We start from the raw sequence: 54,950 nt of genomic DNA on the forward strand, positions 1-54,950 counted from the left end.
GGACCGCCCAGCCCCGATGGGGAGCTTTACGGCTCGAACTTGTAGCCCAGGCCCCGCACTGTCACCAGGTAGCGCGGCGCACCCGGGTCCGGCTCGAGCCCTGTCCCGCGTGCGCCTCTCGCACCGCTCGGCCCCAGGGGGCCTCACGGGCATCGAAGCCCTGCGCCGGACTCCGTCCGCCGTGCTGGGCACGCCGCACCGGACGCCCGGCATTGCCTCCGAGCGCCTCGTGGTCCACAGCAGGTCGGGACCGGGTGGCGGACCGCCCAGCCCCGATGGGGAGCTTTACGGCTCGAACTTGTAGCCCAGGCCCCGCACTGTCACCAGGTAGCGCGGCGCACCCGGGTCCGGCTCGATCTTGGCGCGGAGTCGCTTGACGTGAACGTCGAGCGTCTTCGTGTCGCCCACGTAGTCGGCGCCCCAGACGCGGTCGATGAGCTGCATACGGGTCAGGACGCGCCCGGCGTTGCGCAGCAGCATCTCGAGCAGGTCGAACTCCTTGAGCGGGAGGTCCACCTTGCCGCCGCCGACCGTGACGACGTGGCGATCGACGTCCATACGGACCGGGCCGGCTTCCAGGGCGGCAGGGGAGACCTCCTCGGGCTCGCCGCGGCGGCGCAGTACGGCCCGGATCCGGGCGACGAGTTCACGTGAGGAGAAGGGCTTCGTGACGTAGTCGTCCGCTCCTATTTCCAGGCCGACAACCTTGTCGATCTCGCTGTCCTTGGCGGTCACCATGATCACCGGGACATTGGACTTCAGCCGCAGCTGGCGGCAGACCTCGGTGCCGGGCAGGCCCGGCAGCATCAGGTCGAGGAGTACCAGGTCGGCGCCGTTGCGTTCGAACTCGTCCAGCGCGTCGGGCCCGGTCGCCGATACGGCGACTTCGAAGCCCTCCTTGCGGAGCATGTACGACAGCGCGTCGCTGAAGGATTCTTCGTCCTCGACGACGAGTACACGGGTCACGGAAGGACCTCCGGGGCAGGGATGTGATCAGGGAACGTCTCGTAGAGCTGGTCGTCGTCCTCGGACTCGGTGTCCGTGGCGACGACCCGGTCGCGCGCGGCGATCCCGGCCTCCGGGAGTCGCAGGGTGAAGGTGGAGCCCTGGCCTTCGGCGCTCCACACCGTGACCTCCCCGCCGTGCGAGGCGGCCACGTGCTTGACGATGGACAGACCGAGTCCGGTGCCGCCCGTCTGGCGCGAGCGCGCCGGGTCGACCCGGTAGAACCGCTCGAAGACGCGGTCCCGGTCCTTCTCGGAGATACCGATGCCCTGGTCGGTCACGGAGATCTCGATGAGATCGCCGCCGGGCGCGGCGATCCTACGCCCCGCTATCCCTACGCGGGTACGGGCCGGACTGTAGTTGACCGCGTTCTCGACGAGATTGCCGAGCGCGGCCGCGAGCTGGCCCCGGTTGCCCCAGATCTTGAGATCGGGGCCGCCGCCGGTGGCCATGGTGATCTGCTTGGCGTTCGCCTGGTGACGGCAGCGGTCCACCGCCTCGGTGACCAGGTCGTCGACCGGCACCGCCTCGGCGTCGTCCAGCGGGCTGTCGTCCTGGACCCGGGAGAGGTCGATGATCTCCTGGACCAGGCTGGTCAGCCGCGCCGCCTCGTGTTGCATCCGCCCCGCGAAGCGGATGACCGCCTCGGGGTCCTCGCTCGCGTCCATCACCGCTTCGGAGAGCAGCGACAGCGCGCCGACCGGCGTCTTCAGCTCATGGCTGACGTTCGCGACGAAGTCGCGTCGGACGGCCTCGATCCGCCGGGCCTCGGTCAGGTCCTCCACCAGCAGGAGCACCAGCCGGGAGCCCAGCGGCGCCACCCGGGCCGAGACCGCCAGTCCCTCACCGCGGCCCGCGCCGCGGCGCGGTAGCTCCAGCTCGACCTGCCGTATCTCGCCGTCCCGCCGGGATTCGCGGGCCATCTGCAGCATCTGGTCGACGGCCAGTCGGCCGCCTCGTACCAGCCCGAGGGCGTACGCCGCCGAGCTTGCCTTGACCACCGTGTCGCCCTCGTCGAGGACGACCGCCGAGGAGCGGAGCACGGACAGGACCGTGTCCACCCCCGGCGGCAGCACGGCGTCGGTGTGCAGGGAGGTGCGGGTGGGGCGGGCTTGTTCCCGCTCGCTCCAGCGGAACGCGAGCATCGCGATCACGCCGGTCATCAGACCGGCGATCGCTGCTGCTGCGGCGACTGCCGCGTTCACGTCCATGCCACCAAGACTAGGCGGATGATTCGCCCTGCCCACAGCCATGCGGGCGGGTTCTCGAACAGGCGTTGCCAAGAGTTCACCGTGGTGTCAGTAGTGGTTCATTCCGGATGCCCGGCCGGTACGCGTTCAGCCATAAGCGTGGGAGCGTGGAGGATAGGCCCCATGTAGGACCAGTCGTACGAAGTGTTAACGGACGGAAGGACAGCGACAGCGATGCGGGACGCATACCACGAGGAGCTCGACTCGATCGGTGACGGACTGGTCGAAATGGCCCGGCTGGTCGGCTCGGCGATCGGACGGGCCACCACCGCCCTGCTCGACGCCGACCTCAAGATCGCGGAGAGCGTGATCGCGGCCGACGAGAAGGTGGACGACCTGCAGCGCGACCTGGAGAACCGGGCCGTCACCCTCCTGGCCCGCCAGCAGCCGGTGGCCACCGACCTGCGGATCGTCGTGACCTCGCTCCGCATGAGCGCGGACCTGGAGCGCTCCGGCGACCTGGCCCGGCACGTCGCCAAGCTCGCCCGGCTCCGCTTCCCGGAGACCGCGGTCCCCCACGACCTGCACAGCACCATCCTGGAGATGGGGCAGCTCGCGCAGCGCCTGATGGCGAAGGCCGCCGAGGTCATCGTCACCAAGGACGTCGACGACGCGCTTCAGCTGGAACAGGACGACGACCGGATGGACGAGCTCCACCGCGCTCTCTTCCAGCACCTCCTGGACGACCGCTGGAAGCACGGCATCGAGACCGCCGTCGACGTCACCCTCGTCGGCCGCTACTACGAGCGGTTCGCCGACCACGCCGTCTCCGTCGCGAAGCGCGTCGTCTTCCTCGTCACCGGCGAGCACGCCGACGAGCTCACCCCGCCCGCCACCCCCGTCACTTCTGAGCCCGCGTGACGCTTTGTGCCTCTATGCGCCCTTGATGCGCCCACCCCGGGCCGCGTTCACTGGGCCGGAGGCACCGAGCCGAGGAGGGTAACGATGCAGGAATCCCCCACCCCGCCGACCAACCGAGACCAGCCGTCACTTGATCAGGGCCCGCAGCCCGTCATGACCCAGCTGCCCATACTCGGAGCGTGCGGCTGCGGCTCGGGCTGCGGGTGCGGCTGCCAGGCCGGCGGCGCCTGCCGCTGCGGCGGTTGCAGCTGCTGACACTCCTCCGCGCGAACATCCTCGAGGGCCCGTCCGCTTCACCCCGGACGGGCCCTCGTCGACTGCGACCCTTGCTCTCGGCCGGCCCTCGCGCAGGACATCGGCCCTCCTCGGGCCGGACACCAACGGCCCACCACTCGCTGCAGCTCGCTATCCCGCCGGGTGTCATGGGTCTCATGCAGCCACAACCCCCCAGCTCAGATGCAGTCGTGCCACCGCTGGAGCGTTCGCACTGGGTGGCCTTCGCCGGGATCCTCCTGATGCTCACCGGCCTGTTCGACCTCATCAACGGTTTCGTCGCGATTCTGGACCACGGCTACTACGCCACCACCGCCAACCACGGCAACCGGTTGCTCATCTTCAACTACACCGCATGGGGCTGGATCTGGATCGCCATCGGTATCGCGCAGATCCTTGCCGGCCTCGGCGTGCTCCTCGGCGTCAGAGCGGCGCGGCTCACCGGCATCGTGCTGGCCTCCCTCTGCCTGGTGGGCCAGATGATGTTCCTCCCGACCTTCCCCTACTGGTCGCTGTTCACCATGGCTGTGTCCGTGCTGGTGATCTTTGGCCTTCTGATCGAGCCACGCCACGTTCCGGGAATGCGGGTCTGACTGAGCCGGCCGCCGCAGCACATAGGCGACAGCCCCTGAGCTGCACCGTATGCGCAGCTCAGGGGCATGGTCGCCGGTCTTACTTCTTCTTGCCCTGGTTCTTCACGGCCTCGATGGCGGCCGCGGCGGCGTCCGGGTCGAGGTAGGTGCCGCCGGGGGTGAGGGGGCGGAAGGCGGCGTCGAGCTCGTAGGCGAGGGGGATGCCGGTGGGGATGTTGAGGCCGGAGATGTCGGCGTCGGAGATGCCGTCGAGGTGCTTGACGAGGCCGCGGAGGCTGTTGCCGTGGGCGGCGACGAGGACGGTGCGGCCGGCGAGGAGGTCGGGGACGATGCCGTCGTACCAGTAGGGGAGCATGCGGACGACGACGTCCTTGAGGCACTCGGTGCGGGGGCGCAGCTCCGGGGGGATGGAGGCGTAGCGGGGGTCGTCGCTCTGGGAGAACTCGGTACCGTCCTCGAGCGGGGGCGGCGGGGTGTCGTAGGAGCGGCGCCAGAGCATGAACTGCTCCTCGCCGAACTCGGCGAGGGTCTGGGCCTTGTCCTTGCCCTGGAGGGCGCCGTAGTGGCGCTCGTTGAGGCGCCAGCTGCGGTGGACCGGGATCCAGTGGCGGTCGGCGGCCTCGAGGGAGAGCTGCGCGGTGCGGATCGCGCGCTTCTGGAGGGAGGTGTGGACGACGTCGGGGAGCAGGCCGGCGTCCTTCAGCAGCTCGCCGCCCCGGACCGCCTCCTTCTCGCCCTTCTCGTTGAGGTTGACGTCAACCCAGCCGGTGAAGAGGTTCTTCGCGTTCCACTCGCTCTCGCCGTGGCGGAGGAGGATCAGCTTGTACGGAGCGTCTGCCATGGCGTCGAGTCTAAAAGAAAACCCTTTGGCGGCTCTCGGGGCCCCTCTGTAAGCTGCGCGGGCGGTTGGCGGCTATTACGGAACAAGGGGTGCGGGCGTGGTGGATCCGAGACGGGCCATCCGGGAAGCGGTGGCGGGACTGCCGTCCGGGTTCTGGTGGCTGTGGACGTCGACGCTGGTCAACCGGGTCGGCAGCTTCGTGGTCGCCTTCCTGTCGCTGTATCTGACCGTGCAGCGCGGCTACTCCGCCTCGTACGCGGGCCTGGTGGCGTCCCTCTTCGGCCTCGGCGGCATGATCGGCTCCCCGGCCGGCGGGACGCTGGCCGACCGCTGGGGCCGGCGGCCGACGATGCTCGCGGCGCAGCTGACGGCGGCGGCGTCCACCGCCGCGCTGGGCTTCGCCCGGAATCCGGTGGCCATCGCGGCGCTGGTCTTCGCGATGGGCTTCGCGGTGCAGGCCTCGCGGCCGGCGGTTCAGGCGATGCTGTCGGATCTGGTGCCGGGCGAGGACCGGCAGCGGGCCTACTCGCTCAACTACTGGGCGATCAACATCGGCTTCTCGGTGGCGTCCCTGTCGGCGGGCCTGATCGCCGTGCACGGCTTCCTGCTGCTGTTCCTGCTGGACGCGGCGACCACGCTGCTGTGCGCGCTCGTCGTGTTCGTGAAGCTGCCCGAGACCCGGCCGGCGGCCGAGCCGGTGGTGCTGTCGGCCGGAGAAGAGCCGCGGGCGGAGCCGAGGGCGGGGACGCGTGAGGTGCTGCGGGACCGCCGCTTCATGGGTCTCGTCGGGCTCAACCTGCTGCTCGCGGGCATCTTCGCGCAGACCGGCATCGGCCTGCCCATCTCCATGGGCCAGGACGGCATGTCCAGCACCGACTTCGGCCTGGTGATCAGCGTCAACGGCATTCTGATCGTCCTGCTCCAGATCCCGCTCACCCAGCTCGTCACGCGCCACAGCCCCGCCCGGCTGCTGTCCCTCGGCGCCCTGCTCTTCGGCGCCGGGCTCGGGCTGACCGGCTTCGCCGGGTCGATACCGCTCTATGCGCTGACCGTCTGCGTCTGGTCGATGGGCGAGATCATCTACATGCCGACCTCGTCCGCCGCGGTCGCCAAGCTCTCGCCGCCGCACGCCCGGGGGCGCTACAGCGGGATCATGGGGCTCTCGTGGTCCGTCGCCAACTTCGCCGGCCCGCTCCTCGGCGGCCTCGTCATCGACCACGCCGGTACGGGCGCCCTGTGGGCGGGGTGCGCGGTGATCGGCGCGGTGACCGCCGCGGGCTACCTCACGCTGCTGCGGGAGGAGCGGTCAGGAGCCGGGACGGTCGGCGCCGGTGAGGTGCGCGAAGGCGTCAAGGTTGCGGGTTGACTCGCCCCGGGACGTACGCCATGCGTACTCCTTGCGGATCGCGGAGGCGAAGCCCAGCTCGAGGAGGGTGTTGAAGCTGCCGTCGGCGTTCTCGACGACCGAGCCGAGGATCCGGTCGACCTCTTCCGGGGTCACGGCGGCCAGCGGCAGGCGGCCGGTGAGGTAGACGTCGCCGAGCTGGTCAATGGCGTAACCGACCCCGTACAGGCGGAGGTTGCGCTCGAGGAGCCAGCGGTAGAAGGCCTCGTGGTTCTCGTCGGGGTGGCGTACGACGAAGGCGTTGACGGACAGGGTGTGCTTGCCGACCTTGAGGGACACGGTGGTCGAGAGCTTGCGGGTGCCGGGGAGCTTGACGACGTACGAGCCGTCGTCGGCGGTCTCCCATTCCAGCTCCGCGTCCCGGAGCGCCCGTTCGACGGCTTCGCGTGCCTCACCCATGGAGCGATCGTAGGCGACGGCGGCGTTCGGCGATCGCCCCGGCGTAGACGTCGGCGGTGCCGCCGGCCGCCGCGGCCCAGCCGAAGTCCTGGGCGTGGCGGGCTGCGGCCTCACCCAGGCGGGTGCCGAGGTGCGGGTCGTCGACGAAGCGGCGCAGGACGGCCGCGTAGTCGACGGGGTCGTGGCCGGGGACGAGGAAGCCGGTCTGCCCGTCCCGTACGGCGACGGGGAGACCGCCCACCGCGGCCGCCACGACCGGTGTGCCGCAGGCCTGGGCCTCGATGGCGACCAGGCCGAAGGACTCGCTGTAGGACGGCATCACCAGGACGGTCGCCGCCCGGTACCAGTCCGCCAGCAGCTCCTGGCCGACCGGCGGCTGGAACCGTACGACGTCCGAGATGCCCAGCCGCGCCGCGAGCTTCTGCAGCCGCTCCGGCTTGGCCAGACCGCTGCCGCTCGGGCCGCCCACGACGGGGACCACGATCCGCTCGCGCAGCGACGGGTCCTGGGCCAGCATCACGGCGACGGCCCGCAGCAGCACGTCGGGAGCCTTGAGAGGCTGAATGCGGCCGGCGAAGACGGGGATCACGGCGTCCGCCGGGAGGCCGAGGCGTGCACGGGCCGCGGCGCGGCCGTCGGCGGGCGTGAAGAGGTCGAGGTTGACGCCGGGGTGGACGACGGCGACCTTGGCCGGGTCGGCGTCGTAGTGCCGGATCAGCTCGTCGGCCTCCTCCGCGGTGTTCGCGATGAGGCGGTCGGCGGCGGTGACGATCTGCGTCTCACCGATCACCCGGGCGGGCGGCTCGGGCGTGTCACCGTCGGCCAGCGCGGCGTTCTTGACCTTCGCCATGGTGTGCATGGCGTGCACGAGCGGGACGCCCCAGCGCTCGGCGGCCAGCCAGCCGACGTGACCGGACAGCCAGTAGTGCGAGTGGACCAGGTCGTAGTGGCCCTGGCGGTGGCTCGCCTCCGCGTGCATCACGCCGTGCGTGAAGGCGCAGAGCTGGGCCGGGAGGTCCTCCTTGGCCAGGCCTTCGTACGGGCCCGCGTCCACGTGCCGGACGAGGACGCCGGGTGCCAGCTCCACGGTCGGGGGGAGGGTGGCGGTGGTGGCCCTCGTGAAGATCTCGACCTCGATGCCGATGTCGGCGAGCCGCTTCGCCAGCTCGACGATGTACACGTTCATGCCGCCGGCGTCTCCCGTGCCGGGCTGATGCAGCGGCGACGTGTGCACGCTCAGCATCGCGACACGGCGCGGCTTGCGCCCGCCGCCCATACGCCGGGTGATGCGTGCCTGCGCCTTGGCCATGTACTGGCTCACGTCGCGCGGCCCTCCTGTCGTCCACGGGCGGATAGCTGCCCCGAACCCCTTCAACCGGTGGAACGGTCGATTCCATTCCACCGGATCCGTACTCCGTCCGGTTGTGGCCACGGGCCCGTCCCGGGCGGCTGGCGGGGACGGCGCAGGTCCGTGGACCTGAGGGTGCGTCGCCGGGTGCGGCTCCGTGGCCGGGTTGTGCCAGCCCGTTCCGCCTTGCGGAACGTACTCCCACAACCCGGTGAGACCCGTTACAGGGAGAGGCGGTGGACGCCGCCGGCTACGGCGCGTTGGTCGGGGACGGCGGTGCCGGTCCAGCAGGAGCCGCGGCGGGCGAGGAGGCGGCGGAGCCAGACCTCGGTGGCGACGAGTTCGGCGAGGCCGTCGAGGGGGAGGGGTTCGCCGGAGGCGGCGGCGCGGAGGGCTTTGCGGACGACGCGGGCCTCGATGAGCCCGGCGTCGGCCAGGAGGGGGGCGGCGAAGAGGTCGAGGAGGTCGTCGACGGCCGTACGGAGCCCGGTGCGGCCGGCGACGGCGGCGGAGGCCATGGAGTTGGCGCCCCAGCCGGCGGGGAGGTCGCGGATGCCGGCGCCGGCGAGGACGGAGCGCAGGACGGCGGCCCTGGCGCCGGGCTGGACGCGGAGGGATTCGGGGAGGGCGCGGCAGGCGCGTACGACCTGGTTGTCGAGGAAGGGGGCGTGGAGGCGCTGGCTGCGTACTTCCACCGCCTGCTCGAAGACGCGGTGGTCGGCGGCGTGGCGGGCCAGTGCGGCGCGGGCGCGCCGGTCGCCGGGCCGCTCCGAGGGGCCGCGCCGGGCGGCGGCGTCCGCAAGGCGAACCGATACTTCAGCGAGCGCCTCGCCGGTGAGCCAGCGCGCGGCGGGGCCGGGCCGGCACCAGGCCAGGGCCGCCAGCGACGCGGACAGGGCGCCGTCGGGGCCGTCGAAGCGCCGGGCGAGCAGCTGGGCGGCGACGTCTTCCACGCCCTGTTGATAACTCGTGCGGGCGAGCCGCCGCGCCGCCCGGTAGACGGTGAAGGGCACGAGGACCGACCGCCCGGTCAGCCCGTCCGCGCGGGCCAGCGCGGTCATCGGCCGGCGCAGCTGGCGGCGCCGGCGGTCCATGAGCAGGTCGGCGAGGCGCGCCGGGTGCGCGTCGAGGACCTGGCGGGCGCCGTGCCCGACGAAGTGGTCCGCGCCGCCCGCCGCCAGGCGCCGCCGGTGCCGCTCGGCGGTGACCAGGGAGGGGCCGGGTTCGTCGGTCAGGGGGCCGGTGTCCAGGAGGTCGGCGTACGGGAGGGCCTCCTCGCCGCCGGTGACCACGACGTGGTGCAGCCGGGGGTCGGCGGCCATGCTGTGGGCCCGTTCCAGCTCGGCGGCGTTCGAACCGCCGCCCGTGGCCAGGTCGTTGAAGGTGACGGCCAGCAGCCGCTGGCCCGACGCCGAGCCGTGGCCGAGCGGCGTGCCCGGCATCCCGGGCAGCCCGGCGGCCAGCAGGGCGAGCGTGGCGGACGCGGCGCCGCCGGACAGGTCGGCGCCCACGCCGGGCGCGGGGGTCTCGCCGGGCTCCGGTACGAAGCGGGGCTGGGCCAGCCGGGCCCGTACGGCGTCGATCAGGGCGTCCCGCACCCCGGCGATGGCGGTGTCCGCGTCGGAGTTCGGGGCGCCCACGACGAGGGAGGCGGACGGCTCGTAGTCGGCGATCTGTGGCACCCCGTCGCGCATGATCAGCGCATGGCCGGGCGCGACGCGCCGTACGCCGGCGTACGGCGTGCCGTCGCCCAGCGCTTCGGGCGAGTCGGGGCAGGCGAGCAGGGCGGCCAGATGCGTGACGTCGAGGGCTGCCTCGGTGAGGTCGGCGAGGGGGAGCGCGGCGGTCGCGTACGCCGTGCCGCCCGCCCAGCGCGTATGGAAGACCGGCCGTGCGCCCGCCAGGTCGCCGAGCACCGTGATGCGGCGGCCGATCTGCAGGACCGCCGTGTAGCTCCCGGGCCAGGCGGTGAGATGGCGCAACGCACCGCCGCGGGCCGCGAAGAGACCGACCCTCAGCTCGCTCTCGGAGGCATGACAGCGCCCGAGCACGGCGAGCCGGGCCACCTGAGGATCGTGCCCGTTGCCACGGTCGGTGCCGTTACGACCGCCGTTCGCCGGGCGCCCGCCGTGGGGCTCCGCCCGCACGATCCGTACCTCGTCGGACCGCCAGTCGCCCACCACCCACAGCGGGTCCGGATCACCCCACAGGAGCTGCGCCCCGACAGGCATCACCGTCCGTACCGCCGCTCCGGGGCCACCCGGCCCCGCGGCGGCACTGCTCCACCCCACCAGCCACCGCATCGCCGCCTCCGCTCCCGTATGAGCAACATGCTGCCACGGAGCGGGGCGCAAAGAGGCGTATGAGGACAGGGATGAGCGACCGGCCGTGCCCCCAACAGGGCCGGTTCAGGGTGGGTTCAGGGTCGTTTCGCGGTCAGGCCATCCTCAACTCCCATGTCCGAAAGGCGACTTCGAACAGCTTTACAGACTTGAAACGTCGCTTTCACGCCAAAATGTTTGCGACTCCCGAAATATTCTTGACGGCCCTGTAAGGCCGTGACGTGCCGCGGTCCGGGAGGCGTGGCTGCGCCTCCCGGACCGGTCCGCCGCCCGCGGGGATTGTGACGACGGAGCCCCCTGGCCCGCCGTCTCCCCCCAAAGCCGCTAATGGGGGCCGCGGGCCGACCCACTCCACCATGGAAGCGCTCCCTCCCGAACCGGCACAGAGCGCGCAGCCGGGCGCACGGCCGCATACGCCGGGAGCACGCGCCAGCAGCAGGGCAGGAATCTCGCCATCCGGGACAACAGCTCTTAACGGTCGGGATGCGGCGAACTACGCTGGGTGTACCCGAGTTTGCGAACGCCCCGAAGTCTCCACAAGAGGAGTCGGGGCGGCCGTTCTTGCGTCGAACTTGCGTCGTAGGGCGTCCGGCGAGGAGTGCTCATGAACAAGGAACACCGAGGGCCGAATGAAAAACTCGGCACCCTTCTCTCGCTGGCCGGCATCAGCAACGCCGGACTCGCCCGCCGGGTCAACGACCTCGGCGCGCAACGGGGGTTGACCCTCCGCTACGACAAGACGTCCGTCGCCCGCTGGGTCACCAAGGGCATGGTCCCCCAGGGCGCCGCGCCTCACCTCATCGCCGCCGCCATCGGCTCCAAGCTCGGCCGCCCCGTGCCCCTGCACGAGATCGGCCTCGCCGACGCCGACCCGGCCCCCGAGGTAGGACTCGCCTTCCCGCGCGACGTCGGCGAAGCCGTCAAGTCCGCCACGGATCTGTGGCGCCTCGACCTCGCCGGCCGCCGCGGCCCCGGCGGCAGCGGCATCTGGCAGAGCCTCGCCGGTTCCTTCGCCGTCTCGGCGTACGTCACCCCGGCCTCGCGCTGGCTCATAACCCCCGCCGACGCACGCGTCGCCCGGGACGCCCCGGCCCCCGGCATGAACCACGTCGGCCACTCCGACGTCGCCAAGCTCCGCGAAGCGGCGGAGGACGCGCGCCGCTGGGACTCCAAGTACGGCGGCGGCGACTGGCGTTCGGGGATGGTGCCCGAATGCCTCCGCGTCGAGGCCGCGCCGCTGCTGCTCGGCTCGTACAGCGACGACGTCGGCCGCTCCCTCTTCGGCGCCACCGCCGAACTCACCCGCCTCGCCGGGTGGATGGCCTTCGACACCGGCCAGCAGGAAGCCGCCCAGCGCTACTACATCCAGGCCCTGCGGCTCGCCCGGGCCGCCGCCGACGTCCCCCTCGGCGGCTACGTCCTGGCATCGATGTCACTCCAGGCCACCTACCGCGGCTTCGCCGACGAAGGCGTCGACCTCGCCCAGGCCGCCCTGGAACGCAACCGCGGCCTCGCCACCGCCCGCACCATGTCCTTCTTCCACCTCGTCGAAGCCCGCGCCCACGCCAAGGCCGGCGAGTCCGCCGCCTGCGCCGCGGCCATCTCGGCGGCGGAGGGCTGGCTGGAGCGGTCCCGCGACGGCGACGCGGACCCGGCGTGGCTCGGCTTCTACTCGTACGACCGGCTCGCCGCGGATGCGGCCGAGTGCTACCGCGACCTGCGCAAGCCGAGCCAGGTGCGGAGCTTCACGGAGATGGCTCTCGCCCGGCCGACCGAGGAGTTCGTGCGCAGTCATGGCCTCCGGCTCGTCGTCTCCGCCGTCGCGGAGCTCGAGTCCGGCAACCTCGACGCGGCGTGCGCGGCCGGCACGAAGGCCGTCGAGGTCGCCGGCCGCATCTCCTCGGCCCGGACCACCGAGTACGTACGGGACCTTCTCCACCGCCTCGAGCCGTACGGCCACGAGCCGCGCGTCGCCGAGCTCCGCGAACGCGCCCGCCCCCTCCTGGCGGCCCCGGCGTAGCTCCCTCCCCCCTCACCACCTCGTCATCCGGGTTGTGGGAGAGCGTTCCGCAAGGCGGAACGGGCTGGCACAACCCGGCACGGAGCCGCACCCGGCGACGGTGCCTCGGGCCCACGGGCCAGCGCCGTCGGGGTCAGCGCCGTTGCCGGGTGCGGCCGGGTTGGGCCAGCCCGTCCCGCCTCAGGCGGCCGGCCTACCCCCAACCCGTGGGAGGGGGTCGGTCCCGGGGCGGAGCCCGTGGTTTCGGGGAGGGGCGGGGTGGGGGAGGAAACCCAGCGGGAGGTGCGCCCCGTGGAGATCGCAGACGTCGTGGTGATCGGCGCCGGCATCGTCGGCCTGTCCACCGCGTACGCCCTGACCCGGGCAGCCCCCGGCAGCAAGGTGACGGTCCTGGAGAAGGAGGCGGCGCCCGCCCGGCACCAGACGGGGCGGAACAGCGGGGTGATCCACAGCGGGATCTACTACCGCCCGGGGTCGCTGAAGGCGCGGTACGCGACGCAGGGCGCGGCCGAGATGGTGAAGTTCTGCACGGCGCACGACATCCCGCACCACGTCACCGGCAAGCTGATCGTGGCGACGGAGCGGGAGGAGCTGCCCCGGCTGCACGCCCTCGTACAGCGTGGCCGCGAGAACGGGATTCCGGTGCGGGAGCTGGGGCCGGCGCAGATCGCGGCGTACGAGCCGCATGTGTACGGGCAGGCGGCCATCCATGTCGGGACGACCGGGATCGTGGACTTCGGTGTGGTGGCCGCGACCATGGCGCGGCTGGCGACCGACGCGGGGGCGAGGATCCGGTACAACGCGCAGGTCAAGGCGATCCACCGGGCGAGGGGCGGCGAGGTCGTCGTGGAGACGGCGATCGGCCCGGCCGTGCGTGCCCGGGCGCTGGTCAATTGCGCGGGGCTGCACAGCGACCGCGTGGCCCGGATGACCGGGGACGCTCCGGACGTACGGATCGTGCCGTTCCGGGGGGAGTACTACGAGCTGGCGCCGCAGGCCCGTGACCTGGTCCGGGGGCTGGTCTACCCGGTGCCGGACCCGGCGTTCCCGTTCCTGGGGGTGCATCTCACCCGGGGGATCGACGGCGGAGTCCACGTCGGCCCGAACGCGGTGCCCGCGACGGCCCGCGAGGGCTACCGGCGGCGGACGGTCCGGCCCCGCGACCTCGTGGAGACGATCGCGTTTCCCGGGACGTGGCGCATCGCGCGCCGGCACTGGCGTTACGAGACCGGGGAGCTGCACCGGTCACTGTCCAAGCGGGCCTTCACCGCCTCCGTCGCCCGCCTGCTGCCCGACATCAGACCCGCCGACCTGCGCCCCGCCCCCGCCGGGGTCCGGGCGCAGGCGGTGCTGCGCGACGGCACCCTGGTCGACGACTTCCTGTTCGCGGGCAGCGGCCCCTTCGTGCACGTACTCAACGCCCCCTCCCCCGCCGCCACCGCGTCACTGCCGATCGGCCGCGAGGTGGCCGCCCGCGCGCTGGCAGCCGTTCACGCCCCCTGAATTCGACCCGTAAAATCGAGCATTATGTCCCGCACCCCCACGCCCCGCTTCGCCGGTGGTCCCGCCGCGCACCCGCATCCCGAGGCGCATTCCGAGCGCCGGATCCGCACCTTCCATCCGCGTCGCGGCCGGGTCACCACCGGCCAGGCGGCAGCGCTGGAGCGGCACTGGGCGGAGTGGGGGGTGGACATCGACGGCAGCGCCCTCGACCTGGCGGAGCTCTTCAAGGGCACGGACCTGGCGCCCGGGTTTCCGGTGGTCCTGGAGATCGGGTTCGGGATGGGCGTCGCGACCGCGCAGATGGCGGCCGCCGACCCCGGGACCGGGATTCTGGCCGCCGACGTGCACACGCCGGGGCAGGGCAATCTGATCTCTCTCGCGGAGCGAGACGGCCTGTCCAACATCCGGGTCGCGAACGGCGACGCCGTGATCCTGCTGCGCGACATGCTGGCCCCGGACTCCCTCGCCGGGCTGCGCGTCTACTTCCCGGACCCCTGGCCCAAGGCGCGGCACCACAAACGCCGCATGATCCAGGCCGAGTTCGTGTCCCTGGCCGTGTCCCGCCTGCGCCTCGGCGGGACCGTGCACTGCGCGACCGACTGGGAGCCGTACGCCGAGCAGATGCTCGAGGTGCTGTCCGCCGACCCGCACCTCACCAATGTGTACGAAGCGGGCGGCTACGCGGAGCCGCGCCCCGCCTTCCGCCCGATGACGAAGTTCGAGCAGCTGGGGCTGGAGAAGGGCCATGTGGTCCACGACCTGCTGTTCACCCGCACGGCGTGAGGCGGGACACCCGTACGGCGTAAGCAGGGACACCCGCACGGCGTAAGCCGGGACCGCGTAAGGTCGATGAGTGTCCTCGTACTCGCATGCGCCCGACTCGCCCCCACCGAGCCCCCCGGCCGATCCCGAGTATCCGGTCCACCACGACGGTCGCGGCTACTACAAGCCGCGCCGCGCCTTCTGGGAGAACAAGACCTTCCGTGTGGTCGGCCTCTTCGCGGTCCTCGCCCTGTGCGGCGTGATCATCCTGGCCCTTGTGCGCCGTCAGACCGGCACCGAGGGCTTCCTCGTCGGCCTGACCCTGGCGATCCTGCCGGTTCCGCTGCTCGGCTGGGCCTTCCTGTGGCTGGACCGGGTGGAGCCGACGCCCTGGCGGAACGCGGTGTTCGCCTTCGCCTGGGGCGCGTGCGCGGCGACGCTGGTCGCGATCCTCGCCAATGAGTACGCGACCCATCTGCTGGCCACGACCTTCACCGCGACGCCGTCCCAGACCAACACCTTGGGCGCGACCTTCGTGGCCCCGATGGTCGAGGAGTCGGCGAAGGGCTCGGCGATCCTGCTGCTCTTCCTCTTCCGGCGCCGGGACTTCACCGGGATCGTCGACGGGGTGGTCATAGCCGGGCTGACCGCCACCGGCTTCGCGTTCACCGAGAACATCCTGTACATCGGCTCGGCCTTCGGCGAGGACCAGGCGACCGGCTTCAGCGGCATCGCCTCCACCACCGCGGCGACCTTCTTCGTGCGCGTCGTGATGACCCCCTTCGCGCACCCGCTCTTCACCTCGCTCACCGGCATAGGCTTCGCCATCGCCGCCACCAGCCCGCCGGGCAAGGCCCGCCGCTGGCTGGCCCCGCTCGGCGGCTGGCTGCTCGCGATGCTCCTGCACGGCACCTGGAACGGCTCGGCGTCGCTGTCCCCGCTGGGCTTCCTCGCCGTGTACGCGGTGCTGATGATCCCGCTGTTCGGTCTGCTGGTCTGGCTCGCCATCTGGTCCCGCTCCAACGAGTTGAAGACCATCCGCACGCAGCTCCCGGTCTACGCAGTGGCCGGCTGGATAGGCCTCCCCGAACCCGTCGCCCTCGGCTCGATGAAGGCGCGGGGCCTGGCCCGCACGATGGCCCGCCACACCCACGGCGAGGCCGCCGCCCGCACCGTCCGCGAGTACGTCTCCTTCGCCACTGCTCTGGCCTTCCTGCGCGCCCGCGCCACCCGCGGCGCCGCCGGCCCCGACTTCGCCGCCCGCGAGAACGAGCTCCTGCACCACCTCTGGCAGCGCAAGTCGGTCGCCCAGCCCGCCCTGACGCAGGCCGCGTTCACCATCCAGCCGCCGTATCCGCCGGTGTGGGCCCAGCCGTACGCGTACCCGCAGCCCTACCAGCAGCAGCCTTACCAACAGCCGTACCAGCAGCCGTACGGGCCGTACGACCCCGGCCCGCACAACCCGTACCGCCGCTACTGAGTGCCCACCACCGCCCCGACCAGAAGAACAGCCGTCAGGGTCGTCGCGAAAAGGGCACGTTTCACCAAGGACATGGCGCATAACGTAGCGGAGTCAGGCGGCTACGTTCGGCAACTCGCGTTCGCCCACCCGGACGATGCGTGAACCGCCCCGCCCCGGCGCGAGGAGCGCGGCGACGACCCCGGCCGCCGAGAGTGCCGCGGCCACGCCGAGGGCGGGTCCGAAGCCGTCGACGAAGCCCTGCGGCGAGGCGTAGACGCCGGGGCGGCTGAAGACGACCGCGACGAGGGCGATGCCGAAGACGCCGCCGACCTCGCGCGAGGTGCTGTTCGTACCGGAGGCGACCCCGGCCAGGGCGGGCGGGACGGAACCCATCACGGCGTTGGCGACCGTCGGCAGGCACATGGAGATGCCGATGCCCGCCACCGTGAGGGGGATGCTGAGCTGTACGTACCCCATGCCGGGGGTGGCGATCGCGGCGACCCAGCCGAGGCCGGCGGCCTGGAGTGCCATCCCGGCGATCATGAAGGGCCGGTTGCCGTAGCGGTCGGCGAGGGCGCCCGCCAGCGGAGCGACGACCATGGGTGTGGCGGTCCAGGGGAGGATGCGCAGCCCGGCGGCGAGCGGGGAGTTGCCGAGTCCGATCTGCAGGAACTGCGCGATCATGAACAGGGCGCCGAAGAGCGCGGCGAACATGAAGAAGCTGACGGCGTTCGCGGTCGCGAAGGCCCGCACCCGGAACAGCCCCAGCGGCAGCATCGGATGGGTCGCCCGCCGCTGCCACGCCAGGAACGCGGCGAAGACCGCGAGCCCGCCCACCAGCGCCACGATCACCTCACCGCTGCCCCACCCCACGGAGTTCGCCCGCACCAGTCCCCAGGTCACACCGAACAGCCCGGCGCCGGCCAGCGCCAGCCCGGGGAGGTCGAGGTGCTGCCTGGGCCCGTAGCTCTCGGTCAGCCGGCTCAGCGCGAGCGGCACCATGGCCAGCCCGATCGGCACATTGAGCCAGAAGATCCAGTGCCAGTCGATGCCGTCGACGATCGCCCCGCCGACCACCGGCCCGGCCGCGACTGCGAGCCCGGAGATGCCGCCCCACAGCCCGATCGCCGTCCCGCGCTTCTCGGCCGGGAAGGCCTGGCTGATCAGCGTCAGGGTCAACGGCATCACGATCGCCGCCCCCGCCCCCTGCACCGCCCGCGCCGCGATCAGCGCGCCGACGGTCGGCGAAAGCGCGGCGGCGGTGGAAGCGAGCGCGAAGACCGACAGCCCCACGGCGAACATCCGCCGCCGCCCGAACCGGTCGCCCACCGCCGCCCCCGTGAGCAGCAGGCACGCGAAGGCCAGGTTGTAGGCGTTCACCGTCCATTCCAGGTCCGCCAGGCTCGCACCGAGGTCGGTGCGCATCACCGGCAGCGCGGTGGCGACCACCAGCGTGTCGAGGGCGACCATGAAAAGGCCGAGCGCGGCCAGGATCAGCGTCCAGGCCTTGCGTGGCGCGGGGGCGGTCACATCGTCGCGTTCGTCGTTCTTTTCACCTACGTACATCGTCATGACGGATCTCCCTAAGGTCCGGGTCCTGATATCCCGACGAACGCGAGCGGCCCGCATCGACAGCGGCGAAAATTGCCGGGTAGGCCGTGTCGATCCGGGCGGGCGCCGCCCGTCGTATCGGTGAGAGGCCCGAACCGCGGGCCGGGCGAGAGAGGACCGCGCCATGTCGCAGTACCTGATCCTGATCTACGGAGACGAAGCGTCCTGGGACGGGGCGAGCCCCGAGTTCGTCGAGCAGCTCCACAAGGAGCACGCAGCCTTCCAGCAGGCCAACGCCGGCGCGGTTCGAGCGGGCGAGGCGCTGCACCGGACCGGCACCGCCACCTCCATCCGCAAGGACGCGGGCGGCGTCACCGTCACCGACGGGCCCTTCGCCGAGACCAAGGAGGCGCTCGGCGGCTTCTATCTCGTGGAGGCCGCAAACCTGGACGAGGCGATCGCCGTCGCCCAGCAGGTCCCGGCTCCCTTCGGCGGGGTCGAGGTCCGCCCGATCCGGACCATCGACTTTGGCTGACGCCACCGACGCGGTGGCCGCGGCCGGCGCCGCCGCTGTCGCCACCGCAGTCGCCGACGCGCACCGTCACGAGTGGGCCTTCGTGCTCGCCGCGACGGTGCGCGTCACGCGCGACCTGGACCTCGCGGAGGAGTGCGTCCAGGACGCGTACGCCAAGGCCCTCACCACCTGGGCCGATCGCGGCATCCCCCGCCGCCCCGGCGCCTGGCTCACCACCACCGCCCGCAACCGGGCGCTCGACGTGATGCGCCGGGACGCCACCCTGCGGCGTTCGCTGCCGCTGCTGCTACCACTGCCCGACGAGGAGGCCGCGGTGGCCGGGACCAACGGGTCCTCGGGGCCCTCGGGATACTCGGGGTCCTCGGGGCCTTCCGGGGCTTCCAGGGCCGCCACCTGGGACGACTTCGTCGACGACCGGCTCCGGCTGATCTTCATGTGCTGCCACCCCGCCCTCGCGGAGGAGGCCCGGATCGCCCTCACCCTGCGGCTGCTCTGCGGCCTCACCACCGCCGAGGTGGCCCGGGCCTTCCTGGTCAGCGAGCCGACCATGGCGGCCCGCATCACCCGCGCCAAGAAGAAGATCGCGGCCGCCGGCATCCCGTACCAGGTGCCGCCCGCCGAAGAGCTTCCGGCGCGGGTCGACGCCGTCCTCACCGTCGTCCATCTGCTCTTCACCACCGGCCACACCGCCCCCGCCGGCGACGACCTGGTCCGCCGCGACCTGGTCGAACGCGCCCTCGACCTGACCCGCATGCTGCGCACCCTGCTCCCCGCCGACCCGTCGGTGGCCGGGCTGCTCGCCCTCATCCTCCTCACCGACGCCCGCCGCGACACCCGGGCCGCACCCGACGGCCGGCTGCTGCTTCTGGAGGAGCAGGACCGTACGCGCTGGGACCGTGCCGCCATCACAGAGGGCATCGCCCTCGTACGGGAGGCGCTGGCCCGGCGCCATCGGCCGCCCGGCCGCTACGCCCTGATGGCCGCCATCGCCGCCGTCCACGCCGAGGCCCCCACCTGGGACGACACCGACTGGCGCGAGGTCGTCGCCCTCTACGACCTGCTCGTCCGGCTCTGGCCCTCGCCCGTCGTCGCCCTCAACCGCGCCGTCGCCCTCGGCTTCGCCGCCGGTCCCGCGGCCGGCCTCGCCGCCCTCGACGCCCTCGCCGCCGAGCCGCAACTCGCCGGGTACGGCTACCTGTCCGCCGCCCGCGCCGACTTCCTGCGGCGCCTCGGGCGCACGGCCGAAGCCCGTACGGCGTACGAGGAGGCGCTGCTCCTCACCGAGAACAGCGTCGAGCGCGACTTCCTGGCCGCGCGGCTGCGTCAGCTCGCGGGCTGAGCCGCCTGGGCGCCCCGCACCACGAGGTCGTCCAGCAGTTCGCGGGTCGCCTCCGCCACGGCCTCCACGGCCCGGTCGAAGGCCTCGCGGTTGTGCGCGGCAGGGGCCCGGAAGCCGGACACCTTCCGTACGTACTGCAGCGCGGCGGCGTGGATGTCGTCCTCGCCGACCTCGGGCATCACGGGCGGGCGCAGGGTCTTGATGCTTCGGCACATGCCTCCAGTGTCACCCCTCCCACGGCACGATGCGGGGCCTTCGGTGCCACCACCACCCACGCCCGTGCGCGGCCTCGCCGAGCCACCCCTCGTCCTCCACCGTCAACCTCATGAAGACCCCGTCCACCTCACCCAGCGCCTCCCGGAACAGCGCCCCGACCGGCGCCCCCAGCCCGTGCGCGTACTCCGGAATCCGGTCCCGCGCGGTGAGCCCCTCCCGGTAGCCCTCCTGCGTCAGGCCCTCCCCCGCCTCGACCCGCCGCACCGTCCGCTCCCACACCCCCAGCTCCCGCCCCGCCTCGCCCCCCGCGTCCGCATGCTCCCCGCCCCCGTACGGCGCATGCCGGAGCGCCTCCAGCGCCGCCTCGTACCCCTCCACGACCGGCGTCTCGACCTGATTCTCCGTCATGCCTGTTCTCACCCTCCGGACCTGCGGGGCTGTCGCCTACAACGTACGAGTTCGCGAGCCCCGTTACGCGACGCCGCCCCGCCCGTACCCATGGCCGCCGCACAGTGCGGCACAGCCTCGGCGGGCGCTTCCTGCCACCTGTCCACCGGAAGCCCGGAAAGCCCACGGCGCGCGTCGCCCAAGCCCGCCTTCGAACCCGACCGGCACGACCACACCCCCCGCCAGGGCCGCGCGAGTTAGCCCTGCCGCCACCTCAGATCACGCTTCGGCATATCGCCCCGTTCCTGGGACAAGCACACATCCCTACTGCAACGATCTGATTCTCGACCACAGGGGGACACATGCCTACGCCGATCAATCCCACCCCACCCGAACCCCCACCCACCAACACGAACACAAACACGGGCAACCAGGTCCACATCAACCACACCACCACCCCCGGCACCACCCCCAGCGCCCCGAGCGCAACCGCCCGCGCCGCAGGCATCGGCACCCTCTTCTCCGGCATGGCCGCCCTCATCCTCGCCGTGGGCGCCACCCTCGGCCTCGCCGGCGGCGCCACCCTCCAGGCGAAGACCAACGTCCTCCCCATCGGCAACCCCACCCCGACCGTCACCACCACCGTCACCGCAACGGCCACGACCACGACCACCGCCACCCCCGCCGCCGCCAACGCGGACACCGGCACCATCGACACAGCCGGAAATGCCTCCGGACCGTCCGGCATCACCAACGACGGCTGGCTCGTCTTCTACCGCAGCAGCACCGAAACCGTCGGCTACACCGGCCTGGACTTCGGCTCCAAGCCACCCGTTGCCGTCAGCGCCTACGCCGAATTCCGCATCGCCGGCACCGAAGGCGGCGACCCCTACATCGAACCGATCAGCGACTACACCATCGTCCGCCTGACCAGGCCCGGCACCATCGGCCCCAAATCCTGCAAGTCCCAAGCGACCAGCCACGCCGAACAGCACAAAATCATGCCCATCAAGACCGGCTACAGCTACTGCATGTACCTCGAGACCGCAAGCAATGGAAACCTCGCCGTCTTCCTCACCACTCTCGAGGTCACCAACAAGGGCCTCGAAAACAGCACCGCCCGCTTCTCCGTCACCATCTGGTCCGAACCCGGCGAGTAGCCAGGTCGTGTCAGTGACTCCTGTTAGAACTGGACCATCACGGACACAACTCAGGGGGCAAACGTGACTGACGCGGCGCACCAACTCCACCCAGTCACTGGGCTCTACGAGAAGCTCATCACCAGCCGGCTGGAAGCGCGCATCAAGGAGCTGGGAGCCGAGGGTTGGGGAGCCATCGACGAGGTCGTGGGCAAGGAATCCGCCCCGCATGTCCTGTCCCGCCACATCGCGGTCACTGTCGAACGCGTCCTCAAGGGGCTCTCGCCCGCCGAACAGGTCCTCGCCGCAAACCTGATCCTGGAGTCGCTCGGGACTGTCGATGGCGCCAAGCAGTGGGTTGACCTCGTGGTCGACGGCCCGCGTCAGCTGCTGGCACTCACGGAGGAGGAGGCCCCGGGCGTCTACGCAGTACGCCCCGCCACCCCGCTCTCCGAGACGGCTCTGATTACCAACTCCCCCGAGGACCCCAGTCTGGGCTTCGAGCTTCGAGCCGAGCTCGCGACGGCCGATCGGGTTGACCTGCTGTGCGCCTTCGTGAAGTGGCACGGCCTGCGCGTGCTGGAGCAGTCCCTCAAGGCGGCGCACGCTCGCGGAGTCCCCATCCGCGTCATCACCACGACCTACATAGGTGCCACAGAGCGCCGGGCCCTGGACCGACTCGTCCGGGACTTCAATGCCGAGGTGAAGGTCAACTACGAGCTTCGGTCCACTCGCCTCCACGCCAAGGCATGGCTCTTCCGCCGGGCGACGGGTTATGACACGGCCTACGTGGGTAGCTCCAACCTCTCGAAGGCCGCGCTTCTCGACGGCCTTGAGTGGAACGTCCGTCTGTCCTCGGTCGCCACTCCTGCCGTACTGAAGAAGTTCGAAGCCACCTTCGACTCGTACTGGAGCGAGCCCGCCTTTGAGTCGTACGACCCGGATCGCGATGGCCAGCGGCTTGACGAAGCCCTGGCCACAGCCGGAGGCACCAGCAGCCAGGGCACTCGTAAGATCAGCCTGTCCGGGCTTGAAGTCCGGCCATACCCGCACCAGCGCGACATGCTGGAACGGCTGGAGGTCGAGCGTGATGTCCACGACCGCCACCGGAACCTTCTTGTGGCGGCCACGGGCACTGGCAAGACCGTCATGGCGGCCCTGGACTACAAGCATCTCCGCAGGAAGCTCGGCCGCGACCTGAAGCTGCTCTTCGTCGCGCATCGCAAGGAAATCCTGGAGCAGTCGCTCCGTACGTACCAGGACGTCCTGGTCGACCCGAACTTCGGGGAACTGCTCGTCGGCGGCGAGATCCCGGAGAATTGGACCCACGTCTTCGCGAGCGTTCAGTCACTCAACGCCCGCTCCTTGGAGCGCTTTGCCACCGACCACTTCGACATTGTCGTGATCGATGAGTTCCACCACGGCGTGTCCCCGACCTACCGGAAGATCGTCGACCAATTCGCGCCGGAAGAACTCCTCGGACTGACCGCCACGCCTGAGCGCATGGACGGTCGCAACATCCAGGACGAGTTCTTCGACGGCCGCATCGCCGCTGAGCTGCGACTCTGGGAAGCTCTCGAAAACGACCTTCTGAGCCCCTTCCACTACTTCGGCGTCACCGACAACACCGACATGAGTGCCATCACCTGGAAGCGCGGCGCCTACGACATCGGGGCTCTGGACAACCTGTTCACCGGCAACGATGCTCGCGCCCGCCTCGTCGTCCAGGCCGTCAACAGCAAGGTCTCCGACCCCGGACGTATGCGTGCCCTGGGGTTTTGTGTCTCAGTTGCTCACGCGCACTTCATGGCTGATTTCTTCCGCAGAGCCGGCCTCAACGCGAAGGCCCTGTCGGGCGACACCCCGCGCGAGGAGCGCAAGGCCGCCCTCGACGAGCTCAAGAACGGCACGCTTCAGATCCTGTTCTCCGTTGACCTCTTCAACGAAGGACTCGACATCCCCGACGTGGATACGTTGCTCCTCCTCCGGCCGACCTCCAGCGCCACGGTCTTTCTGCAGCAGCTGGGCCGAGGTCTGCGCCGCAGCGAGGGCAAGGCTGTGCTCACCGTCCTGGACTTCATCGGCCAGCACCGCAAGGAGTTTCGCTTCGAGGAGCAGTTCCGCGCTCTGACGAACCTCACCCGCAATCGGCTGCTGGCCAACATCGAGCACGACTTCCCTCAGCTGCCTTCCGGCTGCCAGATCATTCTTGAGCCCAAGGCCAAGCAGCTCATCATCGACAACGTCCGCAGTCAGCTCAGCGTCAATGTCACCCAACTCGCCCGTGAGGTCAGCGCCTACGCCGAGCCCGCCCTCGCCGACTACCTCCGAGAGAGCGGACGCGAGCTCAAGGAGATCTATCGCGGCAACGGCAACTCCTGGACTGGCCTCCTCCGCCGGACCAACCTGCTCGCCGACCCCGCCCCAGCCGGAGAGACCGAGCTGCTCAAGCGAGCCTCCGCACTCCTCCACGTCGATGACCCGGCACGCGTGACCGCGTACCGCCGCCTCCTCACCGACGACGCCCCCAGCTACGACGACCTGGACGAGCAGGGTCAGGCCTACGCCCGCATGCTCTTCTTCTCCCTATGGCCGCTCGGCAACGGCTTCTCGACCTACCAGCAGGGCTTGGACGCACTCCGCGCTCAGTCCGCCTTCCGCAGCGAGCTCGACCAGGTGCTCTCGTACGGCCTGGAGCACGCCGAGCACATCCCCATCCCCCTACTGGGCGCCCTCCACAAGCTGCCCCTCACCGTCCACGCTTCCTACAGCCGCGAGGAGATCCTGCCTGCGCTCGGGCAGTCCGCCGTCGGCGGCTTTCTGCCCGGACACTTCCGCGAGGGCGTGAGGTGGTGCGAGAGCATCCAGACCGACGCACTGCTCATCACCCTCGAAAAAGACGAGAAGGACTTCTCCCCTCAGACCCGCTACAAGGACTACGCCATGAGCGAGTCCCTCTTCCACTGGGAGTCCCAGAACCAGACGTCCAGTACCTCTCCGACTGGTATCCGCTACCAGAAGCACCGCGAGATGGGCACGCACATCCTCTTGTTCGTCCGCCGCTACAAGAAGACCGACATCGGCGGCCCCCAGCCCTGGATGCTCCTCGGCCCTGCCGACTACGTCGAGCACCAGGGCAGCAACCCGATGGGGATCGTCTGGAAGCTCCAGCACGAACTCCCGGCGGACGTGTGGACGTACTCAGCTATCGCGGCGGGGTGAGGATCCGCAGGCTTCCTTGAGCAACTCAGCCTCGAAGTGCATCTGAGCTCGGTCGAGGATGTCGTCCGGGTCGCAGCCTCGGTCCGAGAGCCAGTAGAGGAGATCGGTGATCATTTCGGCGGCGGTCTCCGCTACCGCCGGAGTGCTGCGGAGAGGGCGGGACTCGCTACTGCGCCACTGCAAGGCGTAGAGCTCGATCATCGTCATTCCGCGCTCCACCCTCTGGTGACCGGCGGGCGGTCTCGCCCCCGTCCTCGGGTTCGAGAACTCACAGCACACGGCCTTGCCCGCGACCGTGGAGAGGGCGAACCAGCTGTCGGAAACGGCAGCTACGAGGGCGAGCCCCCGGCCGGATTCCTCGCAGGGTGACGCCTGGCGGCATCGGGGGAGAACGGAGCTCGTGTCGTGCATCTCGATGCGGAGGCGGTCGGCGGCATCCTCCATCACCAGGGTCGCGGCGGACCCTTCACCAACGTGTCTGATCACGTTGGCCGCAAGCTCGGAGACGGCGAGTTGGGCGTCGTCGGTGATGCCTGAGACGTCCCATGCCGCGAGCTGACGGTCCACGGCACGGCGGAGGCCTGCGAGGGCCTGCGGCTCGGCCTCAAATGGCAGGACGCACTGTCGGCGGGGTTCGTTGGCTCGGTAAAAGGGCACGACTACCAGCCCCCTTCGAGGTCACTTGGCGTAAGCACTCTTTAGCGCTCTGCAAGCGAGTATGGCATGAGACGTTCCACCGTGTAACTTCTCACAAGATTCTCGAGGGTGAATCTGGTGGTGTATCAACTGAGCATGGACATAGCCTTATTGCCGCTGGCCAAGCGAGGGGCCGGCGCGAACGGGAGGTAGCTGTCATGACAGCGAGAGCCACTACTCGCCGCCGCCAGCTCGGTGCCACCATGCGCAAGCTGCGTTCACGCCAGGGCATGACCCTGGAAGAGGCCGGGCGTCTGGTCGGGGTATCCAAAGCGACGGTGAGCCGGTACGAGACGACCGAGGGACCGGTCAAGTGGCCCATCGTGGATGCGCTCTGCCGCGAGTACGGAGCCAGCGATGTGGAGCGCGAGGCCGTCGTGAACATGGCCAAGGACGCGAAGCAGCAGGGCTGGTGGAACTCTTTTGCCGACTCGATCCCCGAGAGCATGAACCTCCTGCTCACGCTGGAGGACGAGGCAACGCGCGAGGACCACTTCGCCTGCCTGTACGTCCCTGGCCTGCTGCAGACCCGTAGGTACAACGAGGCTGTCCAGCACGCTTCCGAAATGCGTCTGCCGCCGAGTGAGGTCGATCGGCTGGTGGACATCCGCATGAAGCGGCAGGAGATTCTCAGCCGTCCCACCCCTCCCCACCTTTGGGCAGTGCTGGATGAATCGGTCGTCCGACGCGTCGTTGGCGACCGGGACGTCATGCGGGAACAGCTGACGCACCTGCTGGCCGCCAACGAAGCGCCGAACATCACCCTCCAGGTGCTGCCTTTCTCCAAAGGTGCGCACTCCGCGGCCATGGGCAGCTTCGTGATTCTCGGAGGCAGCGAACCGTCCTTGGATGTTGTGTACGTCGACATCCACGTCGGGTCGCTCTTCATGGAAAAGGAGGAGGAGTTGGCGCGATACCGGTTGGCCTTCGACTACCTGCGAGCGCAAGCCTTGGACATGGCTGCCTCCTCGGCCCTGATCGAACGAGTCAGTGAGGAGCTGTGATGCGCGAGTCGATTCCACACGTGTCGCAAGGGATGTGGTTCAAGTCCTCCTACAGCGGGGCGAATACGAGCGAGTGCGTGGAGACAGCGATTCTCGCGGACGCCGTGGCGGTGCGCGACTCTAAGCGTCCTGAGGGCCCAGCGCTGGCGTTCTCGCAGGCTTCCTGGGCGCTGTTCATCGCTTCGGTGGGAGAGAAGAAGCTCGCGTAGATCTTGTTGCGAAGCTGGGGCTTGAACGTTCCTGCAACACCCCTGCGGGCGACTTTTTGTCACCGCCGGGCAACATCACGTATCGACTGATCAGCGAGCGCCGTTTCCGGGGCATCTGGAGTCCCGAGCGTCGGAGCGTGTGTCATGAGTCGAGTCGTTCAGTCCAGCCGTCGTCTGTTCCTCGCGGCTTCTACGGCGGCAGCCACGCTGTTGGCGGCGGCATCGCCCGCGTCCGCCAGTGCTGTCGGGTACGGCAAGGTGGGCAGCTTTTGCTACTCCGTGAAGGGCGTGAACGTGTGCGCACCTGGGGCGACGATCGGTCACTTCATTCAGGGGCAAGGCCGGACAATCACCCGGCAGGAGGCTTCGGTGCAGGACGTGTTCGGTGGTGACACCGGGGGCGGGAAGTGGTGCAACTGGAGGATCGACTGGCGGTATGCCGACGCGGAGGGGCGGACGTACCTCAGGAGCAAGGGGGTGATGCATTACAGCTGCACCTTCGTCACGTCGGTGGGCCGTGTCGACTCGTCGAGGCGGACGTTGAAGCACTACGGAAAGGCTTGCGCGGAATTCTTCGCCGGTGGGGAGAAGCGCGGGTCGCAGTGCCACAACATCATCAAGTAGCGAGGCGGAAGCACCATGCCCGAGAGGTCGTCGAACCTGCAGACGAGTCGCGTTCTGCGGTGGTTGTTCATGGCGGGGATCAGCTACATGTTTTCCACGCTTGCCGTGCTGGGTGGCCTTGCTCTGCTGCCGAAGGAAAAGCAGCTTTCACTGTCCGAGGCTTTTGTTGGATGGCTGGTCATGGGGCTGGCTGTCTTCCTGTTCGCGGCGATGGCTACGCGGCTACGCAGGCGCAATCGGTCCTGACGCCGCGTCCGCCCGCATCCAGGCGCGCGTGCCGAAGGATGCGCAGGAGCGGCTGGCGATGGCGGCGGCGTGGGTCAGGGCGGCGGGGAAGGTGTGGGCGTCCAGGGATCCGGCTTGGGCGAGGTGGTAGGTGAGGGCGCCGTGGAGGATGTCGCCGGCGGCGAGGGTGTCGGCGACGGGGAGGGCGGGGACGTCGATGGTGCCGCCGCAGTGGGGGCCGGACCAGAGGATCGGCGCGCTGCCACGGCTGATGGCGGCCCAGGGGACGGCGTGGTCGTGGAGGTAGGTGAGGGTGTCGCCGGGGAGAGCCGTGCCGGGGGGATGGAAGTCGGCGGAGCAGAGGGCGATGTCGATGGAGGGGAGGAGGGCCTCGGTGCCGGGTTTCCAGCTGCCGGCGTCGAGGAGGGTGGGGCGGGCGAGGCGGCGGGCGGTGTCGGCGGCGGGGAGGGCGAGGTCCGGGTGGTGGCCGTCGAGTTCCAGGTAGTCGGCGGCGGCTACGAGGGCTGCCAGGTCGTCGGGGGGCGTGAGGTGGTGGTGGGCGGCGTTGGTGGAGGCGACGGCGCGTTCGCCGGTGGCGGCGGTGATGTGGATGGTGGAGACGGTGGGTGGGTTGGCGTCCGTGGGGGTCTGGTCCAGGACGGTTACGCCCAGGGCGGCGAGGTCGGCGGTGATGCCTGCGGCGAGGGGGTGGGTGCCGATGGCGGTGAGGAGGGTGGCGTGGCCGCCGAGGTGGCTGAAGGTGGCGGCGGCGTTGGTGGCGGGGCCGCCGGCGGCGACGGTTTGGGCGAGGGCGGTGAGCTTTTCGTTGGGGGCGGGGACGTGGTCGACGAGGTGGATGACATCGAGGGTGCAGAGGCCGACGAAGAGGGCGTTGGGCATGGGGCGGGACCTCTTCCGGTTGGCCGTGTCGGCTTGATGGTGGCGGGCGTTGAGCACTGTAGGGCGGCCGGCTCGTAATTCGTGGCAGCGGCCGCGTTTCCGAGCGAGTGAGGCAGGGCGCCACGATGCTGCGATGGTTGTTGATGGCCGGGGCGAGCTTTTCGGTCGCGGTGCTGGCTGTGCTGGGCGGGCTCGCGGTGCTGCGCAATCAGACGCAGGTGTCAGTGCCGGGTGCCATCGTGGGGTGGGTGGTGCTGGGGCTGGCCGGTTTTCTGCTGGCCGGGATGGTCAGGCGGGTCCGGGGGCGCGGGCGGCGGTCGTGAGTTGCGGGTGCCGGGGTCCGGCGTTCCCATGGTGGTGACGAAGGGAGCGGGCTCATGGCGGACAGCGAGCCGACGGCGACCGAGGTGGATGCGCGGTACAGCGACGAGGGGGCGTCCGCGAAGGGGTGGGCCGAGGCACGGGAACGGCTGGCCGGGGCGGAGTTGTACTGGCTGTCGACGGTGCGGGCGGAGGGGCGGCCGCACGTCACGCCGCTGGTCGCGGTGTGGTCGGATGGGGCGCTGTACTTCGTAACGGGGCGCGGGGAGCAGAAGGCCAGGAATTTGGTGGGGAACCCGGAGTGCGCGGTGACGACGGGGTGCAACGCGCTGGGGGAAGGGCTGGACCTGGTGGTGGAGGGCACGGCCCGCAGGGTGGAGGACGAGGCGCGGCTGCGGGCGATCGCGGAGGCGTACGTGGCCAAGTACGGGCCCGAGTGGCGGTTCGAGGTGCGGGACGGCGCGTTCTACGGGGAGGCCGGGCATGGCGGCGAGGACTGGGTGTACGAGGTCGCGCCCGTGACGGCGTACGGCTTCGGCAAGGGGGCCGGGGAGTTCAGCCATACGCGGTGGCGGTTCGCGTAGTGGGCCTGGCCCGGGGTCGGCGGACGGAGTCCGGCGCAGCGACTCGAAGCCCGAGAAGGCCCCCTGGGGCCGAGCGGCGCGAGAGACGCGTCAGGGAAAGGGCCAGCCATACGCGGTGGCGGTTCGCGTAGTGGGCCTGGCCCGGGGTCGGCGGACGGAGTCCGGCGCAGCGACTCGAAGCCCGAGAAGGCCCCCCCCGGGGCCGAGCGGCGCGAGAGACGCGTCAAGGAAAGGGACGGCCGAGGGGGCTTGGGGAGGCGCACAGGGGAGGCGCGTTTACGGGCGGCCTACGCGTGTTGGGGGAGGATTTTTCCTGGGAGTGGCTTCGCGGTGCGCGGTCGGGCCATTACGCTGAGTGCCCACGATGGTGGTGCGCGGAGAAAGCAGGGACGACGGGGACGTGCGGGGACGGTACGAGACGGTGAGCGGAGGAACCGCATGGGGAACGCACGACCGGGTGAGGCGGGGCCGGGGCCAGGACCGGGGCGGCCGGTGGACGGGAAGGGCACCGGGGTGGAGGAGCTGCTGGCGCGGGCGCAGAACGCGTTCGAGGTCGGCGAGGAGTTGCTGGAGCGGCTGACGTCCGCGCTGATGGTGCACACCGAGCTCGCGTCCTTTCGGCAGCGCAAGGGCCCACCCCGCAAGCTGAGCCGCCGCACCCTGCGCCACAACTACCTGCTGGCCGACGGCGGCAACCTCACGCTCTGGGAGATCGAGCACAACACCGGCCCGGGTGGCGACCCGCGGTACGAGGTGTACGCGGACCCGGAGTCGCTGGCGGCGGCGCAGTATCTGGTCGACGCACGCTTCGGGGAGCCGAGCCCGGAGGAGCTTGAGGCGGAGGCGGTGGACTGGCTGGCGCGGCTGCCGGAGCTGGCCGCACTGGAGTTGCCGCAGAGCCCGAGGCAGTTCACCGAGGACCGTTCCGCCGAGCACGCGTGGCGGGTGCTGCGGCGCGCGGAGAACGAGGACGCACCCGGCGAGCAGATGCGGCGGCGGCTGCTGTCGGCGATCGGCCACGACATCACGTACGTCACCGGGCGCCATCTGCGCGCCGGCGGACGGGTGGTGGGCTGGACGCTGTACGAGCACGCCTTCCTGCTGGCGACCGGCGAGGAGGTCAGCCTCTGGGAGGTCGAGCACACGATGAACCCGGAGGGGCGACCGGTGTGCGAGGTGTACGACGCCGAGCGGGCGGCCTGCGATGCGGCCGATCTGCGGCTGGAGGCCTTGTAGGAGCACGGCCGTCCCGGTTTGCGGGCGTCGTCCGGCGCGCGCAGATTGGACATAGGCGGATTCGGCGGGTCTGGGAGGTTTGCCATGACCATTCTGCAAGAGATCGCGTTCCCGGGCGTGACGGCACTGCAGTACGAAGAGGCGAATCAGCGCGTGGGGATCGGCCCCGGGAACCCTCCGGCGGGACTGCTGGCGCACACGGCCGTCATCGACGAGCACGGGCTGCGGATCGTGAACGTGTGGGAGTCCGCCGAGGCCATGGAGGCCTTCGTCGAGGTCATCACGCCTGCCTCGGAGGAGGCGGGCTTCCCCAAGTCCGAGGGGCCGCCCACCGTCCCCGAGGCGTACAACTTCATCGCACCCAAGTAGGCCCAAGTAGGCCCAAGCAGGCCCAAGCAGGCCCAAGCAGGCCCAGATGGGCCCGCGCAGGCGGACGCAGGGCTCAAGTGGCCTAGACCGACAGGCCCTTCGAGCGCAGCCACGGCATCGGGTCGATCGGGCTGCCGCCGCCGGGGCGGACCTCGAGGTGGAGGTGGGGGCCGGTGGTGTTGCCGGTGGCGCCGACGCGGCCGATGGTGTCGCCGGTGGAGACCTTGCCGGAGGTGACGATCATCGAGGAGAGGTGGCAGAACCACAGCTCGGTGCCGTCGGGGAGGGTCAGGATGATGCGGTAGCCGTACGAGCCGGCCCAGCCGGCGGAGGTGACGGTGCCGCCGTGGATGGCCTTGACCGGGGTGCCGGTGGGGGCGGCGAAGTCCTGGCCGGTGTGGGTGGTTGACCAGAGGGAGCTGGTCTCGCCGAAGCCCGCGGTGAGGGTGTAGGAGGCCACCGGCTTGACGTAGCTCTTGGCGAGTTCGGCCAGACGCTTTGCCTCGGCGGCCTTCTTGGCCGCGGCGGCGGCCGTCTTCTTGGCGGCGGCTTCCGCGCGCACCTTCTCCGCCGCGGCGGCCTTGGCGTCCTTCGCGGCAGCCACGCCGTCGGCGGCGGCCTTCTGCTGGGTGGCCTGGTCGAGGATGCGGGTGCGCAGTGCCTCGCCGGCGTTGATGTCCAGGTTCTGGGCGGGGTCGGCGGACTTGGTGTCGTTGCCGCCCAGGAGCGTCCCGATACCGGGCATGTCGGACACCTCGGGCAGGTGCGGAAGCGATACGGGGAGGGGGTTGTGCCCCTCCGCCGTGGCGACGCCGCTGACACCGAGTACGGCGACCGCCGCGACACCGAAGACGGCCGAACCTCGGCCGAAGGTGCGCTGCTTGGCGACGCGGTGACGACCCCGTACGGGGGCCGTGTTCTCGCGGGTGGGGTTCCAGGTGTCGCCGTCGATGCCGGTCTCGTCGAACTCCGGGTGCGGCTCCGGCGCGAACTCGGGCTCGAACTCCGCCGTAGGCGCGGCGGCGGTGTCCGTCAGACCGGCGGCCGCGGCGGCTTCACGCAGCTCTGCCCAGCCTGCCGCCATGTTCCATTCGGCGGTGTCCCAGCCGTCGACGGCGTTCTTGGTGGGTGCGGTCTGTTCTGTCGCCGGGGGCGTCCAGCCGGCCGCTACGTTCCACTCGCCGGTGTCCCAGTCGGTGTACTCGTACCCGTCGTGCTGATGCTGATGGGAATCCGGTATGAGGGCAGGCTTGTTCGACGCCACGCGGGCGCACTCCTTTCCTTCCTTCTCGTCTACCGGGTTAGCTGACGGGTTCGGAGCAGGAAGGTCTCCTACGGTTCTGCCGGAGCAGACCCGATTCACCCCAGGGTGGTGGTTCCCCGGTTCCCGCGGACGGGATTCGACAAGCGCACGGCGCCGCCAGTTCGGCGGAGGGACGACCGCGCTGCGTTATCGAACGTTAATAGAGGTGCAGGGGAATTCCAAGCCACTCTGGGCAGTTCACAGCAGGAATCTATGCGGATGGAATACCCAGAAGCGGGCAAAGTGGCGTGACTCCTGTGACCGCCGGGAGATGTGAGTGTGCGTCAGTTGTTATTCGGACGGCACTCGTCCGGTCACCCGGAGTGAGCGGGGGTGCCCGGCGCCGCTCGACGCGCGGTTGTCGTGCGCCTGCCCCGGCGCCTCCGGGCCGTTCCGCGCGGCCGGGTACGTTGCCCGGATGGCGGTGAACACGGATGAGCGGGTGGCGGACCGGTACCGGGCCTTCTCGCGGCAACAGGCGCGCGGCAAGTCCCCTCTGTACGAGGAGCTGACGGCACGGATCGCGGAGGACGAGGAACTGGTCGCCCTCATCTCCGGACTCCCGGCGGGCAACAAGCAGCAGCCCAACCTGCTGCTCGCCGCCGTGCGGTACCTGGGCGGGCCGTACAAGGAGTGGGCGGCGTTCCGGTCCTGGGTGGCCGCGGAATGGGACTCCGTACGGGAGGTGATCCTGGTCCGCTTCACCCAGACGAACGAGGCGGCCCGCTGCGCGACGCTGCTGCCGGTGCTGGCCGGGCTGCCGCAGCCGCTGGCCCTGCTGGAGGTGGGGGCGTCGGCGGGGCTGTGCCTGTACCCGGACCGGTACCGCTACGCGTACGACGGCGGCCCGGAGTTCGGGGCGGACGGGTCACCGGCGGTGTTCCGGTGCCGGACGGGCGGGGGCGTGCCGGTGCCGGGGGCGGTGCCTGAGGTCGTATGGCGGGGCGGGATCGATCTGAATCCGCTGGATGTGGGCGACCCGGGGGATGTGCGGTGGCTGGAGTCACTGATCTGGCCGGGGCAGGAGCACCGGGTACGGCAGCTGCGGGCGGCGATCGAGGCGGTGCGGGGTGCGCCGGGGGCGCACATCGTGCAGGGGGATCTGGTGGACCGGGTGGCGGAGGTCGCGGCGCGGGCGGCGGCCGAGGCGCCGGACGCGACGCTGGTGGTGTTCCACACGGCGGTGCTGACGTATCTGCCGCTGGCGCGCCGGCGGCGGTTCGCGGAGCTCGTACGGGCCCTGCCCGGGCACTGGGTGTCCAACGAGCACCACAGCGTCCTGCCCTGGCTGGGCGGGCCCCGGCCGGACGACGGGCATCGGCTGACGCTGGCGGTCGACGGGCGGCCGGTGGCGCTGACGGACGGGCACGGGCAGAGCGTGGAGTGGCTGGAGTGATGCGGGGGGCGGCGGCCCGGCAGCCCGGCAGCGGGCTCAGCGGAGGCCCCGGGGGCGGGCTCGGCGGCGGGCTCGGCGGCGGCCCCGCGGCGGGCTCGGCGGCGACCGGGCAGCGGGCTCAGCGGCGGGCCCGGCGGCAGCCCCGCTGCGGGCCCGGCGGCAGCCCGGCGGCAGGCTCAGGGGATTCGGCGCCGGGTGAGCGCCAGTACCGCCATGTCGTCGACCCTCATGCCGCCCGTGTGGTGTTCGATGTCCGCGATCAGCGCGTCGAGCAGGGCGTCCGGGCCGGGGAAGACACGGCCGGTGAGGGCGGCCTCCGGGTCGTAGAACTGGCCGCGGGCGTCCCGGGCCTCGGTCACACCGTCGGTGAAGACGAGCAGTGTGCTGCCGGGCGGGAAGTCGGCGAGGTCGACGACGTCGGGCCAGCGGCCCAGCGCGGACATGCCCAGCGGCATGGCGGGGTTACCCGGCTCCAGGGGCTTGACGGCGCCGTCCGGGTGGACGACCAGCGGGGGCGGGTGGCCGCGGTTGATCAGGCGCAGGCGGTCGTCGCCGGGGCGGAGCTCGGCGAGCAGGGCGGTGGTGAAGCCCTCGGTCTGGTCGAGGGTGTCCCAGCGGAGCTCGCCCTCGCGTTCCAGCGCGCGCTCGAGGCGGTCCGAGACTCCGTCGAGCGTCGGCTCCTGCTCGGCCGCCTCACGGAAGGCGCCGATGATGACGGCGACGGCCTGCACGGCCCCCATGCCCTTGCCGCGTACGTCGCCGACGATGAGGCGTACGCCGTGCGGGGTGTCCTGGACGGCGTAGAGGTCGCCGCCGATCTGCGCGTCCGACTCGGCGGCGACGTAACGCACCGCGACGGTCAGGCCGGGGAGGCGGGAGGGCGGCGGCGGGAGCACGGCGGCCTGGGCGGCGGCGGCGATGTCGCGGGCGGATTTCAGGCGGCGGTCGTTCTGGCCCATGACGCGGTTGACGCCGAGTGCGAGGACGGCGATGGCCGCGACGGTCGCCAGCGCGGTCAGCCGCTCCGGGTCGCCGAGGTGGTGGTGGTACGCGGCCAGGCCCACGTCCGCCCCGACCGCCGCGAGGCCCGTGGCCGCGGTCCCGCGCCACGACAGCAGCGGGGCGGCGACCATCGGGGCCACCGCCAGGATCGGCGACCCGGTGAGGTCGAGTGGGGTGGCCAGTTCGAAGACCACGCCGGCCAGGATGAGGAGGGCGGGGAGCCGGCGGGCGAGCGCTGTCCGGCGGTGCTTTCTTCGGTTCCCCACGTGACTCAGGTTGGGGGTGGGAGGTGGCCGCGTCGAGCGGATGCGGGCCGTCCGGGGGACCGGGGCTCCCCGGGGGCGGAAAGTAATGCCCACTGGTGCCCGGCCCGGGGCTGAGTCATGATGCCGGAATAGCCCGAAGGGCCCCGAAGGAGGCTGCGATGAAGCTCGGTAAAGCGCTCGCGACCGGTTTCGCGGAGGATGTGGAGGTCACGGCCGAGGACACGGCCGGGGTTCCCGATACGTACGAAGTGCCACAGGAAACGACGGCCGAGGCGGCCGAGCCCCGGCAGGTGGTCGAAGTCCCGGCGCGGTGAGGTGCCGCTCGTGAGGTTGTTCCGCGAGCGGTTGCCGCAGGAGCGGCCGGCGGTGCCGCCGACCGGTTACAAGGTCGCGTTCCCCATGCTGTCCGGGGACGGGACGCGTACCGGGTTCCGTGGCGTCTCGCTCGGCGGCCGGATCGTGTACGGCGCCCTGGACGACGCCCGGTGCGGCTACGGGCGTCGTCACGGCAGTCCGGCGCGGGGATGCGACTGCGGGTTCTACTGCCTGCACTCGGCGTCCGAGGCGCAGGAGCTGACCTGCGCCACGGATTGCCGTGACGCGGTGATCCTGCAGGTCAGCATCCTGGGCGCGTACACCCGGTACGAGCGCGGGATCCGCTACGCACGGCAGCGCGTACGCAACGTACGCGTCGGCCCGTGCCGGTGCGGCCACCCGGCACAGGCCTTCGTCCGGACCGACACCGGCCTGCCGGGGTGGCGGTCCCTGCGGGCGACGTGTGCCGCCTGCGCCGCCGGCCTGAGGCTGCTGCCGCTGACGGAGTTCGCGCGGCTGGCCGGCGACTGGGTGAACGTGACGACGGACGCACCGGTCAGACCCGCCGGGCGCCGGGACGAGGTACTTCCGCAGCTTGCCGCGGAAGCGGCACTGCTTCAGGCCCGGCTCGACCAGTTCCAGGAGCGGCTGGCGGAGCTGAACTGGCCGACGGCTCCCGAGGGCGGCGAGTAGCTCCTCGATAGCCCTCCTCAAGCGCCGGACGGGCTGGATTTCGGGGTGGGTCTGACAGGGCCAGGTATGGCGCGCCACGCGCCGCGGCTTCCGCGAATACTGGACGCATGGACCACAACGCCGAGCTCAGGGAGTTTCTGCGGACCCGCCGCGCGCGGCTGAGCCCGCAGGACGCCGGTGTGCCGGTGAGCGGGACGGCGCGGAGGGTGCCGGGGCTGCGGCGGGAGGAGCTCGCGCGGCTGGCCGGCGTCAGTACGGACTACTACACGCGGCTCGAGCAGGGCCGGGACCTCAATGTGTCGGAGACCGTGCTGGACGCGGTGGCGCGGGCCCTGCGGCTGGACGAGTCGGAGCGTACGTACATGTTCGAGCTGGCCCGGCACCGGCCGCGGCACACCCGGCACCGGGCGGGCCGCGTACAGCGGGTGAGGCCCGAGGTACGGCGCGTGCTGGAGGCCCTGGACGGCCGGTCGCCGGCCTTCGTGATCGGCCGGCACGGCGACATCCTGGCCTCCAACCGGCTGGCCCGTGCGCTGATCACCGACTTCGAGGCGCTTCCGCACCACGAGCGGAACATGATCCGCTTCATGTTCCTCGACGAGGCGGCCCGTGAGCTGTACCGGGAGTGGGAGCAGTACGCGGCGGACATGGTCGCCAGCCTGCGTTTCGAGGCGGCCCGCAACCCCGACGACCGGCGGCTCAGCGAGCTGGTCGGTGAACTCACCATCAAAAGTCCCGAGTTCCGCACGTGGTGGGACGACCACGCCGTGCGGGAGAAGACCAAGGGCGTCAAGCTCTACCACCACCCGGTGGTCGGCGACATGACGCTGTCCTACGAGAACGTCAGCTTCCCCGGCGATGCCGGCCAGTCGATGTGCATTTACACCGTCGAGCCCGGTTCGCCTTCCGAGGCCGCACTCCAACTGCTGGCCAACTGGACCACCACGAACGCCGACAAGCCCCGGCCCGACGGCCGGAGGCCGACGCAGCGACCCGAAGCAAGCGAAACGCCCGCGAGGGACGCCGGATAGAAGGCACCGCCGTGGAGCCCGGCTCACCTACCGAGGCAGCACTGCAGCTGCCGCCAACTGGACGACGACGATTGGAATTTCCCCACATGAGCGTGACCACCGTTAACGCCTACGCCGCGCCCGCTCCCAAGGCCCCGCTGGAGCGGACGACGATCCCGCGCCGGCAGGTGCGGGAGCACGATGTGCTGATCGAGATCGCGTACGCGGGTATCTGCCACTCCGACATCCATCAGGCCCGCGAGGAGTGGGGTGAGGCTTCCTTTCCCATGGTGCCGGGGCATGAGATCGCGGGTGTCGTGACCGAGGTCGGCCCGGGGGTGACGAAGTACGCGGTCGGCGACCGGGTCGGGATCGGGTGCTTCGTCGATTCCTGCCGGGAGTGCGAGAACTGTCTGCGGGGCGAGGAGCAGTACTGCCTGCGCGGCCAGGTGCCGACGTACAACGGCGACGGCTTTGACGGCGAGAAGATGTACGGCGGCTACAGCAGCCACATCGTCGCCGACGAGAACTACGTCTGCCGCATCCCGGACGGCCTGAGCCTGGATGTCGCGGCGCCGCTGCTCTGCGCGGGCATCACGCTGTACTCGCCGCTCGCGCACTGGAACGCCGGTCCCGGCAAGAAGGTCGCGATCGTCGGCGTAGGCGGCCTCGGGCACATGGGCGTCAAGATCGCCCACGCCATGGGTGCCGAGGTCACCGCGCTGAGCCAGTCGCAGCGCAAGAAGGACGACGCTCTGCGGCTCGGCGCCGACCACTACTACGCGACGGGCGACCCGGAGACGTTCAGCAAGCTCGCGGGGTCGTTCGACCTGATCGTCAGCACCGTCTCGGCCAACTACGACCTGGGCGCATACCTCTCCTTGCTGAAGGTGGACGGGACGATGGTGACGGTCGGCGCGCCCGACACGCCGAACTCTCTGCACCTGTTCTCGCTGATCGGCGGCCGCAAGACGCTCGCCGGCTCCATGATCGGCGGCATTCGGGAGACCCAGGAGATGCTGGACTTCTGCGCGGAGCACGGCCTCGGGGCGGAGATCGAGCTCATCACGCCGGAGCAGATCAACGAGGCGTACGACCGGGTCGTCGCCAGCGATGTCCGCTACCGCTTCGTGATCGACGTCGCGTCGCTGCGCTGACGACGAGGTAAAAGCGCGCTGGGCGGGCCCGATTCGCTTCGGGCCCGCCCGGCGTCTGTCCGGCTGCTACTTGCCGCACTCCTTGACGTCGATCCGTACGACCTGCGGGTCGTGGTCGCTCGCCTGGTCGGCGAACTCGGCGTTGATGTGCACGACGTCGTAGTCGTAGTGGGTGACGGACGGGCTGGTCAGGATGTGGTCCAGGGTCTGTGAGTTGCCCTGGTAGTCGTAGCTGTAGCGCTGGTTGGCCGGGAGGGTGGAGATGAGGTCCGTCAGGACGGCACCGTTGTCGGTGAGGGTCTTGACGGCGGGCGAGAACTCGTAGTCGTTGAGGTCGCCGAGGGCCACGATGCGGGCCTTGGGGTCGGCGGCGAGGATCTCGTCGACGAAGGCGTTCTCCTCGGTGGCCTGCTTGATGCGCTGGGCTTCGGAGGAGCGGGTCGGCTCCTGGTAGCGGCTGTCGAGGGGCTGGTCGCCGCCCTTGGAGTTGAAGTGGTTGGCGATGACGAAGACCGTGTCGCCGTGGAACTTGAACTCACCGACGAGCGGCTTGCGGCTGCTGTCCCAGGCGTCGCTGGTCGGGTCGATCCGGCCGGGCGAGACCGAGAGCTGGGCGCCGTGCTTGGTCTTGACGACGGTCGTCGCGGTGGTCGCGTCGCCGCCGGGGCGGTCGGTGAAGCTGACCCGGTCCTCGTTGAAGAGGAAGACCTGGCGGATGTTGCCGCCGGGCTCGCCGCCGTCGGTGTCGTTCTGCGGGGTGACGTAGCGCCAGGAGTACTGCGGGCCGCCGGCCGCCACGATGGCGTCGGTGAACTTCTTCAGCGTCGCCTCGGAGGTGACGGTGCCGTCGTCGGTCGCGCCGTTGTCGTCCTGGATCTCCTCCAGGCTGACGATGTCGGGCGAGTTGAGGTTGACGGCGACGCCCTCGGCGAGGCGGGCGAACTTCGCGTCGCTGTCGGACGGGTCCAGGTTCTCCACGTTGTACGTGGCGATGGCCAGTTCCTTGTTGTGCTGCTTGCGGGTGACCTCCTGCTTCAGGCCGTTGTCGACGAGGGTGCCGAGGGAGGTGGCCTGGAGGTTGTAGCCGCCGTACGCGTCGTAGTCGAGGGTGCCGGTGGTGGTGCCGGACAGCTCGTCGCCGACGTTGGCAGCCGGGACGGCGGCGTTGGTGGTGTCGAGCGACATCACCTTGATGCGGCCGGTGTTGGGCTGGTCGTACGAGGAGTAGACGGTGCCGCCGCGGCCGGAGGGGTTCTCGTTCGGCTTGGAGGTGACCCACACCTCGCCGTAGGCCGTGGTCGCGCCGACGACGCGGGCGTCCGAGACCTGGACGCGCTCGCCTTCGTGGGCCTCGTAGAAGTCCAGGGCGTGCGTGGACGGGTCGAGGGTCAGCGACTCGATGCTGCCACCGCCGGCGGTGGGGGTGTACGCGTCGGGGACGGTCGAGGCGTCCAGGACGACGGCGGCGGGGAGGGCGTTGCCGGTGGAGAGGGTGGTGGAGGTCGGGCCGGAGAGCTCGGTGACCGACTGGGAGGAGGAGCTGGGGTAGTACTCCGAGACCTTGCCGCTGACCAGGACCGAGTCGCCGACCGCGACGGTGGGCGCGGTGGAGCCGGTGTAGACGAAGACGCCCTCGCTGGTGGCGGGGTTGGCGTCCGGGGTCGGATCCTGGATCCAGTAACCCTTCGACCCGGAGGTCCGTACGCCGGTGACGATGCCGGGGACGCCGGTCACGCTCTGGCCCTTGAGCGGCGAGATGCGCGTGCTGCCCTGAATGTCGTGGATCCGGAAGGCGCCGGGCTCGGTCGGGCCGGTGCTGCCGCCGCCGTCGCCGGCGCCCGCCGTCTCGCCGGCGCTGTTGGTCGCCGTCGGCGAAGCGGCGGTGAAGTCCGCCGCGTTGTCGTCGGTGTCGGCGAGCGAGGCCGCGCGGGCCACGGCGGTGGTGTTGCTCGCGGCCGGCGCGGCGGTGCCCTCGCGGACCACGGCGGTGCCGTAGCCCAGCAGGTCGACCACATTGCCGTCGGCGCCACAGTCCGCGGCCGTCTTGCAGGTCAGCGCGGTCGTGCTCTTGACCAGTGCGACGGTGCCGCTGGCGGCCGCCATCGCGATGCTGCCGGTCGCGTCGGCGGTCGGCAGGGCCGTGGTGCCGCCGCTGCCCGCCGCCTCGGAGACCAGGTAGCGGCCGCCGGGCGCGAGCGAGCCGGTCAGGGGCGTCACCTGCCACAGCGAGCTCGCGCTCGCGGCGGCCGGGAGGTACTGGATGCTGTAACCGTCCAGGGCGTACGCGCTCGTTGAGCGGTTCGCCAGCTCTACGAAGTCCTTCGTCAGCGTCGCGCCGGAGTTCCCGCCACCGCCGTACGCCACCGCGATCACGGCGGTGGCCGAGGGCGCGGCGAAAGCGGCGGGCAGTGGTGTGAGCACGAGGGAACCGGCGATACCAGTCGATATGAGTGCGATGCGTCTGAGGTACGGCACGAGTGTTGACTCTCCGATCAACGTGCGGCGGACGGGCGGCACATGAGGCACGGCACGCCGAATTCACGGGGTGCGATCGGCTGAGGTTACGCGCGTAGAAATGGGCACGACAAGAGTCCGACGGTTAAATCTGAGGGTCTTTTGGGGGGAAAGGGGTTGCCCCCACTCCGCCCGGCGGGACGGCGGGGTGGGGGCGGGCGCGTCAGCCCAGCTTCGCCCAGGTGGCGCTGGTGGCGATCGCCTTGAGCTCGGCGACCGACAGCACGGGCGTCTTCCGGCTCGTCGCCTGGTGGTAACCGGCCGCGTTCAGCTCGGACACCGCGACCCGGAGCCCGTTGGGGCGGACCGTGTCGACGGTCCAGAGCACCGCGCCCGCCACGCCCTTGTCGGCCGGCTGCTTGCGGACCACGACCTTGGTGCCGTCCGGCAGAACGGTCGCACCGGCGAAGATCGCGTCCGTGTAACCCTCCGTGCCCCAGTGGTCGTAGTTGATCTCGACCAGGCTCTTGCCGTGGCCGTCGTCGACCGTCAGATGCGGGAAGGTCTCGGTCGCGGGCGGGAGTTGGGTGCTGAGTCCGGAGGGCAGGAGGCCGGTGACGACGTTCAGGATCTGCTTGGTGGTGGCGGTCGGCGTGGTCAGAACCGGTGTGGGCGTGGGGATCGAGTCGAAGACCGGGGTCCAGTCGTCGGCGCCTGCGATGGCCCGCAGTTGCGCGGGCGTGAGGGGCGGGTTGGTGCGGGTGACGGCGGCGTCCTTCTCGGCGGGGGCGTTCCATTCCGAGACGTCGATCCGGCGGCCGTCGGAGGTGGTGAGGACGGCGTTCCAGAGCTTGGTGTCCACCCGGCGGTCGGGGTACTCATAGCCCTGGGACAGGTAGAACTCGCCGCCGCCGTCGAGTCGGGTCACCTTGCACGTGCTGCCCTTGGCCGCGTAGGCAGTGCCAGGGCAGCTCAGCGGGTCGTTGGAGACCCGGGACAGCAACACTGAGATGGCCGACGCGCCGTGGCCGTCGTCGTACACGAGGGAGGCGGAGTCGGCGCCTCCGCTCTCCTGCGAGAACTTCCCCTTGGGCAGTAGCCCCTTGAGCAGCGCGATCGTGTCGTCGCCGGTTGCCTGGTCGCTCGCGATGGACGTCGGGACGGCCGCCGACGGTCGGGCCGAGGCGTCCCGTGGCAGCAGCCCGGTGAGGGCGAAGCCGCCCGCGCCGACGAGGGCGAGCCCGGCGGCTCCGGCGACGATCGCCGTCGTACGGCGCCGGCGCAGGACCCGGCCACGGGCGGCGCCGGCCGTCGCGAGGGCCTGGGTGTCGGTGCTGAAGGTGTCGGCGGTACGGCGCAGGGCGGCGCCGAGGTCGTCGCCGAGCTGGTCGGCGGGATCGTCGTCGAAGGGCATCGTGAGCCACCGTTCCATCGTCAGGGGATGAGTTCCGCGAGGCTGCCGCCGAGCAGCTCCCGCAGCTTGGCGAGAGCCCGCACGCTGCGACTGCGTACCGCGCTGCTGCTGGCGCGCATCGCCTCGGCGGTCTCCTCGATGCTGCGGTCCTCCCAGTAGCGCAGCACCAGCACCGCCCGGTCCTTGGCGGGCAGGCGGCCGAGCGCGTCGATGAGGGTGAGGCGCAGCGTCGCGTCGCCCTCGGCGCCCAGGGTGCCCGGGCTGTCGGGGAGTTCGCCGGTGGGCTGTTCGCCGCTGCTGCGGCGGCGCTGGTGGGTGAGGAAGGTGCGTACGAGCACGGTCTGGGCGTAGCCGGCCGGGTTGTCGATGGTGGAGACCCGCCGCCAGGCCAGGTACATCCGGCCGAGGGTCTCCTGGACGAGGTCCTCGGCGAAGTGGGTGTCCCCGCTGGTGAGCAGGCACGCGGAGCGGAAGAGATGACCCGCACGGTTGGCCGCGAAGTCAAGGAATCCGTCCGGGTCCGCGTGTGTCATGTCTCCCCCATCGCCGCCGACACTTCATTGACGCGGCGGGGCGGGGAAAATGTTGCACACCCGATCGGCGGAGTTCTGCGTGCCCGGCATTCGTTAGGGCTCGGCGGTCGTACAGGGCCTGGTTCAGAGCGACTTGACCTCAAGTCTGATTGAGGTACAAGACTGGGCGCATGCGAGTCATTGAAGCAGTGCGATTCGGCGGGCCAGAGGTGCTTGTCCCCCGCGAGGTGCCGGACCTCACGGCGGGGCCGGGGGAGGCCGTCGTCGGGGTGTCGGTGGCGGACGTCATCTTCGTGGAGACCCAGATCCGGAGCGGCTGGGGCGGCGAGTACTTCACCGTCAGGCCGCCCTATGTCCCCGGGGGCGCCGTCGCCGGGCATGTGCTGTCCGCCGGGGCTGGGGTCGACCCGGCCTGGGTGGGCCGGCCTGTCCTCGCCCGGACCGGGGTGGCGGGCGGCGGCTACGCGGAGCAGGCCCTCGTCCCGGCCGAGGCCCTCATCCCGGTGCCGGACGGCCTCGGACTGCCCGAGGCCACCGCCGTGATCACCGACGGCCCCACCGCGCTGGGCCTCCTCGACGCCCTGCCGGTTCGTCAGGGCGAGCACGTCCTCATCCTCGCCGCCGCCGGCGGCATGGGCACCCTCCTCGTCCAGCTCGCGCACGCCTCCGGCGCCCACGTCATCGCGGCCGCCCGTGGCAAGCGCAAGCTCGACCTCGCCCGCGAGCTCGGCGCCGACATCGCCGTGGACTACTCGCAGCCCGGCTGGACCGGCCTGGTCCTGGATGCGACGGCAGGCGCCGGCCCGGACCTCGTACTCGACGGCGCCGGGGGCGAGTCCGGCCGCGCCGCGTTCGACATCACCGCCGACGGCGGCCGCTTCTCCGCCCACGGCACGCCGGGCGGCGGCTTCGCGCCCATCGCGGCGGCGGAGGCGGAGCGGCGTGGCATCACCCTGCGCGGCATCGCGGATGTGCAGTTCTCGCCGGAGCAGGTCAGGAGGCTCGCCGAGCGGGCCCTGGCGGAGGCCGCCGCCGGGCGTGTCCGGCCCGTCATCGGCCGGACCTTCCCGCTGGCGCAAGCCGCCGAGGCGCACGCGGCGGTCGAGTCGCGGGAGGTGCTGGGCAAGACGCTGCTGGTGATCTGAGGCTGTCGGAGGCGGGCGGTACGGTTCCTGCCATGGGAGATCCGAGGCACGAACAGTACTGCGACGCCGTCGAGTCGGGCGTCGCCCGCTTCATCGAGATTGTCGGCGGCGCCGACCCGGCCCTGCCCGTGCCGACGTGCCCCGGCTGGACCCTCGCCGACCTGACCAAGCATCACGGCACCACCCACCGCTGGATGGACCACCTCGTAAGCACCCGTGCCACCGAGCGCGTCTGGTCCCGCGACGTCCCCCTCGACCTCCCGGACGACCCTTCCGAGTACCCCGGCTGGCTCGCCGCCTCCGCCGCGTCCTCACTGCGTACGCTGCGCGCCGCCGATCCGGACGCGTCGAACTGGACGCACGGCGTCGACCAGCACGTCCGTTTCTTCCCGCGCCGGCTGCTCTTCGAGGCCGTCGTCCACATCGCCGACGCGGAGCTGGCGGTCGGCCTCGAGCCGGGGCCCGTCGACGCGGCCACGGCGGCCGACGGCATCGACGAGTTCCTGGAGAACCTGACGTGCTACTCCCACATCGAGGAGCGGGTGCGCGAGTTGGGCCGGGACGGCGACACTCTGCATCTGCACGCGGCCGACGGCGACGGGGAATGGCTGATCGGCCTCGGTGACGGCGGCTTCACGTGGCGCCACGGTCACGGCAAGGGCGAGGTCGCCGTCCAGGCGACGGCGGCCGACCTGCTGCTCCTCACGTACGGCCGGATACGCCCCGACGACGACCGCCTCACCGTCTTCGGCGACCGCGAGCTGCTGGAGGCGTGGCTCGCGGCGACGGCTCTGTGACGGCCGGGCTCAGTCGCCTTCCGGCCCGGTGGGCACGTCCAGCACGGTCCCGTACAGGCGGTTCACCTTGAGCCTGATCACCACCCGGCGCTCGGCGACCTGCTGTCCGAGGAACGCCTCCTCGTCCTCCGGCCGCGCCCCGGGCGGCAGCATGCCCAGCAGCTCCCGCCCGACCGTGTCCCCGGACACCGTCGTGACCTCCGAGACCTGCGCCTCCCCCTCGGCGACCGCGAACGACCAGTGGTCCTCGCTCGACACGTGCAGCGCGGCCCGTGAGTCGGCGTGCAGCTGCCGGACCTTGACCCGGTCGGCGGTCGTCGAGAAGCGCACGACACGCTCCTGGGGATTCCAGCTGTAGAGCATGGTCGTCAGGTGCGGATGGCCACTGCGCTTGTTGGTGGCAAGCGTCCCGAACTGATGGGTGCCCAGCAGCTCGGAAAGCGCCGCGTCGGAGAGGGCGCGGGGCGCGGGACCGACGTCTTCACTGCTGCTGTTGTCTGCCATGACGCAGGTAACTGCCGCTGGCTGTAGGGATATTCCGGCCGGGGCAACGGCGAGGGCTCCGGCCGATGCGACCGGAGCCCTCGACAACACCGCGGGAACTAGGCGCGGGCCTCGCCCACGGCGGCGCCGAGCGCCTCCTTGATCCGGGGGCCGATCCGCGAGAAGCCGAGCTCCTTCATGGCGGCGCGGAGCAGTTCGTCGTCCGTCCGCTTCTCGCCGTCGCTGTCGATCCAGCGTACGAGGGCGGTCAGTTCGGTCGCGGAGTACGCCGTCACCGGGCGCCCCGGCGTGAGCGCGGGCTTCCGGGGGCGGCGCGGGCGGGTCGTCTTCGGCACGGACGGGGCGGCCGGGGCGGCCTCGGCTTCCGGCGCGGGGGCGGGCTCGGGCTCGGTGGCCGGGGCCTCGGCTTCTGTGGTGACCGGCACGGCCACCGGCTCGGGCTCCGCCACGGCCTCCACGACCGGCTCGGGCTCGATGATGACGGGCTCGGGCTCAACGACAGCCTCGGGCTCGGCGACCGGCGACGCCGGCTCCGCCGCACGCGGCTCCGGGACGGTTACGGCCTCCGGCTCGTCCAGCTGGGTCAGCAGTTCCTCCAGGCCCTCGGCCGGGAGGCGGTCGCGGAGGCCGCGGAGGGTGGGCAGCCGGTAGAGGGTGCCCTCGTCGGCGGCGAGGCGGTCGAGGAGGTCGGCCAGGTCGTCGAAGGTGAGGGCGTGGAGGTCGCGCTCGGGTCGCAGGAGGCGGCCCAGGGCGGCGAGGCCGGCGTCGGCCGCCTCGACCGCGCGGGCGACGGTGTCCAGCAGCTCGGCGTCGTCCGGGAGGGCCGGGGCGGCAGCGGCTTCCGCCGTGGCGAGGGCGGCCCACTGGGTGCGCTCCTCGGCGGCCGAGGCGAGGGCGGCGTGCAGCGTGCCGACCCGGGTGCGGCGCGACACGGCCAGGCCGCGCGCCCGGCCGCGCAGGGCACGGCGGCGCAGCCACGGCACCTTCACGCCCTGCTCCTTGCGCCAGGAGCCGCTCGCGGTGGCGGCGACCAGCTCGTCCAGGTCCCCGGCCTCGTACGCCTCCGGGCCCAGCGCGGCCAGCGTGCCGCGTACCCGCAGCAGCAGTGCTACCGCCCGGCCGGTCTCGCCGACCGTGCCCGGCGCGCCGATCAGGGCGTCGGCGGCTTTCCGTACGGCGGGCAGGTCCCGGCCGCGCAGCTCCGCGAGGACGGTCGAGGCGGCCCGGGCCTCCTCCGGGGTGCCGATGGTGTCCACGGCGGCGTACCAGGCGTGGGTCTCGGCGGTGAGTGTGAATCCGCCGAGGTCCGCGTAGCTGCGCAGATCCTCCCGCAGTTCGGGGGACAGGTCGGTCGGGTGCAAGGAGGGTGCGGTCATGTGAGGTCCGGTTCCAAGCGAGGAGGGCTACGAGGGCTGGGGCGGCGGCGCAGAACAGCCGCGAAAGCCGACTGGCGTCGGCCTACCATAAGGCCGCCCCCCGAAGCAGCGCACGCGCCCCGGCGGCCCGGGCAGTCCCGCGAGGCCCAGAAGGCCCACAGGAACCGCCCGGAAAGGCGCCGCGAAACTCGCGGGAAGAGCTCCCGGCGAAGGGCTCAGGGCGTGACGACCAGGCGCCCGCGAAGTCCGCCCGCCGCCAGCCGCTCGTGGGCGTACGCGGCCTTGTCCAGCGGGAACGTCCCGGCGACCCGGGCCGTCAACCGGCCCGCCGCCGCCAGGGCGGACAGCTCGGCGAGCTGATCCCGGTCGACGGCGGCCCATATGTTGGCCACCCGGATCCCGCGCAGCGGGAGCGGAGCGGCGGCGCCCAGCACGGCGACGAACGCCCCCCGGTTGCGCACCGCGCCCAGCGCGCGCAGGCCCGTCGAGGCCGCGTCGAGCGCCCCGTCCACCCCGCCGGGTACCAACTCCCGCACCCGCTGCGCCAGATCGCCGCCCTCGCCGCGCGGCACGAACCACTCGGCGCCCCGCGCCCGTACGAAGCCCTCGTCCCCGGCCCCGGCGACCGCCACCACCCGCAGCCCGCGCAACGCGGCCAGCTCCGCCGCGAAGCCCCCGACCGCGTCGGCCTGCTCCCGCTCATGCGCTCCATCAAGGCCTGGGCCGAGGCCCACATGGACGACGTCCTGGCCTCCCGCGCCGCCTACGACGCTGCCTACGACACCGCCTCGGCCGACGTCCACGCCGGCTGAGCCGTCAGGTCCAGCCGCCAGTCGTTGCAGCGCAGCGGATTCCCCCTCGGGTACTCGAAGTCGATCTCGCCCAGCAGTTCGAAGCCCAGCCTCCGGCAGATCCCGTTCGACGCCGGATTGCCCACCGACGGAAACGCGTGCAGATATCTGTGCCTCCCCTCCCCCGCCGCCCGGGCGATCGCCGCCTCCCCGGCCGCCACCGCGATCCCCCGCCCCTGATACCCCGGCAACACACTCCACCCCGTCTCGTACACCGTCTCCCCCCGCCACTCCGTCTCCCAGTACCCGATGCCCCCCACCAACTCCCCCTCCGGCACCAACGCGACCCCGAACATCCGCCCCGTCCCCTTCCCCTCGACCTCCGCATAGCGCCGGTGCCGCGCCACCACCTGCTCATCGCTCTCCGGGCCGCCCAGATGCGTCATCATCTCCGGCGCGTTGATCCTCCGCTGCAGCTCCAGAAACCGGTCCTCGTCCACCCACGGCTCAATCCGTACGTTCGTCTTCTCCATGCCTCCCTCGTACCACCCCTCACCGACAACCGCCCCCCACCTACGCTGGGGACAGCTCCGCGCCAACGGATTTGCTGGACGGCTGACCTTGAGGAATGGGTGAAGGATGAAGCTGCGCTGCGCCATGCTCGACGACTTCCAGGGTGTCGCGATGACGATGGCGGACTGGACGCCGATCGCCGACGCGGTGGAAGTCGTCAGCTTCACCGAACACTTCGCGACGGAGGAGGAACTCGCGGTCGCGCTGGCGGACTTCGACGTCGTCGTGACGCTGCGCGAGCGCGTTCCGTTTCCGGCGTCGCTGATCGGCCGCCTGCCCCGGCTGAGGCTGCTGATCGCGTCGGGGATGCGCAATACGGTGATCGACTTCGACGCCGCCCGCGAGCACGGAGTGACGGTCTGCGGGACGGAGAGCTCGTTGACGCCGCCGGTGGAGTTGACATGGGCGCTGGTGCTGGGACTGGCGCGGGGGATTGTGGTGGAGGCGACGGCGCTGAGGGAGGGCGGCCCGTGGCAGAGCACGGTGGGGGTGGACCTGGAGGGGCGTCGGCTGGGGGTGCTCGGGCTGGGGAGGATCGGGCGGCGGGTGGCGGAGATCGGGAAGGCGTTCGGGATGGAGGTGGTGGCGTGGAGCCAGAACCTCACGACGGAGCGGGCGGACGAGGTGGGAGTCGGGCTGGCCGCGTCCAAGGAGGAGTTGCTGGGGAGCAGTGACTTCGTGTCGATCCACCTCGCGCTGAGCGACCGTACGCGCGGTCTGCTCGGGGCCGCCGAGCTGGCGCTGATGAAGCCGACCGCGTACCTGGTCAACACCTCCCGGGCGGCCATCGTCGACCAGGACGCGCTCGTCGCCGTGCTCCGCGAGGGCCGGATCGCCGGGGCGGGCATCGACGTTTTCGATGTCGAGCCGCTCCCGGCGGACCACCCGATGCGCGGCGTCCCGCGTCTGCTGGGGACGCCGCACATCGGTTACGTGTCGGAGAGCAATTACCGTACGTATTACGGTCAGGCGGTCGAGGACATCGCGGCCTTCCTGGCGGGCGAGCCGGTCCGCCGCCTTACCGCTTGACCAGGCGTACGGACAGGCCGGTGGCCGTGTACACCGGGACGGCCCGGTAGCCGTCGGCGTCGACCGTGATGGTGCCGAACTGGCCTTGCAGGCGGCGGGTGCGGATCACCGGCAGCGTGGCGCCGTGCCCGGCGTCGGGCGCGAGGCGCAGGGCGAGGACGCTGCCCTTGGCGAGGACGACGGAGCGGTCGACGGTGAGCGGGGCGTCGCAGCCAGCACCGCCGAGGGGCAGGTCGAGGACCGCGCCCGCCGACTGGGCGTACGAGCCGCTCAGGCGAACCCCGGCGGTGAGCCGCAGCGTGCCGCCGGTGACCCTGACGTCGCCGCGGCCGAGGGCGGCGGAGGAGGCGGCGACGAGCGTGCCGGCCTCGACAGACGTGCCGCCGGTGTAGCGGTTGGCGCCGGTGAGGGCGAGGGTGCCGGTGCCGCGCTTGGTGAGGGAGGCGGAGCCGTCGATGTCGTTGCGCCAGGTGTCGGCGGCGCTGAAGCCGGTGTCGGCGGCGTTCATGGTGACGGTGACGTCCGCGTCGAAGGCGCCGTAACCGTCGGCCGCCGCGAAGAGGTTGAGCCGGCCCCACTGCTCGGTGCCGTCGAGCAGTTCGTACCCGGAGGGCAGGGCGGTGGTGCGGAGCACCTCGCGGCGCTGGGCGGCGTCGAGGTACGGCAGCCGGGTCTCCAGGAGGACTTCGGCGCCCTTGGGCACGGTCATCGGCACGTCGCGGCGGCCGCTGCGCGGGAGGACGTACGTCAGGTGGGGCGTGACGGAGGCGGCGTTGGCCTCGCGGTCGGCGTACGGATCGGTGTCGGGGCCGGCGGAGTGCGCGTAGGCGTACAGCGTGTCGGCGGTGGTGCCGGTGTGCGCCTGGAGGTACGCGGCGGCCTGCGCGCGGGCGGCGGACTTGAGGTCGGCGTTCTGCGGGTCGTACAGCGTGGCGGCGGCGAGCGCGGTGGCGAGGGTGCGGCCGCCGATGACGTCGACGGTGGAGTGCATGCCGGCGACGATGCGGGTGTGGCTGAGGTGGGAGGCGCGGGCGACCAGCTCCTGGAAACGCTCGGGGATCGCGTAGGCGAGGGCGAGCGAGGCCAGGTAGAAGGCGTTGGTGTGGCCGCTGGGGAAGCCGCCGTCCTCGGCCGGGACGGTGGAGCGCTGGCGGAGCAACTGCGGGGCGACGACCACGTCGGACTTGTAGACGGGGTAGCCGAGGTCGTCCGTCACACCGGTGTCGACGACCTCGCTGTCCTCCGTCATCCGCCAGGGGCGCGGGTACTGGTAGGCGTACTTGCTCGGGTTGCCCGACGCGTAGGTGCCCCGCAGCGTGTTGACGAGCTGCGCCACCGTGCCGAGGTCCGAGTCGGTGGCCCCGGCGCCGAGCGCGGATCCGGCGGGCGCGTCGGCGGGGAGGGCGTCGCTGATGGTGGTGGCCGGGGTGCCCTCCGGTGCGACGGTGATGCCGGTGACGGCCTTGGCCCCGGCCCGGTAGAGGTCGGCGAGCGGGCCGAGGCCGACGATCGGGGAGTAACTCTGGTGCTGGCGGTCGTAGATGAAGGCCTCGGCGGACTCTGCCGCCGTACGGGCCGTGGTGATCCTGACGGAGTAGCGGACGTTGGCGCGCAGCGTCTCGGCCGCCAGGACGGTGCCGTTGTTCCAGGCGGTGCCGGTCTGCCAGAGCTTCTGCATGCCGGTGAGGATGCGGACGGCGGCGTTGGTCTCCGGGGTGAGGTTCGCGGTGACGTTGGTGGTGTAGTCGTCCACGAAGGGCAGAGCCGACGGGGTGGCCGTGGCGGCGAACGCCTGCGGGCTCACCAACCAGTTCAGCCCGGTCGGAGCGGCGACCAGCGCCGCCGAGGCCCCGGCGCCGAAGGTGAGGAAGCTCCGCCGGTTCACACCGGTCCTGCCGGTCTTCTCGATCAATTCCGTCATGTTCTTCTCTCCGCGACAGCCGACCCGGGGGTGGGAGGCGTGGGCGGGAGCAAGCGCTTGCCCACGCCGATGCGCACGGATTATCGAACATCGGAGCGGCGACGGGCCAGATCAATCGCGTTACGTTGGTGAACATTTGTGGCGCCGGGGATGAACACGCCAGTCCGACCTGTCGAACGGATCAGACCAGCACCTTCTCCAGTGAAGCAAGCGCTGACTCCAGCTCCTCCGACGTGATCGTCAGCGGCGGGGCGAGGCGGATCGTCGAGCCGTGGGTGTCCTTGGCCAGGATGCCTTCACGCATGAGGCGTTCGCTGATCTCGCGGCCCGTGCCGAGGGCCGGGTCGATGTCGACGCCCGCCCACAGCCCGCGCGCCCGGTACGAGGTGACGCCCCGGCCCACCAGCGCGGCCAGGCCGTCCCTCAGGACCTCGCCCAGCTCGGCCGCCCGGCGCTGGAACTCACCGGTCGCCAGCAGCCCCACGACCGCCGAACCGACCGCCGCCGCCAGCGGGTTGCCGCCGAAGGTGGACCCGTGCTCCCCGGGCCGCAGCACCTCCAGCACCTCCCGGCGCGCGACGACCGCCGAGACCGGCACGATGCCCCCGCCGAGCGCCTTGCCCAGCAGCAGCACGTCCGGCCGTACGGATTCGTGGTCGACGGCGAGCGTCCTGCCCGTACGCCCCAGCCCCGACTGGATCTCGTCGGCGACGAACAGGCACCCGGCGCGGCGCGTCAGCTCCCGTACGCCCGTCAGATAGCCGTCGTCCGGTATCAGGACCCCGGCCTCGCCCTGGATGGGCTCGATCAGCACGGCCGCCGTCGTCTCGTCCACGGCCGCTTCGAGGGCGGCGAGGTCGTTGTACGGGACGCTCCGGAAGCCCGGCGTGAAGGGCCCGAACCCGGCGCGGGCGGTTGGGTCGTCGGAGAAGCCGACGATGGTGGTCGTACGGCCGTGGAAGTTGCCGTCGGCCACGACGATCGTGGCCCGGTCCGCCGGGACGCCCCTGACCTCGTACGCCCACTTGCGGGCGACCTTGATACCGCTCTCCACGGCCTCGGCGCCGGTGTTCATCGGCAGCACCATGTCGAGGCCGGTCAGCTCCGCCAGGCCCTCGGCGAAGCCGGCGAGGCGGTCGTTGTGGAAGGCCCGGGAGGTGAGGGTGAGCTGGTCGAGCTGGCGGTGCGCGGCCTCGACGAGGGCGGGGTGGCGGTGGCCGAAGTTGAGGGCCGAGTAGCCGGACAGCATGTCGAGGTAGCGGTGGCCCTCGACGTCCTCGACCCACACGCCCTCGGCCCGGGCGACGACCACGGGGAGGGGGTGGTAGTTGTGCGCGAGCACCGGCGCCTCGGCGCGGATCAGCTCTTCGGACGTACGGCTCGGGTCAGGGCTCGGACTCATGAACGGATCTCCTGGGTGCAGCACTTGATGCCTCCGCCGGCCTTGTGGAATTCCGACAGGTCGACGGGGACGGGGACATAGCCGCGGTCGGCGAGCCGGTCCATGAGACCGGCGGCCTGCGGGGCGACGAAGACATGACGTCCGTCCGAGACGGAGTTGAGGCCGAACGCCATCGCGTCCTCCCGCGTGGCGATCACCGCCAGCGGATACAGCCGCTCCAGCACCTCCCGGCTCCCGGCCGAGAAGGCCCCGGGGTAGTACGCGATGTTGGTGTCGTCCAGGGCGAACAGCGCCGTGTCCAGGTGGTAGAAGTACGGGTCCACGAGCTGCAGCCCGATCACCGGCACCCCGAAGAACTCCTGCGCCTCGCGGTGCGCCTCCGGCGTGGTCCGGAAGCCCGTCCCCGCCAGGATGAAGCGCCCCGCGGCCACCAGGTCGCCCTCCCCCTCGCAGACCGACTCCGGCCGGTAGACGTCGTAACCGGCCGCCTTGAACCACGTCTCGTACGCGACCGACTCCGGCCGCCGCTGCGGCGCGTGGAAGTACGACCCGAAGACCCGCCCCTCCAGCACCAGCGCCGCGTTCGCCGCGAACACCATGTCCGGCAGGTCCGGCTCGGGCCGCACCGTCTCCACCGTGTGGCCCTGCTCGCGGTAGACCCGGACCAGGCCCTCCCACTGCCGGCGGGCGAGCGCGGCGTCGACCTCCGCGTCCTGACTCATCCAGGGATTGATGGCATACCGCACGTCGAAGTGGTCCGGCTCGCAGACCAGATAGCGCCTTGGCATGCCCTCAACGGTAGGAAGTGGCGGCCACGCGCGACAAGAAAGGAAAGCTGCGCGTAGGCGTCGCTTTGCTGCGCAAAAAGCCCGGTCAGCGCAGGTCTGCTGCGCCGCCTCCGGTAGCTTCGGGCGCCGGCTCACGCGCCCCGGCCTCCGCACTGTCCGGCAGCAGATGGGACAGCACCAGGTAGCTCATCGTCTTCCGGATGAACGGCTCGGCCCTGATCCGCTCCAGCACCTCCTCGAAGTGCTCGACGTCCGTGGCCCGGACGTGCAGCAACGCGTCCGCGCCCCCCGTCACCGTCATGGCCGCCGTGATCTCCGGGTGGTTGCGTACGACTTCCGCCAGCCGCCTCGGCGGCGCCGCACCCTCGCAGTACACCTCGACGTACGCCTCCGTCCGCCAGCCGAGCGCCGCCGGCCGGACCGTCGCGGTGAACCCGGTGATCACCTCGTTCTCCCGCATCCGGTCCACCCGGCGCTTCACGGCGGTCGCCGACAGGCCGATGGCCGCGCCGATCTCCGCGAAGCTCGTCCTGGCGTTCGCGATCAACGCCGCCACGATCTTGCGGTCCAGCTCGTCGAACGGCGCGGCCTTGTTGTTCATGACCGGTGATCCTTCTCCTCCGACCCCCGGGTACGCAATGTCCTGACTTCTGCGGGGCCGGGTCTAGCTCCATCCCCCCGAGAAGTCGCCGTTGAGCTGGGCGGAGCAGATGTTGTAACCGCCGCTGGCGTGACCGGACTTGGTCTGCCCGTCGATGGTGACCGAGCAGTGGATGTCGCCGCCGCCCTGCAACTGCGCCGTGATCGCGTAGTAGAGGGCGTCGTCCTTGACCGTCAGGTTCTTGGTCATCGGCAGCCCGTGCCCCTGGATGTTCTCGCTGTCGCTGCCGTACGTGATGTCCACCCCGGACCCGGCCCTCCCCCAGACCTTGAACACCGCCTTCCCCGCGGGCGCCGCCGTCGTCTTCTTCGCCGCCGGCTTGACGGTGACCGTCCTGGTGACGGTCACCGTGGGCGCCGGCTCCGCCTGGTCGGCCGTGAGCGCCTTGGCGTCGGCCGTCACGGTGACGGTGGGCGCGGGCTCCGCACCCGTGGTCGTGCCGTCGCCGCCGCCGGATCCTCCGATGGCGATGCCGACGACGAAGATGGCGGCGGCCACGGGAATCGCGATGCGCTTACGGGCCCACTTCGGTCCGCCCGACGGCGGCTGCTGCTGCGGCGGTTGCGGCGGCACGGGCGGCGGAGCGCCCCAGCTGGGCTGGCGGCGTGGTGGCTGCGCGGGTTGATTGTCCCAAGTCACGATGTCCCCCCTGGGCGATACGTGGAGAGTTGACCGTAGCGCCGCATGTGGACGAAGTGTGATGGTCTCGTGAAGGCGGTTACCTTGTTGTGATGTTGACGGTGCGGCGCTCAGGGCGTGGTGGGGGTCGCGCTCGGCACGGAGGACGCGGACCGGCGCGCCGCCGTGCCCCGGACCGGGACGCGCCCGGTGGCACCCGAGGAGGGCGACGTCGTACGGGGAGCCGCGCTCCCGCCGGGCGTCGAGGCGCTGGGTGTCGGGCGGAGCGGGGTCGGGCGGAGCGGGGTCGGGGCGGGAGCGGTGGCGGCCGGCGGGACGAGCGGAGGCGCCGTCGGGGCAGGGACCGTCGGGGTGCCGACGAGGTACGTCGGCAGCGCGACGGCCACCGCCGCCGCGACCGCGAGGCCGCCGCCGAGGGCCGCGCGTACCCGCCGCCTGCGGGCCGCGTCGCGGCGGATGCGCGCGAACGAACCGGGCGGTGCCACAAGGGTCTCGCCGCCGGGCCGCATCAGCGTCACCAGCGGGTCGTCGTCGCGGAACCCGTCCGCGCCGTCGGAGCCCTCAACGTGTCCGATCAAGGTCTCCTCCCAGCCTGGCGCGCAGCAACTCCCGAGCCGCGTGGAGATCGGCCTTCACAGTGCCCTCCTTCCGTCCCGTCAACGCCGAGACCTCCCGGACCGGCAGGTCCGCGTAGTAGTGGAGCAGTACGGGCGTGCGCAGCCGCTCGGGCAGCGACTGCACCAGATGCCGCATGGAGTCGCCGGCGGGTTCGCCCTGGTCCCGTACGACCGCCTCCGTGGTGGCCCGGCGCATGGCGCGCCGCTCGCGTTCCAGTTTCCGCCAGTGGTCACGGACCAGGTTGGCCGCCGTGACGTAGAGGAACCCGCGCGGCTCCTCCACCCTGGTCCAGCGCGCCCAGAGGCGGGTGAACGCCTCGGAGGCGATCTCGTGGGCGGTGCCGTCGTCGTCGACGAGACGGCGGCACCACCCCGCGAGGCGCGGATAGAGGTCGGCGAACAGTTCGGACGCCGCCGCATCCTTCGCTCGGCTCAACGGGCTCCCTCGTGTGCGGCGGCAAGGGAGGCGAATACGACCACGTTGTCACGGTAGCCGCCTCCCCCGCTGATCCGGGGGCCGCCGCAGGTGATCAGCCGCAGCGC

Annotated in this window: 55 protein-coding genes, 1 pseudogene and 1 riboswitch (1 of these 57 cut by a window edge); of the genes and pseudogenes, 27 read left to right on the forward strand and 29 right to left on the reverse strand. The window is 71.4% G+C overall.

The window, feature by feature from the left end; translation table 11 throughout:
• Positions 1-26: 26 nt before the first annotated feature.
• The 3 genes and pseudogenes from ACFXJ5_RS41250 to ACFXJ5_RS04210 all read right to left on the reverse strand — a co-directional run.
• Positions 27-98, reverse strand: a pseudogene (locus ACFXJ5_RS41250) (DNA-binding response regulator); the annotation flags it as partial.
• A 187-nt stretch (positions 99-285) separates the two neighbouring features.
• Positions 286-966, reverse strand: coding sequence for a response regulator (locus ACFXJ5_RS04205; protein ID WP_384626596.1), 681 nt, complete (start codon positions 964-966; stop codon positions 286-288).
• The gene (locus ACFXJ5_RS04210) at positions 963-2,216 is read right to left on the reverse strand and encodes a sensor histidine kinase (RefSeq protein ID WP_384626597.1); all 1,254 of its coding nucleotides are present in this window, start codon (positions 2,214-2,216) and stop codon (positions 963-965) included. Before ACFXJ5_RS04210 ends, ACFXJ5_RS04205 begins: the two co-directional genes overlap by 4 nt.
• Before the next feature lie 213 nt (positions 2,217-2,429).
• Here ACFXJ5_RS04210 and phoU point away from each other — a divergent pair, with 213 nt between their 5' ends.
• Positions 2,430-3,116, forward strand: coding sequence for a phosphate signaling complex protein PhoU (phoU, locus tag ACFXJ5_RS04215; RefSeq protein WP_384626599.1), 687 nt, complete (start codon positions 2,430-2,432; stop codon positions 3,114-3,116).
• A 464-nt stretch (positions 3,117-3,580) separates the two neighbouring features.
• Positions 3,581-3,982: a DUF7144 family membrane protein gene (locus tag ACFXJ5_RS04220; RefSeq protein ID WP_384626602.1), complete on the forward strand. Its 402-nt coding sequence runs from the start codon at positions 3,581-3,583 to the stop codon at positions 3,980-3,982.
• Positions 3,983-4,061: 79 nt separating this feature from the next.
• Here the strand turns inward: ACFXJ5_RS04220 and ACFXJ5_RS04225 are convergent, their stop codons facing one another.
• Positions 4,062-4,823, reverse strand: coding sequence for a phosphoglyceromutase (locus ACFXJ5_RS04225; protein WP_384626604.1), 762 nt, complete (start codon positions 4,821-4,823; stop codon positions 4,062-4,064).
• Between the two features lie 97 nt (positions 4,824-4,920).
• Here ACFXJ5_RS04225 and ACFXJ5_RS04230 point away from each other — a divergent pair, with 97 nt between their 5' ends.
• The gene (locus ACFXJ5_RS04230; protein ID WP_384626605.1) at positions 4,921-6,189 is read left to right on the forward strand and encodes an MDR family MFS transporter; all 1,269 of its coding nucleotides are present in this window, start codon (positions 4,921-4,923) and stop codon (positions 6,187-6,189) included.
• Here the strand turns inward: ACFXJ5_RS04230 and ACFXJ5_RS04235 are convergent.
• The 3 genes from ACFXJ5_RS04235 to ACFXJ5_RS04245 form a co-directional block, all read right to left on the reverse strand.
• The gene (locus ACFXJ5_RS04235) at positions 6,130-6,627 is read right to left on the reverse strand and encodes a YbjN domain-containing protein (RefSeq protein ID WP_384626608.1); all 498 of its coding nucleotides are present in this window, start codon (positions 6,625-6,627) and stop codon (positions 6,130-6,132) included. The genes ACFXJ5_RS04230 and ACFXJ5_RS04235 overlap by 60 nt on opposite strands.
• Positions 6,620-7,948: a D-inositol-3-phosphate glycosyltransferase gene (mshA, locus tag ACFXJ5_RS04240; protein ID WP_384626611.1), complete on the reverse strand. Its 1,329-nt coding sequence runs from the start codon at positions 7,946-7,948 to the stop codon at positions 6,620-6,622. The genes ACFXJ5_RS04235 and mshA overlap by 8 nt, the downstream gene beginning before the upstream one ends.
• Positions 7,949-8,196: 248 nt before the next feature.
• Positions 8,197-10,278, reverse strand: coding sequence for an asparagine synthase-related protein (locus ACFXJ5_RS04245; protein WP_384626613.1), 2,082 nt, complete (start codon positions 10,276-10,278; stop codon positions 8,197-8,199).
• Between the two features lie 643 nt (positions 10,279-10,921).
• Here ACFXJ5_RS04245 and ACFXJ5_RS04250 point away from each other — a divergent pair.
• From ACFXJ5_RS04250 to ACFXJ5_RS04265, 4 genes are all read left to right on the forward strand, one after another.
• The gene (locus ACFXJ5_RS04250) at positions 10,922-12,337 is read left to right on the forward strand and encodes an MFS transporter (protein WP_384626616.1); all 1,416 of its coding nucleotides are present in this window, start codon (positions 10,922-10,924) and stop codon (positions 12,335-12,337) included.
• 291 nt (positions 12,338-12,628) lie between these two features.
• Entirely contained in the window at positions 12,629-13,840 is a 1,212-nt protein-coding gene (gene lhgO, locus ACFXJ5_RS04255; RefSeq protein WP_384626619.1) for an L-2-hydroxyglutarate oxidase, read from the forward strand.
• A 24-nt stretch (positions 13,841-13,864) separates the two neighbouring features.
• On the forward strand, positions 13,865-14,623 hold the full coding sequence (gene trmB, locus ACFXJ5_RS04260) for a tRNA (guanosine(46)-N7)-methyltransferase TrmB (RefSeq protein WP_384626622.1): 759 nt from the start codon (positions 13,865-13,867) through the stop codon (positions 14,621-14,623).
• Positions 14,624-14,693: 70 nt separating this feature from the next.
• Positions 14,694-16,082 carry a PrsW family intramembrane metalloprotease gene (locus ACFXJ5_RS04265; protein ID WP_384626624.1) on the forward strand — a complete coding sequence of 463 codons (1,389 nt, stop codon included), beginning with the start codon at positions 14,694-14,696 and terminating at the stop codon, positions 16,080-16,082.
• A 93-nt stretch (positions 16,083-16,175) separates the two neighbouring features.
• On the opposite strand, the gene ACFXJ5_RS04270 is transcribed toward ACFXJ5_RS04265, so the two are convergent.
• Positions 16,176-17,636 carry a DHA2 family efflux MFS transporter permease subunit gene (locus tag ACFXJ5_RS04270; RefSeq protein ID WP_384626627.1) on the reverse strand — a complete coding sequence of 487 codons (1,461 nt, stop codon included), beginning with the start codon at positions 17,634-17,636 and terminating at the stop codon, positions 16,176-16,178.
• 163 nt (positions 17,637-17,799) lie between these two features.
• Between ACFXJ5_RS04270 and ACFXJ5_RS04275 the strand changes: the two genes are divergently transcribed.
• Both ACFXJ5_RS04275 and ACFXJ5_RS04280 read left to right on the forward strand, forming a co-directional pair.
• A complete protein-coding gene (locus ACFXJ5_RS04275) occupies positions 17,800-18,150 on the forward strand; it encodes a YciI family protein (protein WP_384626630.1) in 351 nt (116 codons plus the stop codon).
• On the forward strand, positions 18,143-19,489 hold the full coding sequence (locus ACFXJ5_RS04280; protein ID WP_384626631.1) for an RNA polymerase sigma factor: 1,347 nt from the start codon (positions 18,143-18,145) through the stop codon (positions 19,487-19,489). Before ACFXJ5_RS04275 ends, ACFXJ5_RS04280 begins: the two co-directional genes overlap by 8 nt.
• Here the strand turns inward: ACFXJ5_RS04280 and ACFXJ5_RS04285 are convergent.
• Positions 19,474-19,704: a DUF2277 domain-containing protein gene (locus ACFXJ5_RS04285; protein ID WP_384626634.1), complete on the reverse strand. Its 231-nt coding sequence runs from the start codon at positions 19,702-19,704 to the stop codon at positions 19,474-19,476. The two genes, ACFXJ5_RS04280 and ACFXJ5_RS04285, sit on opposite strands and share 16 nt — an antisense overlap.
• Before the next feature lie 10 nt (positions 19,705-19,714).
• The gene (locus ACFXJ5_RS04290; protein WP_384626637.1) at positions 19,715-20,113 is read right to left on the reverse strand and encodes a hypothetical protein; all 399 of its coding nucleotides are present in this window, start codon (positions 20,111-20,113) and stop codon (positions 19,715-19,717) included.
• Between the two features lie 341 nt (positions 20,114-20,454).
• Here ACFXJ5_RS04290 and ACFXJ5_RS04295 point away from each other — a divergent pair, with 341 nt between their 5' ends.
• Together ACFXJ5_RS04295 and ACFXJ5_RS04300 are read left to right on the forward strand one after the other, a co-directional pair.
• Entirely contained in the window at positions 20,455-21,252 is a 798-nt protein-coding gene (locus ACFXJ5_RS04295) for a hypothetical protein (protein ID WP_384626639.1), read from the forward strand.
• 63 nt (positions 21,253-21,315) lie between these two features.
• Positions 21,316-24,453, forward strand: a complete 3,138-nt coding sequence (locus tag ACFXJ5_RS04300) for a DUF3427 domain-containing protein (protein WP_384626641.1) — start codon at positions 21,316-21,318, stop codon at positions 24,451-24,453.
• Here the strand turns inward: ACFXJ5_RS04300 and ACFXJ5_RS04305 are convergent.
• Complete coding sequence (locus tag ACFXJ5_RS04305; protein WP_384626643.1) at positions 24,433-25,110, reverse strand: ATP-binding protein; 678 nt, start codon at positions 25,108-25,110, stop codon at positions 24,433-24,435. The two genes, ACFXJ5_RS04300 and ACFXJ5_RS04305, sit on opposite strands and share 21 nt — an antisense overlap.
• 197 nt (positions 25,111-25,307) lie before the next feature.
• Between ACFXJ5_RS04305 and ACFXJ5_RS04310 the strand changes: the two genes are divergently transcribed.
• From ACFXJ5_RS04310 to ACFXJ5_RS04325, 4 genes are all read left to right on the forward strand, one after another.
• Complete coding sequence (locus ACFXJ5_RS04310) at positions 25,308-26,153, forward strand: helix-turn-helix domain-containing protein (RefSeq protein WP_384626646.1); 846 nt, start codon at positions 25,308-25,310, stop codon at positions 26,151-26,153.
• Positions 26,153-26,362, forward strand: coding sequence for a DUF397 domain-containing protein (locus ACFXJ5_RS04315; RefSeq protein WP_384626649.1), 210 nt, complete (start codon positions 26,153-26,155; stop codon positions 26,360-26,362). The genes ACFXJ5_RS04310 and ACFXJ5_RS04315 overlap by 1 nt, the downstream gene beginning before the upstream one ends.
• Before the next feature lie 144 nt (positions 26,363-26,506).
• Positions 26,507-26,986 carry a hypothetical protein gene (locus tag ACFXJ5_RS04320; RefSeq protein WP_384626651.1) on the forward strand — a complete coding sequence of 160 codons (480 nt, stop codon included), beginning with the start codon at positions 26,507-26,509 and terminating at the stop codon, positions 26,984-26,986.
• A 69-nt stretch (positions 26,987-27,055) separates the two neighbouring features.
• Positions 27,056-27,232, forward strand: coding sequence for a hypothetical protein (locus tag ACFXJ5_RS04325; protein ID WP_384626654.1), 177 nt, complete (start codon positions 27,056-27,058; stop codon positions 27,230-27,232).
• Here ACFXJ5_RS04325 and ACFXJ5_RS04330 read toward each other — a convergent pair.
• Positions 27,209-28,111 (reverse strand): PfkB family carbohydrate kinase, encoded by a 903-nt coding sequence (locus ACFXJ5_RS04330; RefSeq protein WP_384626657.1) that lies wholly within the window; start codon positions 28,109-28,111, stop codon positions 27,209-27,211. The genes ACFXJ5_RS04325 and ACFXJ5_RS04330 overlap by 24 nt on opposite strands.
• Before the next feature lie 125 nt (positions 28,112-28,236).
• Here ACFXJ5_RS04330 and ACFXJ5_RS04335 point away from each other — a divergent pair, with 125 nt between their 5' ends.
• From ACFXJ5_RS04335 to ACFXJ5_RS04350, 4 genes are all read left to right on the forward strand, one after another.
• Entirely contained in the window at positions 28,237-28,434 is a 198-nt protein-coding gene (locus ACFXJ5_RS04335) for a hypothetical protein (RefSeq protein WP_384626660.1), read from the forward strand.
• A 54-nt stretch (positions 28,435-28,488) separates the two neighbouring features.
• Entirely contained in the window at positions 28,489-29,016 is a 528-nt protein-coding gene (locus ACFXJ5_RS04340; protein ID WP_384626662.1) for a pyridoxamine 5'-phosphate oxidase family protein, read from the forward strand.
• 438 nt (positions 29,017-29,454) lie between these two features.
• Positions 29,455-30,252 carry a DUF6227 family protein gene (locus ACFXJ5_RS04345; protein ID WP_384626665.1) on the forward strand — a complete coding sequence of 266 codons (798 nt, stop codon included), beginning with the start codon at positions 29,455-29,457 and terminating at the stop codon, positions 30,250-30,252.
• 84 nt (positions 30,253-30,336) lie between these two features.
• Positions 30,337-30,621, forward strand: a complete 285-nt coding sequence (locus tag ACFXJ5_RS04350; RefSeq protein ID WP_384626668.1) for a hypothetical protein — start codon at positions 30,337-30,339, stop codon at positions 30,619-30,621.
• Between the two features lie 82 nt (positions 30,622-30,703).
• Here the strand turns inward: ACFXJ5_RS04350 and ACFXJ5_RS04355 are convergent, their stop codons facing one another.
• Positions 30,704-31,885, reverse strand: a complete 1,182-nt coding sequence (locus tag ACFXJ5_RS04355; protein ID WP_384626671.1) for a M23 family metallopeptidase — start codon at positions 31,883-31,885, stop codon at positions 30,704-30,706.
• Between the two features lie 11 nt (positions 31,886-31,896).
• Positions 31,897-32,037, reverse strand: a riboswitch (cyclic di-AMP (ydaO/yuaA leader).
• A gap of 305 nt (positions 32,038-32,342) precedes the next feature.
• Here ACFXJ5_RS04355 and ACFXJ5_RS04360 point away from each other — a divergent pair.
• Complete coding sequence (locus tag ACFXJ5_RS04360; protein ID WP_384626674.1) at positions 32,343-33,320, forward strand: DUF2332 domain-containing protein; 978 nt, start codon at positions 32,343-32,345, stop codon at positions 33,318-33,320.
• 176 nt (positions 33,321-33,496) lie between these two features.
• Here ACFXJ5_RS04360 and ACFXJ5_RS04365 read toward each other — a convergent pair whose 3' ends face one another.
• Complete coding sequence (locus tag ACFXJ5_RS04365; RefSeq protein WP_384626677.1) at positions 33,497-34,588, reverse strand: PP2C family protein-serine/threonine phosphatase; 1,092 nt, start codon at positions 34,586-34,588, stop codon at positions 33,497-33,499.
• A gap of 158 nt (positions 34,589-34,746) precedes the next feature.
• Between ACFXJ5_RS04365 and ACFXJ5_RS04370 the strand changes: the two genes are divergently transcribed.
• From ACFXJ5_RS04370 to ACFXJ5_RS04385, 4 genes are all read left to right on the forward strand, one after another.
• A complete protein-coding gene (locus tag ACFXJ5_RS04370) occupies positions 34,747-34,902 on the forward strand; it encodes a hypothetical protein (protein ID WP_384626680.1) in 156 nt (51 codons plus the stop codon).
• 10 nt (positions 34,903-34,912) lie between these two features.
• Positions 34,913-35,596 carry a hypothetical protein gene (locus ACFXJ5_RS04375; protein WP_384626682.1) on the forward strand — a complete coding sequence of 228 codons (684 nt, stop codon included), beginning with the start codon at positions 34,913-34,915 and terminating at the stop codon, positions 35,594-35,596.
• A 107-nt stretch (positions 35,597-35,703) separates the two neighbouring features.
• On the forward strand, positions 35,704-36,627 hold the full coding sequence (locus ACFXJ5_RS04380; RefSeq protein ID WP_384626685.1) for a helix-turn-helix transcriptional regulator: 924 nt from the start codon (positions 35,704-35,706) through the stop codon (positions 36,625-36,627).
• Between the two features lie 92 nt (positions 36,628-36,719).
• Entirely contained in the window at positions 36,720-37,763 is a 1,044-nt protein-coding gene (locus ACFXJ5_RS04385) for an NAD(P)-dependent alcohol dehydrogenase (RefSeq protein ID WP_384628306.1), read from the forward strand.
• A 66-nt stretch (positions 37,764-37,829) separates the two neighbouring features.
• On the opposite strand, the gene ACFXJ5_RS04390 is transcribed toward ACFXJ5_RS04385, so the two are convergent.
• The 3 genes from ACFXJ5_RS04390 to ACFXJ5_RS04400 form a co-directional block, all read right to left on the reverse strand.
• Positions 37,830-40,184: an endonuclease/exonuclease/phosphatase family protein gene (locus ACFXJ5_RS04390; RefSeq protein WP_384626687.1), complete on the reverse strand. Its 2,355-nt coding sequence runs from the start codon at positions 40,182-40,184 to the stop codon at positions 37,830-37,832.
• Positions 40,185-40,440: 256 nt separating this feature from the next.
• Positions 40,441-41,649 carry a hypothetical protein gene (locus ACFXJ5_RS04395; protein WP_384626690.1) on the reverse strand — a complete coding sequence of 403 codons (1,209 nt, stop codon included), beginning with the start codon at positions 41,647-41,649 and terminating at the stop codon, positions 40,441-40,443.
• 2 nt (positions 41,650-41,651) lie between these two features.
• Positions 41,652-42,164 (reverse strand): SigE family RNA polymerase sigma factor, encoded by a 513-nt coding sequence (locus ACFXJ5_RS04400; protein WP_384626693.1) that lies wholly within the window; start codon positions 42,162-42,164, stop codon positions 41,652-41,654.
• A 170-nt stretch (positions 42,165-42,334) separates the two neighbouring features.
• Here ACFXJ5_RS04400 and ACFXJ5_RS04405 point away from each other — a divergent pair, with 170 nt between their 5' ends.
• Both ACFXJ5_RS04405 and ACFXJ5_RS04410 read left to right on the forward strand, forming a co-directional pair.
• Complete coding sequence (locus ACFXJ5_RS04405) at positions 42,335-43,309, forward strand: zinc-binding dehydrogenase (RefSeq protein ID WP_384626696.1); 975 nt, start codon at positions 42,335-42,337, stop codon at positions 43,307-43,309.
• A gap of 32 nt (positions 43,310-43,341) precedes the next feature.
• The gene (locus ACFXJ5_RS04410) at positions 43,342-44,106 is read left to right on the forward strand and encodes a maleylpyruvate isomerase family mycothiol-dependent enzyme (protein WP_384626699.1); all 765 of its coding nucleotides are present in this window, start codon (positions 43,342-43,344) and stop codon (positions 44,104-44,106) included.
• 9 nt (positions 44,107-44,115) lie between these two features.
• Here ACFXJ5_RS04410 and ACFXJ5_RS04415 read toward each other — a convergent pair whose 3' ends face one another.
• The 4 genes from ACFXJ5_RS04415 to ACFXJ5_RS04430 all read right to left on the reverse strand — a co-directional run bounded on the left by ACFXJ5_RS04415 (position 44,116) and on the right by ACFXJ5_RS04430 (position 47,310).
• Positions 44,116-44,610 carry a pyridoxamine 5'-phosphate oxidase family protein gene (locus tag ACFXJ5_RS04415; protein ID WP_384626701.1) on the reverse strand — a complete coding sequence of 165 codons (495 nt, stop codon included), beginning with the start codon at positions 44,608-44,610 and terminating at the stop codon, positions 44,116-44,118.
• 98 nt (positions 44,611-44,708) lie between these two features.
• A complete protein-coding gene (locus ACFXJ5_RS04420) occupies positions 44,709-45,986 on the reverse strand; it encodes a hypothetical protein (protein ID WP_384626704.1) in 1,278 nt (425 codons plus the stop codon).
• 215 nt (positions 45,987-46,201) lie between these two features.
• The gene (locus tag ACFXJ5_RS04425; RefSeq protein ID WP_384626707.1) at positions 46,202-46,789 is read right to left on the reverse strand and encodes a zinc-binding dehydrogenase; all 588 of its coding nucleotides are present in this window, start codon (positions 46,787-46,789) and stop codon (positions 46,202-46,204) included.
• Positions 46,762-47,310, reverse strand: a complete 549-nt coding sequence (locus ACFXJ5_RS04430; protein ID WP_384626710.1) for a GNAT family N-acetyltransferase — start codon at positions 47,308-47,310, stop codon at positions 46,762-46,764. Before ACFXJ5_RS04430 ends, ACFXJ5_RS04425 begins: the two co-directional genes overlap by 28 nt.
• 106 nt (positions 47,311-47,416) lie before the next feature.
• Here ACFXJ5_RS04430 and ACFXJ5_RS04435 point away from each other — a divergent pair, with 106 nt between their 5' ends.
• Positions 47,417-48,379, forward strand: coding sequence for a D-2-hydroxyacid dehydrogenase family protein (locus tag ACFXJ5_RS04435; RefSeq protein WP_384626713.1), 963 nt, complete (start codon positions 47,417-47,419; stop codon positions 48,377-48,379).
• Here ACFXJ5_RS04435 and ACFXJ5_RS04440 read toward each other — a convergent pair.
• The 8 genes from ACFXJ5_RS04440 to ACFXJ5_RS04475 form a co-directional block, all read right to left on the reverse strand.
• On the reverse strand, positions 48,369-50,300 hold the full coding sequence (locus ACFXJ5_RS04440) for a phosphatase PAP2 family protein (RefSeq protein WP_384626716.1): 1,932 nt from the start codon (positions 50,298-50,300) through the stop codon (positions 48,369-48,371). The genes ACFXJ5_RS04435 and ACFXJ5_RS04440 overlap by 11 nt on opposite strands.
• A 181-nt stretch (positions 50,301-50,481) precedes the next feature.
• Positions 50,482-51,702, reverse strand: coding sequence for an ornithine--oxo-acid transaminase (gene rocD / locus ACFXJ5_RS04445; RefSeq protein WP_384626717.1), 1,221 nt, complete (start codon positions 51,700-51,702; stop codon positions 50,482-50,484).
• Positions 51,699-52,490 carry a dimethylargininase gene (gene ddaH / locus ACFXJ5_RS04450; RefSeq protein WP_384626720.1) on the reverse strand — a complete coding sequence of 264 codons (792 nt, stop codon included), beginning with the start codon at positions 52,488-52,490 and terminating at the stop codon, positions 51,699-51,701. Before ddaH ends, rocD begins: the two co-directional genes overlap by 4 nt.
• An 85-nt stretch (positions 52,491-52,575) precedes the next feature.
• Positions 52,576-53,091 (reverse strand): Lrp/AsnC family transcriptional regulator, encoded by a 516-nt coding sequence (locus tag ACFXJ5_RS04455; RefSeq protein WP_384626723.1) that lies wholly within the window; start codon positions 53,089-53,091, stop codon positions 52,576-52,578.
• Positions 53,092-53,154: 63 nt separating this feature from the next.
• Positions 53,155-53,790 (reverse strand): hypothetical protein, encoded by a 636-nt coding sequence (locus ACFXJ5_RS04460; protein ID WP_384626726.1) that lies wholly within the window; start codon positions 53,788-53,790, stop codon positions 53,155-53,157.
• 110 nt (positions 53,791-53,900) lie between these two features.
• Positions 53,901-54,368 carry a hypothetical protein gene (locus tag ACFXJ5_RS04465; protein ID WP_384626729.1) on the reverse strand — a complete coding sequence of 156 codons (468 nt, stop codon included), beginning with the start codon at positions 54,366-54,368 and terminating at the stop codon, positions 53,901-53,903.
• Positions 54,352-54,843, reverse strand: coding sequence for an RNA polymerase sigma factor (locus ACFXJ5_RS04470; RefSeq protein ID WP_384626731.1), 492 nt, complete (start codon positions 54,841-54,843; stop codon positions 54,352-54,354). The genes ACFXJ5_RS04465 and ACFXJ5_RS04470 overlap by 17 nt, the downstream gene beginning before the upstream one ends.
• Positions 54,840-54,950: the end of a class F sortase gene (locus ACFXJ5_RS04475; protein WP_384626734.1), read on the reverse strand. 537 nt of this gene lie beyond the right edge of the window; only the last 111 of its 648 coding nucleotides appear in the window; its start codon lies beyond the right edge, outside the window; its stop codon occupies positions 54,840-54,842. Before ACFXJ5_RS04475 ends, ACFXJ5_RS04470 begins: the two co-directional genes overlap by 4 nt.

Origin of the sequence: Streptomyces sp. NPDC059373 (assembly GCF_042751495.1) — a bacterium.
Classification (GTDB): domain Bacteria; phylum Actinomycetota; class Actinomycetes; order Streptomycetales; family Streptomycetaceae; genus Actinacidiphila.

Coding starts and splice junctions, on each gene's coding strand:
- ACFXJ5_RS04210 (WP_384626597.1), bottom strand. CDS start 2,216: ATGGACGTGAACGCGGCAGTCGCCGCAGCAGCAGCGATCGCCGGTCTG.
- phoU (WP_384626599.1), top strand. CDS start 2,430: ATGCGGGACGCATACCACGAGGAGCTCGACTCGATCGGTGACGGACTG.
- ACFXJ5_RS04225 (WP_384626604.1), bottom strand. CDS start 4,823: ATGGCAGACGCTCCGTACAAGCTGATCCTCCTCCGCCACGGCGAGAGC.
- ACFXJ5_RS04235 (WP_384626608.1), bottom strand. CDS start 6,627: ATGGGTGAGGCACGCGAAGCCGTCGAACGGGCGCTCCGGGACGCGGAG.
- ACFXJ5_RS04245 (WP_384626613.1), bottom strand. CDS start 10,278: ATGCGGTGGCTGGTGGGGTGGAGCAGTGCCGCCGCGGGGCCGGGTGGC.
- ACFXJ5_RS04250 (WP_384626616.1), top strand. CDS start 10,922: ATGAACAAGGAACACCGAGGGCCGAATGAAAAACTCGGCACCCTTCTC.
- trmB (WP_384626622.1), top strand. CDS start 13,865: ATGTCCCGCACCCCCACGCCCCGCTTCGCCGGTGGTCCCGCCGCGCAC.
- ACFXJ5_RS04270 (WP_384626627.1), bottom strand. CDS start 17,636: ATGACGATGTACGTAGGTGAAAAGAACGACGAACGCGACGATGTGACC.
- ACFXJ5_RS04275 (WP_384626630.1), top strand. CDS start 17,800: ATGTCGCAGTACCTGATCCTGATCTACGGAGACGAAGCGTCCTGGGAC.
- ACFXJ5_RS04285 (WP_384626634.1), bottom strand. CDS start 19,704: ATGTGCCGAAGCATCAAGACCCTGCGCCCGCCCGTGATGCCCGAGGTC.
- ACFXJ5_RS04290 (WP_384626637.1), bottom strand. CDS start 20,113: ATGACGGAGAATCAGGTCGAGACGCCGGTCGTGGAGGGGTACGAGGCG.
- ACFXJ5_RS04295 (WP_384626639.1), top strand. CDS start 20,455: ATGCCTACGCCGATCAATCCCACCCCACCCGAACCCCCACCCACCAAC.
- ACFXJ5_RS04310 (WP_384626646.1), top strand. CDS start 25,308: ATGACAGCGAGAGCCACTACTCGCCGCCGCCAGCTCGGTGCCACCATG.
- ACFXJ5_RS04315 (WP_384626649.1), top strand. CDS start 26,153: ATGCGCGAGTCGATTCCACACGTGTCGCAAGGGATGTGGTTCAAGTCC.
- ACFXJ5_RS04320 (WP_384626651.1), top strand. CDS start 26,507: ATGAGTCGAGTCGTTCAGTCCAGCCGTCGTCTGTTCCTCGCGGCTTCT.
- ACFXJ5_RS04325 (WP_384626654.1), top strand. CDS start 27,056: ATGGCGGGGATCAGCTACATGTTTTCCACGCTTGCCGTGCTGGGTGGC.
- ACFXJ5_RS04330 (WP_384626657.1), bottom strand. CDS start 28,111: ATGCCCAACGCCCTCTTCGTCGGCCTCTGCACCCTCGATGTCATCCAC.
- ACFXJ5_RS04335 (WP_384626660.1), top strand. CDS start 28,237: ATGCTGCGATGGTTGTTGATGGCCGGGGCGAGCTTTTCGGTCGCGGTG.
- ACFXJ5_RS04340 (WP_384626662.1), top strand. CDS start 28,489: ATGGCGGACAGCGAGCCGACGGCGACCGAGGTGGATGCGCGGTACAGC.
- ACFXJ5_RS04345 (WP_384626665.1), top strand. CDS start 29,455: ATGGGGAACGCACGACCGGGTGAGGCGGGGCCGGGGCCAGGACCGGGG.
- ACFXJ5_RS04350 (WP_384626668.1), top strand. CDS start 30,337: ATGACCATTCTGCAAGAGATCGCGTTCCCGGGCGTGACGGCACTGCAG.
- ACFXJ5_RS04360 (WP_384626674.1), top strand. CDS start 32,343: ATGGCGGTGAACACGGATGAGCGGGTGGCGGACCGGTACCGGGCCTTC.
- ACFXJ5_RS04370 (WP_384626680.1), top strand. CDS start 34,747: ATGAAGCTCGGTAAAGCGCTCGCGACCGGTTTCGCGGAGGATGTGGAG.
- ACFXJ5_RS04380 (WP_384626685.1), top strand. CDS start 35,704: ATGGACCACAACGCCGAGCTCAGGGAGTTTCTGCGGACCCGCCGCGCG.
- ACFXJ5_RS04395 (WP_384626690.1), bottom strand. CDS start 41,649: ATGGAACGGTGGCTCACGATGCCCTTCGACGACGATCCCGCCGACCAG.
- ACFXJ5_RS04400 (WP_384626693.1), bottom strand. CDS start 42,164: ATGACACACGCGGACCCGGACGGATTCCTTGACTTCGCGGCCAACCGT.
- ACFXJ5_RS04405 (WP_384626696.1), top strand. CDS start 42,335: ATGCGAGTCATTGAAGCAGTGCGATTCGGCGGGCCAGAGGTGCTTGTC.
- ACFXJ5_RS04410 (WP_384626699.1), top strand. CDS start 43,342: ATGGGAGATCCGAGGCACGAACAGTACTGCGACGCCGTCGAGTCGGGC.
- ACFXJ5_RS04415 (WP_384626701.1), bottom strand. CDS start 44,610: ATGGCAGACAACAGCAGCAGTGAAGACGTCGGTCCCGCGCCCCGCGCC.
- ACFXJ5_RS04420 (WP_384626704.1), bottom strand. CDS start 45,986: ATGACCGCACCCTCCTTGCACCCGACCGACCTGTCCCCCGAACTGCGG.
- ACFXJ5_RS04430 (WP_384626710.1), bottom strand. CDS start 47,310: ATGGAGAAGACGAACGTACGGATTGAGCCGTGGGTGGACGAGGACCGG.
- ACFXJ5_RS04435 (WP_384626713.1), top strand. CDS start 47,417: ATGAAGCTGCGCTGCGCCATGCTCGACGACTTCCAGGGTGTCGCGATG.
- ACFXJ5_RS04440 (WP_384626716.1), bottom strand. CDS start 50,300: ATGACGGAATTGATCGAGAAGACCGGCAGGACCGGTGTGAACCGGCGG.
- rocD (WP_384626717.1), bottom strand. CDS start 51,702: ATGAGTCCGAGCCCTGACCCGAGCCGTACGTCCGAAGAGCTGATCCGC.
- ddaH (WP_384626720.1), bottom strand. CDS start 52,490: ATGCCAAGGCGCTATCTGGTCTGCGAGCCGGACCACTTCGACGTGCGG.
- ACFXJ5_RS04455 (WP_384626723.1), bottom strand. CDS start 53,091: ATGAACAACAAGGCCGCGCCGTTCGACGAGCTGGACCGCAAGATCGTG.